Annotated in this window: 44 protein-coding genes and 1 pseudogene (2 of these 45 only partly in view); 30 read left to right on the top strand and 15 right to left on the bottom strand. The window is 70.3% G+C overall.

Annotation, left to right across the window (positions count from 1 at the left end):
* From WMF39_RS30275 to WMF39_RS30260, 4 genes are all read left to right on the top strand, one after another.
* A protein-coding gene (locus WMF39_RS30275) for a hypothetical protein (RefSeq protein ID WP_437739969.1) crosses the window boundary here: on the top strand, positions 1-645 show its 3' portion. The gene continues 318 nt to the left of window position 1, outside the view; only the last 645 of its 963 coding nucleotides appear in the window; its start codon lies beyond the left edge, outside the window; the stop codon is at positions 643-645.
* A 198-nt stretch (positions 646-843) separates the two neighbouring features.
* Entirely contained in the window at positions 844-1,431 is a 588-nt protein-coding gene (locus WMF39_RS30270; protein WP_437739968.1) for an RNA polymerase sigma factor, read from the top strand.
* Complete coding sequence (locus tag WMF39_RS30265; RefSeq protein WP_437739967.1) at positions 1,431-2,204, top strand: hypothetical protein; 774 nt, start codon at positions 1,431-1,433, stop codon at positions 2,202-2,204. The genes WMF39_RS30270 and WMF39_RS30265 overlap by 1 nt, the downstream gene beginning before the upstream one ends.
* 97 nt (positions 2,205-2,301) lie before the next feature.
* Entirely contained in the window at positions 2,302-3,486 is a 1,185-nt protein-coding gene (locus WMF39_RS30260; protein WP_437739966.1) for a glycosyl hydrolase family 8, read from the top strand.
* 101 nt (positions 3,487-3,587) lie between these two features.
* Here the strand turns inward: WMF39_RS30260 and WMF39_RS30255 are convergent, their stop codons facing one another.
* Together WMF39_RS30255 and WMF39_RS30250 are read right to left on the bottom strand one after the other, a co-directional pair.
* Positions 3,588-4,361 carry a class I SAM-dependent methyltransferase gene (locus WMF39_RS30255; protein ID WP_437739965.1) on the bottom strand — a complete coding sequence of 258 codons (774 nt, stop codon included), beginning with the start codon at positions 4,359-4,361 and terminating at the stop codon, positions 3,588-3,590.
* Positions 4,362-4,425: 64 nt separating this feature from the next.
* The gene (locus WMF39_RS30250; protein ID WP_437739964.1) at positions 4,426-4,869 is read right to left on the bottom strand and encodes a hypothetical protein; all 444 of its coding nucleotides are present in this window, start codon (positions 4,867-4,869) and stop codon (positions 4,426-4,428) included.
* Positions 4,870-5,363: 494 nt separating this feature from the next.
* On the opposite strand from WMF39_RS30250, the gene WMF39_RS30245 reads away from it, so the two are divergent.
* Entirely contained in the window at positions 5,364-6,506 is a 1,143-nt protein-coding gene (locus WMF39_RS30245; RefSeq protein ID WP_437739963.1) for a purple acid phosphatase family protein, read from the top strand.
* A gap of 39 nt (positions 6,507-6,545) precedes the next feature.
* On the opposite strand, the gene plsY is transcribed toward WMF39_RS30245, so the two are convergent.
* Positions 6,546-7,202, bottom strand: a complete 657-nt coding sequence (gene plsY, locus WMF39_RS30240; protein WP_437739962.1) for a glycerol-3-phosphate 1-O-acyltransferase PlsY — start codon at positions 7,200-7,202, stop codon at positions 6,546-6,548.
* 104 nt (positions 7,203-7,306) lie between these two features.
* On the opposite strand from plsY, the gene WMF39_RS30235 reads away from it, so the two are divergent.
* From WMF39_RS30235 to WMF39_RS30215, 5 genes are all read left to right on the top strand, one after another.
* The gene (locus WMF39_RS30235) at positions 7,307-8,590 is read left to right on the top strand and encodes a patatin-like phospholipase family protein (protein WP_437739961.1); all 1,284 of its coding nucleotides are present in this window, start codon (positions 7,307-7,309) and stop codon (positions 8,588-8,590) included.
* Between the two features lie 142 nt (positions 8,591-8,732).
* A complete protein-coding gene (locus WMF39_RS30230; protein ID WP_437739960.1) occupies positions 8,733-10,838 on the top strand; it encodes a bifunctional serine/threonine-protein kinase/formylglycine-generating enzyme family protein in 2,106 nt (701 codons plus the stop codon).
* 316 nt (positions 10,839-11,154) lie between these two features.
* The gene (locus tag WMF39_RS30225; RefSeq protein ID WP_437739959.1) at positions 11,155-11,778 is read left to right on the top strand and encodes an STAS domain-containing protein; all 624 of its coding nucleotides are present in this window, start codon (positions 11,155-11,157) and stop codon (positions 11,776-11,778) included.
* 77 nt (positions 11,779-11,855) lie between these two features.
* Positions 11,856-13,043, top strand: coding sequence for an oxygenase MpaB family protein (locus WMF39_RS30220; protein WP_437739958.1), 1,188 nt, complete (start codon positions 11,856-11,858; stop codon positions 13,041-13,043).
* Between the two features lie 122 nt (positions 13,044-13,165).
* Positions 13,166-14,068 (top strand): hypothetical protein, encoded by a 903-nt coding sequence (locus WMF39_RS30215; RefSeq protein WP_437739957.1) that lies wholly within the window; start codon positions 13,166-13,168, stop codon positions 14,066-14,068.
* Between the two features lie 96 nt (positions 14,069-14,164).
* Here WMF39_RS30215 and WMF39_RS30210 read toward each other — a convergent pair whose 3' ends face one another.
* The gene (locus WMF39_RS30210) at positions 14,165-15,169 is read right to left on the bottom strand and encodes an alpha/beta hydrolase fold domain-containing protein (protein ID WP_437739956.1); all 1,005 of its coding nucleotides are present in this window, start codon (positions 15,167-15,169) and stop codon (positions 14,165-14,167) included.
* 235 nt (positions 15,170-15,404) lie between these two features.
* Between WMF39_RS30210 and pgm the strand changes: the two genes are divergently transcribed.
* Positions 15,405-17,051, top strand: coding sequence for a phosphoglucomutase (alpha-D-glucose-1,6-bisphosphate-dependent) (gene pgm, locus WMF39_RS30205; protein ID WP_437739955.1), 1,647 nt, complete (start codon positions 15,405-15,407; stop codon positions 17,049-17,051).
* Positions 17,052-17,150: 99 nt separating this feature from the next.
* Here the strand turns inward: pgm and WMF39_RS30200 are convergent, their stop codons facing one another.
* On the bottom strand, positions 17,151-19,505 hold the full coding sequence (locus WMF39_RS30200; RefSeq protein WP_437739954.1) for a DNA polymerase II: 2,355 nt from the start codon (positions 19,503-19,505) through the stop codon (positions 17,151-17,153).
* Positions 19,506-19,976: 471 nt separating this feature from the next.
* Between WMF39_RS30200 and WMF39_RS30195 the strand changes: the two genes are divergently transcribed.
* Entirely contained in the window at positions 19,977-20,612 is a 636-nt protein-coding gene (locus tag WMF39_RS30195; protein WP_437739953.1) for a DUF4142 domain-containing protein, read from the top strand.
* 33 nt (positions 20,613-20,645) lie between these two features.
* Here WMF39_RS30195 and WMF39_RS30190 read toward each other — a convergent pair whose 3' ends face one another.
* Both WMF39_RS30190 and WMF39_RS30185 read right to left on the bottom strand, forming a co-directional pair.
* A complete protein-coding gene (locus WMF39_RS30190) occupies positions 20,646-21,815 on the bottom strand; it encodes a zinc-dependent alcohol dehydrogenase (RefSeq protein ID WP_437739952.1) in 1,170 nt (389 codons plus the stop codon).
* Positions 21,816-21,817: 2 nt separating this feature from the next.
* Positions 21,818-22,555, bottom strand: coding sequence for a hypothetical protein (locus WMF39_RS30185; protein ID WP_437739951.1), 738 nt, complete (start codon positions 22,553-22,555; stop codon positions 21,818-21,820).
* 342 nt (positions 22,556-22,897) lie between these two features.
* Here WMF39_RS30185 and WMF39_RS30180 point away from each other — a divergent pair, with 342 nt between their 5' ends.
* The 3 genes from WMF39_RS30180 to WMF39_RS30170 all read left to right on the top strand — a co-directional run bounded on the left by WMF39_RS30180 (position 22,898) and on the right by WMF39_RS30170 (position 26,624).
* Positions 22,898-23,770 carry a CIA30 family protein gene (locus tag WMF39_RS30180; RefSeq protein ID WP_437739950.1) on the top strand — a complete coding sequence of 291 codons (873 nt, stop codon included), beginning with the start codon at positions 22,898-22,900 and terminating at the stop codon, positions 23,768-23,770.
* A gap of 233 nt (positions 23,771-24,003) precedes the next feature.
* Complete coding sequence (locus WMF39_RS30175; RefSeq protein ID WP_437739949.1) at positions 24,004-25,527, top strand: sugar ABC transporter ATP-binding protein; 1,524 nt, start codon at positions 24,004-24,006, stop codon at positions 25,525-25,527.
* Complete coding sequence (locus WMF39_RS30170) at positions 25,524-26,624, top strand: sugar ABC transporter permease (RefSeq protein ID WP_437739948.1); 1,101 nt, start codon at positions 25,524-25,526, stop codon at positions 26,622-26,624. Before WMF39_RS30175 ends, WMF39_RS30170 begins: the two co-directional genes overlap by 4 nt.
* A 238-nt stretch (positions 26,625-26,862) precedes the next feature.
* Here WMF39_RS30170 and WMF39_RS30165 read toward each other — a convergent pair whose 3' ends face one another.
* From WMF39_RS30165 to WMF39_RS30150, 4 genes are all read right to left on the bottom strand, one after another.
* A complete protein-coding gene (locus WMF39_RS30165; RefSeq protein ID WP_437739947.1) occupies positions 26,863-28,794 on the bottom strand; it encodes an ABC-F family ATP-binding cassette domain-containing protein in 1,932 nt (643 codons plus the stop codon).
* 225 nt (positions 28,795-29,019) lie between these two features.
* Positions 29,020-32,301 (bottom strand): CARDB domain-containing protein, encoded by a 3,282-nt coding sequence (locus WMF39_RS30160; RefSeq protein WP_437739946.1) that lies wholly within the window; start codon positions 32,299-32,301, stop codon positions 29,020-29,022.
* Positions 32,302-32,601: 300 nt separating this feature from the next.
* The gene (locus WMF39_RS30155) at positions 32,602-33,444 is read right to left on the bottom strand and encodes an ABC transporter ATP-binding protein (RefSeq protein ID WP_437739945.1); all 843 of its coding nucleotides are present in this window, start codon (positions 33,442-33,444) and stop codon (positions 32,602-32,604) included.
* A gap of 137 nt (positions 33,445-33,581) precedes the next feature.
* Positions 33,582-35,366: an SUMF1/EgtB/PvdO family nonheme iron enzyme gene (locus WMF39_RS30150; protein WP_437739944.1), complete on the bottom strand. Its 1,785-nt coding sequence runs from the start codon at positions 35,364-35,366 to the stop codon at positions 33,582-33,584.
* Between the two features lie 102 nt (positions 35,367-35,468).
* Between WMF39_RS30150 and WMF39_RS30145 the strand changes: the two genes are divergently transcribed.
* Together WMF39_RS30145 and WMF39_RS30140 are read left to right on the top strand one after the other, a co-directional pair.
* Complete coding sequence (locus tag WMF39_RS30145) at positions 35,469-36,254, top strand: aldo/keto reductase (protein WP_437739943.1); 786 nt, start codon at positions 35,469-35,471, stop codon at positions 36,252-36,254.
* Between the two features lie 10 nt (positions 36,255-36,264).
* Positions 36,265-37,239 (top strand): NAD(P)-dependent oxidoreductase, encoded by a 975-nt coding sequence (locus WMF39_RS30140; protein WP_437739942.1) that lies wholly within the window; start codon positions 36,265-36,267, stop codon positions 37,237-37,239.
* Between the two features lie 265 nt (positions 37,240-37,504).
* On the opposite strand, the gene WMF39_RS30135 is transcribed toward WMF39_RS30140, so the two are convergent.
* Entirely contained in the window at positions 37,505-37,786 is a 282-nt protein-coding gene (locus WMF39_RS30135) for a hypothetical protein (RefSeq protein ID WP_437739941.1), read from the bottom strand.
* 446 nt (positions 37,787-38,232) lie between these two features.
* Between WMF39_RS30135 and WMF39_RS30130 the strand changes: the two genes are divergently transcribed.
* The 13 genes and pseudogenes from WMF39_RS30130 to WMF39_RS30070 form a co-directional block, all read left to right on the top strand.
* On the top strand, positions 38,233-38,682 hold the full coding sequence (locus tag WMF39_RS30130; RefSeq protein ID WP_437739940.1) for a hypothetical protein: 450 nt from the start codon (positions 38,233-38,235) through the stop codon (positions 38,680-38,682).
* A gap of 23 nt (positions 38,683-38,705) precedes the next feature.
* Complete coding sequence (locus tag WMF39_RS30125; protein ID WP_437739939.1) at positions 38,706-39,767, top strand: hypothetical protein; 1,062 nt, start codon at positions 38,706-38,708, stop codon at positions 39,765-39,767.
* 9 nt (positions 39,768-39,776) lie between these two features.
* Complete coding sequence (locus WMF39_RS30120) at positions 39,777-41,759, top strand: tetratricopeptide repeat protein (protein WP_437739938.1); 1,983 nt, start codon at positions 39,777-39,779, stop codon at positions 41,757-41,759.
* Positions 41,760-41,809: 50 nt separating this feature from the next.
* Positions 41,810-42,796, top strand: a complete 987-nt coding sequence (locus WMF39_RS30115; protein WP_437739937.1) for a sialate O-acetylesterase — start codon at positions 41,810-41,812, stop codon at positions 42,794-42,796.
* A gap of 9 nt (positions 42,797-42,805) precedes the next feature.
* Positions 42,806-44,263 (top strand): MBOAT family O-acyltransferase, encoded by a 1,458-nt coding sequence (locus WMF39_RS30110; RefSeq protein ID WP_437739936.1) that lies wholly within the window; start codon positions 42,806-42,808, stop codon positions 44,261-44,263.
* A gap of 9 nt (positions 44,264-44,272) precedes the next feature.
* Entirely contained in the window at positions 44,273-45,577 is a 1,305-nt protein-coding gene (locus WMF39_RS30105) for an alginate O-acetyltransferase AlgX-related protein (RefSeq protein ID WP_437739935.1), read from the top strand.
* 1 nt (position 45,578) lies between these two features.
* Complete coding sequence (locus tag WMF39_RS30100; protein WP_437739934.1) at positions 45,579-46,538, top strand: NAD-dependent epimerase/dehydratase family protein; 960 nt, start codon at positions 45,579-45,581, stop codon at positions 46,536-46,538.
* Positions 46,539-47,582, top strand: coding sequence for a TolB family protein (locus WMF39_RS30095; protein ID WP_437739933.1), 1,044 nt, complete (start codon positions 46,539-46,541; stop codon positions 47,580-47,582).
* On the top strand, positions 47,579-48,658 hold the full coding sequence (locus tag WMF39_RS30090) for an NAD-dependent epimerase/dehydratase family protein (protein ID WP_437739932.1): 1,080 nt from the start codon (positions 47,579-47,581) through the stop codon (positions 48,656-48,658). Before WMF39_RS30095 ends, WMF39_RS30090 begins: the two co-directional genes overlap by 4 nt.
* Positions 48,655-49,374, top strand: coding sequence for a glycosyltransferase family 2 protein (locus WMF39_RS30085; RefSeq protein WP_437739931.1), 720 nt, complete (start codon positions 48,655-48,657; stop codon positions 49,372-49,374). The genes WMF39_RS30090 and WMF39_RS30085 overlap by 4 nt, the downstream gene beginning before the upstream one ends.
* Positions 49,361-51,406: an alginate O-acetyltransferase AlgX-related protein gene (locus WMF39_RS30080; RefSeq protein ID WP_437739930.1), complete on the top strand. Its 2,046-nt coding sequence runs from the start codon at positions 49,361-49,363 to the stop codon at positions 51,404-51,406. Before WMF39_RS30085 ends, WMF39_RS30080 begins: the two co-directional genes overlap by 14 nt.
* Positions 51,403-52,263: a transglutaminase family protein gene (locus WMF39_RS30075; protein WP_437739929.1), complete on the top strand. Its 861-nt coding sequence runs from the start codon at positions 51,403-51,405 to the stop codon at positions 52,261-52,263. The genes WMF39_RS30080 and WMF39_RS30075 overlap by 4 nt, the downstream gene beginning before the upstream one ends.
* Positions 52,264-52,811: 548 nt before the next feature.
* A pseudogene (locus WMF39_RS30070) lies at positions 52,812-53,897 on the top strand (DUF6544 family protein); the annotation flags it as partial.
* 70 nt (positions 53,898-53,967) lie between these two features.
* Here WMF39_RS30070 and WMF39_RS30065 read toward each other — a convergent pair.
* The 3 genes from WMF39_RS30065 to WMF39_RS30055 form a co-directional block, all read right to left on the bottom strand.
* Positions 53,968-55,014, bottom strand: a complete 1,047-nt coding sequence (locus WMF39_RS30065) for a hypothetical protein (protein ID WP_437739928.1) — start codon at positions 55,012-55,014, stop codon at positions 53,968-53,970.
* A gap of 280 nt (positions 55,015-55,294) precedes the next feature.
* A complete protein-coding gene (locus WMF39_RS30060) occupies positions 55,295-57,256 on the bottom strand; it encodes a sugar-binding protein (protein WP_437739927.1) in 1,962 nt (653 codons plus the stop codon).
* A 168-nt stretch (positions 57,257-57,424) separates the two neighbouring features.
* Positions 57,425-57,671: the 3' portion of a cation-translocating P-type ATPase gene (locus WMF39_RS30055; protein WP_437739926.1), read on the bottom strand. The gene runs 2,576 nt beyond the window's last position; only the last 247 of its 2,823 coding nucleotides appear in the window; its start codon lies off the right edge, out of view — the gene reads right to left on this strand; it ends in the stop codon at positions 57,425-57,427.

Genomic DNA, 57,671 nt, shown 5'->3' with positions numbered 1-57,671 from the left:
CAGGCGCTCTCGCTCACCGCGGCGATCGCGCTCGACGAGGTGGTCGAGGTGACCGCGCCCCTCGCTCCCCCTGCGCCGCCGCCCGCCGTCCCCCCTGCGCCGCCGCCCGCCCCGCGAGAGGCGCCTCCGCTCAAGTTCGCGCTCGGCGCGCACGTGGTGGTGACCCAGGTTGTCGCACCTCATGCGAGCCTGGGCGCCGCCCTCGGTGCCCGGGTGACCCCGCAGGTCGAGGGCCCGTTGAGCCCTTCGTTCGGCCTCTCGCTGATGTATGCGCGGAACGACCTGCTGTCGGGCGGCGACGCCCTCATCCAGTGGGCGGCCGCGGCCCTCTCCGCGTGCCCGGTGCGCTGGCAGCTCGGCCCTATCGTCAGCGCAGAGCCGTGCGTCGTCGCCGCCGGCGGCTGGCTCGCGGCGACGGGACGAGGTATCTCGAACCCGGAGTCCGCCGTGCGATCGTGGTGGAGCGCGGGAGGCTTCGCGCGCGCCGCTGCGCTCCTCGGCGGGGGCACAGCCCTCGAGCTCGAGGCCGGCGTCCTCGTGCCGCTGGTTCACCGGCGGTTCACCATGGGGTGGTCTGCAGAAACCGTCGGCGAGACTCCGGTGATCTCGCCGCTCGTTGGCGTTGGAATCGTGCACAACTTCTAAGCCAGGATTCTGTGATCACTCCGACTCGCGCTGGGAATTATGACCCATGGACGGCATCCGGAAGCTGGGCCGCAGGCACGCTGCTCCCCCCGACCCGAGGACAATGTTCCGCTCTGGCTGTCGCCCATTGCTTCCCGGTAGAGTCCATTCTTCACTGGTCTCATGCCTCGCCTCGCGGTGAGTATGGTTGCCGACGTCATGACATCGCCTGCTTTGCCTGACAGCGAGCCGGCGAGCGTGGCTCCACCGGCGGCCAACGTGAAGCAGCGGGACGCGCGCCTGCGACGGATGGTGGATGCTCATCTTGACTTCATCGGTCGGGTGCTCCGCAACGCGGGGACCCCTGCTGCCGAGATCGACGATGCGGTGCAGCGCACCTTCATCGCCGCCGCGCAGCGGCTGGACGACGTCCGGCCGGGCGCCGAGAAGAGCTTTCTTCTCCAGACCGCGCTTCACGTAGCCGCCCACGCGCGCCGCAGCGCCGCGCGCCGGCGAGAGTTCCCCGCGGCCGAGCCGCCGGAGGTTGTGGACGCTGCGACACCCGAGCAGCTCACCAGCCAGAAACACGCGCGACAGATGCTCGATCAGGTCCTCGACCAGATGGAGTCCGATCTGCGGACCGTGTTCGTGCTGTACGAGTTCGAGGAGATGAGCATGGTGGAGATCGCCGGCGTGCTGGGGATCCCGCAGGGCACCGTGGCCTCTCGGCTGCGAAGGGCCAGGGCCGATTTTCGTGAGCGCGTCCGCGCGCTGGAGCTCGTTTCGACGAGCGAGGTGAGACGATGATGGAACCACGTCGCCTACTGGAGGAGAGCGACAACCCGCTCGAACGCGCGCTGCTGAACGCAGGCGCGTCGTATCCCACGTCACCGGAGACGCGCGCGAAGACGCTGGCCGCGCTGGGACTCGCCGGCGCTGCCGCCCTGACGGCCAGCGTGGCGGCGCCTGCGGCGCTCTCCGCGGCAGGGGTGTCCGCTACGTCCTCGTCGCTCGCCGTGAAGCTCGGCTGGACCAAGATCCTCGTCGCGCTCTCGACGGTGGGCATGCTCGCCGGCATCCCCGCGGGCTACCTCGCCTGGCGCGGGCAAGACGCGCCGGACGTCACCGCGGCGCACCGCTTCGGCGCCGCGCTCGCCGACCCGGTCGCGCAGATGGCGGTGCAGCCTGTGCAGGCGCCTGCCTCGGAGCCAGCGCCGGTGGAGGCTCTCGCGGAGGAGACGATGGCACCGGCGCTTGCGGGTGGCAGCAGCGCTGCGGCCACGAAGCTCGATCCGAAGCCGTCCGGTACGGGCGCCGCCCTGGAGGCGGAGCTCGGCGCGCTGGACGCGGCGCGCACGATGCTCGCGAGCGGGAACGCGCGAGGCGCGCTCTCGCTCCTGGACGCCTACTCCAGGGCGCATCCGCGCGGGCGGCTGAGCCTCGAGGCCGAGGTCCTGCGGATCGACGCGCTCGCGAAGAGCGGCCGCTCCGACGCTGCCTCGCAGCGCGCCGCGGCGTTTCTTCGCCGGCATCCGAACAGCGTGCTTGCTTCCCGGGTACGGCGCTATGTAAACAACTAAACTCTGGGTCATGCGTTGCCCTGCCCTCCTCCGTTCGTTCCGCGCAGCTTCCGGCGTCGCCGGTGCCTGGATGGCGGTGTGTGTGCTGCCTGGGTGTGTGACCACGGTGGATTCGCTCGGCTACGACCGGATGAGCAGCGATGAGCTCGGCCCGCTGACGGGCCCCTCCGAGTACCCCAACGCGTTCCGCGACGTGCTCGGCAAGACGGACGAGGAGATCGCGGCCAAGATCGAGGACAGCTTCGATCAGCTCTTCTACGGCGATCGCGACAACGAGACCGTCTACTACCCGGTGCCTGGCACCGAGCAGGCCTACATCTGGGACGACTACCACAATAACGTGCGCTCCGAGGGCATCGGCCTCGGGATGATCATCACGGTCGAGCTCGACAAGCGAGACGAGTTCGACCGGATCTGGAGATACGCCAAGTCCACACTCCAGCTCAAGTCCGGTCCCGGCCAGGGATATCTCATGTCATGGTGCGACGTCCCGGGGAGCACGGTGGTGGCGTGCTTCGATCCTTTTGGCCTCCAGCAGATCGCGATGGCGCTGTTCTTCGCCCACGGCCGCTGGGGGAGCGACACCGGGACCATCGACTATGGGCTGGACGCGATCGGCCTGCTCGAGGTGATGCGCCACAAGGAGGCCCAGAACGGGGGGGTCGCCTCGGGGGTGACCAACACGTTCGATTCGACGACGAAGCTCGTCTACGACTACCCGCACGTCTCGGCGGCGGACGTCACCCGTCCTTCCATCGAGATGCCCGCCTATTACGAGCTCTGGGCGCAGGCCATGCGCGACCCCTTCTGGTCCGAGGCTGCCGCCAGCGCGCGCACCCACTGGCAGGAGGCCGCGCACCCGAGCACCGGGCTCATCCCTGTGCGCGCCCACTTCGACGGCACGCCGGTGCTCAACTGGGACTACTTCGGCTCCGAGGCCTACCGCACGCAGCTGAGCCTCGCGCTCGACCACGTCTGGTTCGGCGTCGACCCGTGGCAAGTGGAGGAGGCGGACCGGCTGCTCGGGTTCTTCTCGAAGCTGGGCATCGACAAGTACGGCGCGGTCTTCAAGATCGACGGCGCGATGCTCAACGCCACGCCGGAGTCGGCGCTCATCTTCATGAACGGGGTCACCGGGCTGATCGCGACGAACGACGATCGCGACGCCTACATCGAGGCGGTGTGGACGACGCCGCCGGCGACCGGGGAGACCCGCTACTTCTCGAGGTTGCTCCACATGCTCTCGCTGTTGACGCTGAGCGGGCAGTTTCGCGTGTACTGATCCGGCGCGCGGGCATCTCCGCGCGGCGGCTCCTCTCGGTCCGCGCCCCGGGGGAGGGACATCGCTCCTCGGGGGCAACGCCGTTGCGCGAACCGCGAGGCTCATTCGAAGCGGAGGTGGAGGACCGGCGGCGCACCTCTGCCGCGGTGCCGGCCAGGCATCCCACGCAGGCCGCGCAGCGCTCGCTCTGGCGCCGGAAGAGCGTCGCTCTCGCCGACCGGCCGCAGCCGCGGGTAGCGCGCGGCCGAGCCATCCAGGGCCGGGATCTCCAGGCACGCGCGCTGCCGGAGCGACGCGCGCAGGGGCGGGGACACCTCGTGATCGAGGATGATCTCCGTCCCTGTCGGGAGGCGCGCGGAGGCTCGCGTGAAGAAGGCGTCGGCGAGCTCGCGAGGCTGCCCGGCCAGGGCGCCCTCGGCGATGAGGAGCGTCGGCACGTCGCTCGCGCCGCGGAGGGAATCCATCCAGCCCGTGCACGCGATCGAACAGCTCCTCGCGAGGGCGTGGCGCTCGGACGCGTGGCAGAGGCGGTGCGCGCACTTGAACTCCGCCACGTGGGGCGGATCGAGATCCACCCAGCGGAGCGTCCCGTTGTCGATGCGCGAGAACCGCGTGCAGAGCCCGGCGTTGAGCGCGATGGCGAGGCCGAACGGGTTCCGCTCGAAATAGCGCCTGACGAGCCCGTCGATGATCATGGCGCGCGCCGCCGAGGTCCGGAGCGCGCTGGCGTCGAAGCCAGCCGGATCGACGTCGAGCGTGGCCAGCATCGCCTCGGCCCACGGATCGGCGAAGCCGAGATCCGGAAAGCGCACCCGCGCCTCGGCGCGCCCGACCAGCGAGAGCACCGCGTCCCTGGAGACGGTCATGGAGCTCATGAGCCCTCCTTGCATCGCCGGACACGAGGCCGCGCGAGCGCGGGCGCCCCCCGGAGACACGGCGTCACGACGCCACCCCGCCGTGGCCTCGAACGACCTCGGCGACGAGGGCGAGCTCGAGGCGGAGCACCGCCACCCGCTCCGGGAGCTTCGCCTCGACCAGCCCGCCGAGGAGCGTCGCGAGCTTGTCGTAGTCGGGCGCCTGCGCCTTCCAGTTCGCGATCGGATACGCCTCGTAGAGCCCGCGCGTGAGCCGCGAGGGCGTCAGTATCGAGACGCGCGCCTCGGGGTGCCAGAGCTGCAGGTGCCAGAAGCCGTGCGTGACGAAGTAGTCGAACTTCCGTCCGCCGAAGAGGCGTACCTCCCAGCCCGCGACGACGAGCGCGAGCTCGCGCTCGCGAGGATCGTGCGGCGGCGGAGGCCAGCCCTGCTCGCTCGCGGGCTCCGGCAGGCATGACGGCCCAGACGGGAGCGGGCGGCCGACGGAAAGCGGTGTGCGAGAGCTCACGAGGCTTCTCCCTGGCGAGCGTCGGACCAGAGGAAAGCGGCGAGCGCTGCGCATCGGTACAGGCTCGGGGCAGGAGGCGTCTCTCGGATCACGTTGGCTCCGTTGTTGATATTGAAAGTGATGTTCAACTTCGATATGCTGTGATCTCGCTGACGTCAAGAGAAAAACGGGCGCCGTCGAAGGGGGCCGCTCCGATGGCGGGCGACGGCATGGGCGCCGGCGGGAGGTCCAGGGGAGCGTGCTCGAGCCCCGGCTTCTGGATGGCCCTGAGGGTTCTGTCGGAAGGGGATGGTGATGATGCTGGGGGGCGGATCGGGATCAGCGCGCACGTCGTGGCGATGGCTCCGGCCGGGCCGCGGCGTGGATACCGTGTTGACGCCTGTGTCCGGTCTGGGTGGAAGAGCTGGTGTGCTCGGGTCTGCTGGCGCGCCGGGACGAACAAAGCTTTGGGCGGGTGATCATCGGAGACCGGCGTTGGTTACAATGAGCGCTAGATGAAGCCTCTCCGCGCAGCTCGTCCTCTCGCGATCTCCACGAAGTCCCTTGTTGCCCTCGTCCTTTCCGCGTCGCCGGCCGTCGCGTTCGGCGCGGGCTGCGGCGTGGCGGACAGCGTGCCGATCCCGAGCGCCGGAGCGCACGAGGGGACAGGCCATGAGCCGACCAGCACGGGCGGCGCGAGCAGCGGCGCCGGGCCGAGCGGCGGGAGCGCCGCGGACCCCGGAGCGAGCTCGGGCGCGGGGCGCGCCGAGGTCATCGGGGCCGTCGTCTCTCGCCATGATGTCGTCAGGATCATCGCTCTCGGCGACACCGGAGAGGGAAACCTCGCGCAGAACCAGGTCGCCGATCGGATGAGCGAGAAGTGCATCGAGGTCGGGGGCTGTCATGCCGTGATGATGAACGGTGACAATTTCTACGACCACGGCGTGGTCGACACGAGCGATGCGCAGTGGGGTCCCAAGTTCGAGCAGCCCTACGACAGGCCCGGCCTGAACGGCCTCCCGTTCTATGCGGTGCTGGGCAACCACGACCATGGCCCCAGCAGCAGCGGCGTGCGGCAAGCGCAGATCGACTACTCGCAGCTGCCCGTGGGCGACGGGCCTGGCATGCGGCTGACCGCCAAGTGGCACATGCCCGCCTCGTATTACGACGTTCGCGTCGGCGACGTCCATCTCTTCGGGATCGATACCGTCGACTTCACCTCCGATGACCAGGCGCGCGACATGAGCGCGCGGGTCGCCGCCTCGGACGCCACGTGGAAGATCGTCTTTGGCCATCACCCCCGCTACACGTCCGGAGTTCACGCCTCGGACAACCCGTCGCTCGGGATGAGCGGGATGTTCGCCATGCAGCAGGCCATCTACTGCGGGGCCGACATGTACATGGCCGGCCACGACCACAACCTCGAGTTCATCAACAAGGGGCGAGACGAGGGCTGCCCGAACGTCTATTTCGCCATCAGCGGCGCCGGTTCGAAGACCCGCCCGGTCGTCTCCTCGGTCCCGACCGAGCGGGGGCAGCTCTTCTTCACGGACAAGACCGAGGGCTTCGCCTATCTGCGGTTCGAGGGGAGGAACCTGCTGTTCGAGTTCATCGACAAACAAGGGGCGCTGATCTTCACGACGACCATGACCAAGTGAGCGGGTGCCGCCCTCGGCGGCCGAGCGGCGCCCCGGCCGTCAGCGGCGCTCGTCGTCGCGCGGCGGGCCGTCGTGCTCGTCGTCGCGCCGCCTCCCGAACGAGATCGTGCTCTCGGTGCCCGCGAGCATCCGCCGGATGTTCGGGATGTGCTTGAGCCAGACGAGCGCGGCGAGGAGCAGCGAGAGGCAGAGGGCCGGCGCGCCCCGCTCGCCGAGGAGCCAGAGGAAGAGGGGCAGGGCGAGGGCGCCGGCGAGGGAGCCCGCCGAGACCATGCGGGTCGCCCGCACGATGACCGCGAAGACGGCCAGCGTGGCGAGCGTGGACCGCGGCGCCAGCACGAGCAGGACACCGCAGGACGTCGCGACGCCCTTGCCGCCCCGCATCCCGAGGAAGACCGTGTAGTCGTGGCCCAGCACCGCGGTGAGGCCGCCCGCCGCGACGACCCACCCGCCCGGCGCGACGGAGAGCCACGACGCGAGGGGCCCGGCGACGAGCGCGCCCTTCGCCACATCCGCGGCGAGGACGGCCAGGCCAGGCCCCCAGCCGAAGGCGCGCAGGACGTTCGTCGCGCCGATGTTCCCCGAGCCGACCTCGCGGAGGTCGACCCCTTTGACGAACCGCGCGAAGAGGTAGCCTGTCGGGATCGCTCCGAGGAGGTAGGCAAGGGCCAGGTAGATTGCCGTCATTGCCGTCATCGCGCGCCTCGATGCCCGCGCTCACGGCGGGTGTAGCACGCGCGCCGCGTCGAGCGCGCGCCAAAGAGCCCATGTCACGATGGTGATCATGGTATTCTGCGAGCATGGCTGACCTGGCGCCCGTCTCGACCCGGAGTGGCCGCGCCCCCAAGATCGCGCTCGTCCTGGCCGGCGGTGCCGCGCGCGGCGCTTACGAGGTCGGCGTGGTGCAGCACATCCTCGAGGACGTCTCTCGCGATCTCGGCCGCGAGGCGCCGCTCGATATCCTGTGCGGCACCTCGGTCGGCGCCATCAACGTCTGTGGGCTCGCCGCGTTCGCGGACGAGGCGCGGAGCCGCGCGCGGCGGCTCGCCGCGGTGTGGACGCGCCTGCGCATCGACGACCTCGTGCGCCTCGACGTGCGCGGCGTGCTCGCGGTCGGGCACGACCTGCTCCGCGGGGGCGCCGCGAGCGCGCGCGCGCCATCGAGCGGCGGCCGCGCCGCGCTGCTCGACACGTCGGGCCTCGAGCGGCAGATCGCGGAGGCCGTGCCCTTCGAGCGGATCGACGGCCACCTCGAGAGGGGGCTCCTGTCGGCGCTGACCGTGTCGACGACGCTGGTCAAGAGCGGCCGCACGGTCGTCTTCGTCCACCGCCGCGAGCCCGGCCTGCCGCCCTGGAGCCACGACCCGACGATCTCCCCGCGCGCCACCGCGATCCGCGCGCAGCACGCGCTCGCCTCGTCCGCGCTCCCCATCCTGTTCCGCCCGGTGAACATCGACGGAGAGCTCTACTGCGACGGCGGGCTGCGCCAGAACGTCCCGCTGTCGCCCGCGCGGCGCCTCGGGGCCGACGGCGTGATCGTGGTCAATCCGCGGTACATCGAGCCCGCGTCGAGCGCGGCCGAGCGCGACGGGCCGGGCTTCCCCGGGCCCCTCTTCCTGCTCGGCAAGACGCTGAACGCGCTGATGCTCGACCGGATCGACAACGACCTGGCGCGGCTCGAGAGCATCAACGGGATCCTGGAGGCGGGGCGGCGGCGTTATGGCGAGGGCTTCATCGGCGAGCTCAACGACGAGCTCGGGCTGCCGCCGGGGCGCGCGCTCCGGCCGATGCGGTCGCTGCTCATCCGCGCCTCCAAGGACATCGGCGGCCTGGCGGCGGAGTTCGTGCGCTCCCCGGCGTTCCGCGCGCGGGCCACGGGCGTGCTCGGCCGCGTGATGCGGCGCCTCGCCGAGGGAGACGAGCAGCGCGAGGCCGACTTCCTGTCCTACCTGCTGTTCGACGGGGAGTTCGCGGGGCGGCTCATCGAGATAGGCCGCGCGGACGCGCGCGCGCGGCACGAGGAGCTGTGCGCGTTCTTCGAGCGGGCGCTGAGGCCGGGCGGGTTCGAGGAGCGGGCGCCCTGAGGGGGCCTGGAGACACAGGCACGCTCTGGATCCGTCCGGATCCTCTCGGGCGCCGAGGCTCAGACGGCGTCGGGGCGCTCGGCGCCTATCTCGGCGCGAGCTCCGCGCGGCCGCCGCGCCCGGTGTAGACTCGCGCCGCGAGATGGCACCTTCGGATCCCTTCGGCTGGGTGGGCGCGACGATCGGCGGCAAGTACCGGCTCGACGCCGTGGTCGGCGAGGGCGGGTTCGGCGTCGTCTACCGCGGCCAGCACCTCGGGTTCGACGAGCCGGTCGCGGTCAAGTGCCTGAAGCTGCTCGGATCGCTGGCCCCGGCGGAGCGCGCGTCGTTCCAGCGGATGCTCCTCGACGAGGGGCGGCTCCTCCACCGCCTCTCCCGGGCGAGCGCCGGCATCGTGCAGGCCCTCGACACCGGCGCCGCGGTCTCGCCGTCGGGCGAGTGGACGCCTTATCTCGTGCTCGAGTGGCTCCATGGCGTGCCGCTCGACCGCGAGATCGCCGAGCGGCGCGCCCGCGGCGAGGCGGCGCGCCCGCTCGCCGAGGCGGTCGCCCTGCTCGCGCCCGCGGCGTACGCGCTCGAGGTCGCGCACGCGCAGGGCGTCGCCCACCGCGACGTCAAGCCGGCCAACCTGTTCCTCGCCGAGATCGGCGGCCGGCGCACGCTGAAGGTCCTCGATTTCGGCATCGCCAAGGTGCTCGGCGAGCTCTCGAGCATGACGCAGGCGATGGCCGAGACAGGGAGCGCGCTCCGGGCCTTCACCGTCCACTACGGCGCGCCGGAGCAGTTTCACCACCGCTTCGGCGCGACCGGGCCGTGGACCGACGTCTTCGCGCTCGCCCTGGTGCTCATCGAGGTGGCCTCGGGCAACCGCGCCCTCCTCGGCAGCGACGTCACGCAGCTGTACATCGCCGCGACCGATCCGGCGTTCCGCCCGAGCCTGGGCGGCGCGGGCGTGAGCGCGCCCGACGCCGTCGAGGCGGTGGTGCGCCGCGCGCTCGCGATCGACCCGCGGGAGCGCTACCGCACGGCAGGCGAGCTCTGGGGAGCGATCGAGGCCGCGATGGCGACGGCCGCGCCCGCCGGCGCGGTCGCGCTCACAGCGGACGGCCCGCCCGCGGGCGCGGCGCCCGGCGCTGCGGCGCTGGGCGTGGCGGGGACGGAGCGCGCGGCCGCTGGCCCGCCCGCTGGCGGGCTGCCCACGTCTGTCGGCGCGCCGCCCACGCCCGCCGGCGCGCCGCCCACGCCATCCCTCACGACGATGCGTGGCCTGGCGACGAGCGCGCCGCCGCAGGCCGCCCCGCAACCGGCGTCGCCCCCTCCCACGCCCCAGGCCCCCAGGGCCGCCCCGCGGCGGCGCCTGGTGCCCGCGCTCGTCTCGGCGGCCGCGCTGGCCGCGGCCGGCGCAGGCGCCGTCGCGTTCGTCCGCCACCGCGCCCCCGACGAGGCGCGGCCGGCGCGCGTGCTCGGCGGCCTTACCGCGCCCCGGATGAAGGCGCCGCCCCCGCCCGACATGGTCCGGATGCCGGCGGGCCGCTTCACGATGGGCAGCGCGAAGGGCGGCAAATCCGAGCGCCCGCCCCACGAGGTGACGCTGACCCGCGCGTTCGACGTCGATCGCACCGAGGTGACGGTCGCCGCCTACCAGCGCTGCGTCGAGGCGGGCCGGTGCACGCCGAGCGGCCTGCACGGCCCCCGCACGACCGACGCCGACGTCGAGCAGCGCGGCGCGCTCTGCACCGCGGCGGATCCCGCGAAGTCGCAACACCCGATCTCGTGCGTCGACCAGGCGCAGGCGGCCGCGTACTGCGCCTTCGCCGGCAAGCGGCTCCCGACCGAGGCCGAGTGGGAATACGCCGCGCGCGGCGCCGACGGCCGCGAGTATCCGTGGGGCAACGAGCCGCCAGGCTGCGCGCACGCGGTCGTGTCTCGGCCTCCTGGGCAGGGCTGCGGCGGGCGCGGCCGGGGCACCCAGGAGGTCGGCTCGGCCAGGGCCGGAGCGAGCCCGTCGGGCGCGCTCGACATGGCGGGCAACGTCTGGGAGTGGGTGGCCGACGGCTGGGACCCAGCCGTGTATGCCAGAGGCGCCCAGACAGATCCCCAGGTGCCGGCGACCGGCAGCAGGGGCGTGCTCCGGGGGGGATCGTGGGACTTCTCCGCCAGCACGGCAAAAGCGACGTTCCGGCTGGCGTATGATCGTGAGGCAGGTGACGTCTCGACCGGGTTTCGTTGCGTTCGCTCGGTCGATTGAACACGAGGTCGCCAGAGCGGGCGGCAGGGAAGCGCGGATCAACCGGTCAGGCTCATTTCAGCCGCGCCGGGGATAGGCTATCTATCCCATCTTGGTCGAACGTCGATTCACACGCCCGATCGCAAGGTAGGATGTCGGGATAGGTAAGGCCGGGTGGTGGCCTGATTTGCCCCGGAGTGATTCACATGAAGGCGGGAAGGCGGGAAGATCATTGATCTTTTCTTCCCGCCTTCCCGCCTTCATGTTCAAATCCGGCCACCACCCACAGGAGTCCATGCAAGAATCCGAGAACATGATCTCCATCGAGGAAAGCCGGATGCAACGCGTCATCGATGCGGTTGCGCTCGCGTCCACGGGAGAGGTCGAGCTCGCGCTGAAGCAGCTGGCGGCGGTCGAACACGACGCCTTCGGGGTGATCGAGGAGGCGCTGCGCGTCTTTCTCTCCGAGCTCTCCGCGACCACGCAGCAGAAGAGCCAGGCGCTCGCCGCGCTCGCCGCCTCGAAGCGCGAGCTCGAGCATCAGCTGGACACCATCCAGCGCCAGGAGTGCGCGATCCGGGAGCTCTCGGTGCCGATCATCGACATATGGCACGGCATCCTCACGCTCCCGCTCGTCGGGCTGTTCGACTCGGTGCGCGCCGTCGAGGTGACCGAGCGGCTCCTCGTGCGCGTGGCGGAAGACAGCGACGTCGAGTGGGTGATCCTCGATCTGACCGGCGTCACGCTCATCGACTCCATGACCGCCCAGCACCTCATCAAGCTGGCTCAGGCGGTGCAGCTCCTCGGCGCGCGCTGCGTCCTCACCGGCCTGGGCGGTCATGTCGCGGAGACGCTCGTCGCGATCGGCGTCGCGTTCGACGAGCTGAACCCGATGCGCAGCCTGCGGGAGGGGCTCAGGTTCTGCCTTGCGCAGCGGGGGCGCACGATCTCACCGCGGTGATCGGCGGAGCTCCGCTTCGTGCGGCGTCGCCTTTGCGGAACGCAGCCGGTGTGCCAAGGGATATCCTGTTGCAGCCCATGGAGAACGCGACGATCCCCGCTCGCTTCCAGGACACCGCAGACGCCCGCCGTCGCTTCGGCGACCAGCTCGATCGCCTGGGGCTCTTCCTGCTCCGCGTCGATCCGGTCGCCGACGCCGTCGTGGACGCGTTCGCGTCGATGCCTCCGGGCCAGGGCTTCCGTCTCCTGGAGGCTGCCCTCGCGCGCGGCATCGACGATGACCGCACGGTGAAAGAGGCCCCGGCCGAGCTGCGGGCGCTCTTCGCGTCGGTCGATCACGTGCCCCTCTGGGTGGACTGGGAGGCGGTGAACCGCGGCGGGGCGGCGTTCCTGCGCACGGGCGCCCTCGGCGGGATCCTGCTCGCGATGCAGTCGCTCATCCTCGGGTACGCGTCGCCCGGCGGGAACAAACCGCTGGTCTTCTCGGGGAGGCTCCGCGAGCAGGCCGAGCGCCGCCTCGCCGAGACGAGCCGGTTCGTCTATGCCGTGAGCCAGGCGAACGGAATGCGCCGCTCCGGCGAGGGCTTCGCGATCACCGTCAAGGTGCGCGTCATGCACGCGCAGGTGCGGCGGCTCATCCGAGCGAGCGGCCGGTGGCAGGCGACCCTCTGGGGCGAGCCGATCAACCAGCACGACATGGTGGCGACGGCGCTGCTCTTCTCGGTCGCGGTCATCGACGGCCTCGACAAGCTCGCCTACCGCTTCGCGCCCGCCCAGAGGGAGGACCTCGTCCACCTCTGGCGCTACGTCGCCCACGTCATCGGCGTCGAGCCGGAGCTCATCCCCGGCTCCTACGCCGAGGCGCGTCGGCTGGCCGAGATGATCTTCGCGACGCAGGGCGCGCCGGACCACGACTCGCGCATGCTCGTGGACGCGCTGCTCACCCGCAGGGTGCGCAGCGCGCGGACCGACGGCGAGCGCCGGAGCGCCGAGCGGTTCATGGCCATCTCCTGCGGCCTCTCCCGGGCCGTGCTGGGCGACGAGCTCGCCGAGCAGCTCGGCGTGCCCCGGCGACGCTCGCCCCTCGTCGTGCCGCTGCTCCGCGCCGTCGCCGCCGCGTCGAGCCGCGCGCACGCGCTGCCGCCCCTGCAGGATCTCGCGCTCGACCTCGGCGACCTCCGCTGGCGGCGCGTCATCTCGATGGGCCTCGGCGGCCGCCCGGCCGACTTCGCGCCCCCGGAGCGCCTCGCCGGCAGCGGCACCTGAGCGGTCGCGCCGCTCGCGGGGCGAGGCGGCCGCGGCGCCGGATGTCCGGGGCGATGGCGTGGGAGCGGGCGCGGCAGTCGGGGTTGAACCGCCCTCCGGTTCTGCGGTACGAGACCTCCGGCATGGAGATCATCCCTTACGGCGGTTGGAAGCGCGCAGCGCGCCTCGTCTGCGGCGACACGGAGCTCGTCGTCACGCTCGACATCGGCCCGCGCATCATCCGGTACGGCGTCATCGGCGGTCCGAACGAGTTCTCCGAGATCCCCGAGGACATGGGCGCGACAGGCGGGACCCACTACAGGTTCTACGGCGGTCACCGGCTCTGGATCGGCCCCGAGGACGAGCAGCGGACGTTGCAGCCCGACAACGATCCCGTGCAGCACCGGGAGGAGAACGGCGCGCTCGTGCTCCGGACCGCGCCGGACAGGTACGGAATGCAGAAGGAGGTCCGCATCGCGGCGGACGCGGCGGCGGGCAGGTTCGTCATCGATCATGCGATCGAGAACCACAGCGCTTATGCGGTCGAGTTCGCCCCGTGGTCGCTCTCCGTGATGGCGGGCGGCGGCGAGTGCCTGTTCCCGCAGGCGCCGTTCGTCCCGCACCCCGATCGCGTCTTGCCGGCGCGGCCGCTCGTGCTGTGGTCGTACACCGACATGGCCGAGCCGCGGTGGACCTGGGGCAAGCGCGTGATCCGCCTGCGGCAGGTCGCGGGCAAGGGGCCGCAGAAGGTGGGGGCGCTCGTGACCCAGGGCTACGCGGCGTACGCGAACCACGGGAACGTGTTCCTGAAGCGGTTCCCGTTCATCGAGGGCGCCACGTACCCGGACATGGGGTGCAACTTCGAGACGTTCACGAACGCGGACATGCTCGAGATCGAGTCGCTCGGCGCGCTGCAGCGCGTTTCGCCCGGCGCCCGCGCGGAGCACCGGGAGGCGTGGTATCTCCTCAAGGGCGTTCAGCCGCCCGCCGAGGACGGCGCGTGCGCGGACTGGCTCGAGGCGGCGGCGAAGGACAGGCCGCTGTGAACCGCTGATCCTGAGCGCGTTGGGGGCGGGCCCTCCTCGCCACCGTCCACGGCCCTCCGCGGGGGGCGGCGGTCCGTCGCAGGGCGCCATGGGCCGTCAGTCGGGGGTCCGCTCGGCGCGCACCGGCTCGCTGGAGACGGCGACGGGCGCACGCCAGAGGTGCCTGTCGAGGAACGCCAGCACGCGTCGGTCGATCTCGGCGCCACGGAAGCCGTGCCCCCACGCGGCGACAGGGACGAGCACGCTCGGCACACCCGAGCGCAGGAGCGCCCTGTGCATCGCCTCCGAGAGGGCGAACGGGACCAACTCGTCGCGCGTGCCGTGCATCAACAGGAACGGGGGATCCCGCGCGTCGACATGGTGGACCGCGGAGGCCGAGCGCACGAGGTCCGCGCGCTCCGGCGGAGGGCCGTCGAAGAGCGGATCGAGCCGGCCGTGCATCTCGGCGATCGCCTCGGGCGTCGTCGCCGAGGCGAAGAAAGCCGCCATGTCCGTCGGTCCGCAGAAGTTGATGACCGCCTGGACACGGCTCGTAGGCGGCCGGGGGCCGTCCGGAGGCGGCGGGGCTCCCTCGACCGCAGCGTCGCCGGCCGTCGTGCCGAGCACGCTCGCGATCTGGCCGCCGGAGGACTCTCCCCAGACGGCGATTCGCTCTGGATCGATTCCATAGCGGTCCGCCGCGGCGCGCGCCCAGCGGACGGCGGCCTCCGCGTCGCGGAGCTGCGCAGGCCAGGGGAAGGTCGGCGTGAAGCGGTACTCGATGGTGATCCCGACGTAGCGGCCCGTCGCGACGAGCTGCGGGAGGAACTCGTGGCCTTGCTCCCGCGTGCCCCGCCTCCAGCTCCCACCGTGGATGTACACGACGGCCGGCAGGCGGGCTGCGCTCGGCGGATCGGGCCGGAGGACGTCGGCCAAGAGCCGCTGGCCGCCGGCGAGGCTGTACTCGACGCCGCGCTCGACGACGACGGCGCTCCGGCGCGCAGCGGTTGAGGCGGCCTTCCGCGGGGCCGGCGCGCCGGCGGCGGCCTGCGCGCCAGCGCAGCCGGAGAGCGACGCGAGGAGCACCAGCGCGGCAGCGACGGCGTGGCCGCGCTGGCGCATCGTGCGGCCTCGGTTGCTCCGTGTCATCGGCGGTCCCCCGTCATCTGCCAGGCGAGCATACCGTGGCACAGGAGGCGCAGCAGGAAGGAAGGCGCTCCGAGGCGCCGCGCGCTCGGCCTGCGGCGTGCGCTCGCGCGGGATCGAGCGCGGCGGCCGCTCGCGTGGACGGGCAGAGCACCCGCTGCGGGCTGCGGAGGGCTTTGTTCGTCCCGCGCGCTCGGCTATGCGGAGGCTCATGCCGCTCCATCCCCTCGCGGGCCGCAAGGCCCCTCCCGACGTGCTGATCGATCCCGACACGCTGCGCGCGCAGTACTACAGCGAGCGCCCCGACATGGGCGATCCGCAGCAGCGCGTCGCCTTCGGCACCTCCGGCCACCGCGGCTCGGCCGCGCGGCGCAGCTTCAACGAGGCGCACGTCCTCGCGGTCGCGCAGGCCATCTGCGACTACCGCGCGAAGGAGGGCACGACGGGCTCGCTCTACCTCGGCATGGACACGCACGCGCTCTCGGAGCCGGCGCAGCGCAGCGTCATCGAGGTCTTCGCGGCCAACGGGGTCGACGTGCTCATCGCCGAGCGGAACGGCGTCACGCCGACGCCGGCCATCTCGCACGCGATCCTCACCGCCAACCGCGGGCGCACCTCCGGCCTCGCGGACGGCGTGGTGATCACGCCGTCGCACAACCCGCCCGACGACGGCGGCATCAAGTACAACCCGCCGAACGGCGGGCCGGCCGACACCGCCGTCACCGGCTGGATCGAGGAGCGCGCCAACGAGCTGCTCCGCGCCGACAACGCGGGCGTGAAGCGCACGCCCTACGAGGCCGCGCTGCGCGCCCCGACGACCCACCCGTACGATTTCATCGGCCCCTACGTCGCCGATCTCGGCAACGTCGTCGATCTCGAGGCCGTCCGCGGCGCGAAGCTGCGCATCGGCGTCGACCCGCTCGGCGGCTCGAACATCGCGTACTGGGCGCCGATCGCCGAGAAGTTCGGGCTGGATATCACGGTGGTGAACCAGGCCGTCGACCCCACCTTCAGCTTCATGCCCCTCGATCACGACGGCAAGATCCGCATGGACTGCTCGTCGCCGCACGCGATGGCGAACCTCATCGCGCTCAAGGACGACTACGATCTCGCGTTCGGCAACGACGCCGACTCGGATCGCCACGGCATCGTCACGCGCAGCGCCGGGCTGATGAACCCGAACCATTACCTCGCCGTGGCGGTGTCCTACCTGTTCCGGAACCGCCCGCTCTGGCGGACCGACGCGGCCGTGGGCAAGACGCTCGTCTCGAGCAGCATGATCGATCGGGTGGCGAAGGACCTCGGCCGCCCGCTCCGCGAGGTGCCGGTCGGCTTCAAGTGGTTCGTCGACGGGCTGCTCGACGGCTCGCTCGGCTTCGGCGGCGAGGAGAGCGCGGGCGCCTCGTTCCTGCGGAAGAACGGGCAGGTGTGGTCGACGGACAAGGACGGTATCCTCCTCGACCTGCTCGCCGCCGAGATCCTCGCCCGCACCGGGCGCGACCCGGCCGAGCACTACCGCGACCTCACCGCGCGGTTCGGCGCGCCGATCTACACGCGCATCGACGCGCCGGCCACGCCGAGCCAGAAGAGCGTGCTCAAGAAGCTCTCCCCCGACGCGGTGCGCGCCAAGACCCTCGCGGGCGAGCCGATCACCGCGAAGCTCACGCGCGCGCCCGGCAACGGCGGCGAGATCGGCGGGCTCAAGGTCGTCGCGGAGAACGGCTGGTTCGCCGCGCGGCCCTCGGGCACCGAGGACGTCTACAAGATCTACGCGGAGAGCTTCAAGGACCAGGCGCACCTCGATCGCGTGCTCGACGAGGCGCGCGCGATGGTCACCGACGCGCTGTCGGCCAGGTGAGCTCCCCGGGCGCGCCCGAGATCTCTTGATCTCCCGGCGCTCCTCCGGGGACCTCGCGGCCGCCCGCCCCCGGGTTCGCCTCGCGCGACCAGCGCCGGGTCAGAACAGCGAGAGCTGCCGCCGCGCGCCCGTCATCTCATCGAAATCGGCCCCGCCCAGCCACCGCAGCACCGAGTCCGCGATCGGCTTGAGCTGCTGCGACACGTAATGATCGTAGTCCGGCGGCGCCGTCGTCTGGCCCGCCGGCTCCGGGCCAGCGCGCGTGATCACATAGGCCACGATCCGCCCCGCGTCCCCGCCCAGCTTGCGGGCCGCCTTCACGTGCGGCGGCGTCGTCTTCGTGTAAGCGCCGAGCGGCTTCCTCAGCGCCTTCTTGTACACGAGCTCCGCGTCGAACCGCCCCGCGCGGAGCTCCGTCACGAAGCTCCGCACGAAGCCCTCGACCGGGCGATCGTGGAAGACCAGGTCGAGCAGCTCCCGCTGGAAGCGCCGCGCGACCGCGCTCGCGTCCCGCCGGACCGCCTCGAGCCCGACGATCTCGAGCTTGTCGCCGCCCTCCCCGGCGACGAGGCCGGCATAGCGCTTCTTGCTGCCCTGCGCGGCGCCGCGCAGCTCGGGCAGGAGGAAGCGCGCATAGACCTTCTCGAACTCGAGCTCCAACCGGCTCTCGCAGCCGAACGTCCTCGCGATCTCGGCGGCGACCGACCCGGAGATGGCGTCGCGGAGCTCCTCGGCCCGGGCGACGGCGCGCGCCGTGTCCGGCTCGCCGATGTCGACGAAGAGAGAGTCGGTGTCTCCGTAAAGCACCCGGTGCCCGGCCCTCCGCACCGCCTCGGCCGTGAGCCTGATGACGTGCTGCCCGGCGCGCGTGATGGCGTTCGCGACCTCGGGGGAGAACAGGCGCGACGCGGGAGAGCCGAGCACGCCGAAGAGCGAGTTCATGAGGATCTTGATGGCCATCGCGCCCCGCTCGTCGCCCGCCCGCCGCGCCTCGGCCCGCTCGTCCCAGAGGCGCGCGACGAGCTCGGGCAAGATGCCCGGCTCGCCGCGCCGGAAGGCCGCGCCGCCCGGCGTCACGATGAGCGCCTCGGGCGGCCCGGCGCCCCCGGCGACGAACGTCAGCGGGTCGATGTTGAACGTGCGAATGAGGCTCGGATAGAGGCTCTTGTAATCGTACACCACGATGTTGCGGTAGAGCCCCGGGAGCGAATCGAGCACCAGGCCGCCGGCGATCTCCGCCCCTCCCTCCGGCCCCTCCCTCGATACCGAGGGCGCGACCTTGCCGCGGGCGCGGAGCGCGGGCAGGTAGAGCGAGTCGATCGCGGCGATCTGCGCCCCCACGCGGTCGAGCTGCATGCCGGTGAGCAGGCTCCTCCGCACCGAGAGCTCGATGAGCCCCGTCTTCTCGAGCAGATCCCGGACGAGGCGCGCGTCCTCGAGGTTGTACTCCGCGAGCCGCGCCGGGTCGTCGCGGTACGACGCCTCGATCTGCTCGCCCCGGTCGTCTGGCCCGAACAGCTTGCCGCGCCCGAGGATCGTCCGAGCGGCGGTCTCCAGGCGGTAATCGTCGAGCCGCAGGAAGGCGCCGCGGAGGAGCGCGAGGCCATCGAGCACCACCCGCCCCGACAGGACGGCGCGCGCCTCGCGCGAGAAGCCAGGATCGCGCAGGATCGCGATCTCGTCATCGCCCCTCCCGAGCGCGCACAGGAGCCCGGCGCGCCGGCAATAGCGCTGGAGCGCGGGCAGATCGAAATCCGGGATGTTCCAGCCGGTGAGGACGTCGGGGTCCGCCTGCGCGACGAGCTCGAGGAAGCGCTCGAGGAGCGTCCGCTCGTCAGGGAAGCGCTCGACGAAGGCGGGGAGCCCGCCGGGCACCGGCGCGTCGCGGACGAGGAGGCAGCGCTCGCCGCCCGCGCCCGCCACGGCGCCCGCCCCCGCGAGGCTAATGGCATAGAGGTGCTCGCCGTCGAGGCTCGTCTCGATATCGAGCGAGAGCACGCGGAGGCGGGGGACGAAGCTCGCGGGGACGAGCGTGGGATTGCGGTACACGCGCCCGACGCCCGGGTGGAGCTCGAAAGGCCCGGAGACGGCGAACGCCCCGCGGATGCCGCGATCGATGAGAAAGCGGTAGGGAAAGCGCACGTCCGCCTCGAGGGCGTCGGCGCCGGCCTCGGCCAGCCTGTCGCGCAGCGCCGCGACGTCCCGCGGGAGCGCGGTCTCGACGCGCAGGACCGGCTCTCCGTCGAGCGTCTCGAGCGCCTGCGGAGAGACGCGGCGATCCGCGAGCCGCCGCGCGACGTCCTCGTCGCGGGCGCGCACGAAGAAGTAGGGCCTGAACCTGTCCTCGATGACGAGCGCCGGCGCGCCGTCCTCCATCACCGCGTGGAGATGGATCTCCGGGCACCCGGCGACGACCCGGGTCGTGGGCGTGAGGATGAAGCCACGGTCAGGCATGTGCGAATTCGCGGAGGTTCCCCGGGCGAGCTCTTCGCCAGCGCGCGAGGCGGCCCGGGGGCCGCGCCACGCTGCACTTGACCACCGGGACCGGCGCCCCGCAAGCCCCTCTCGCCCCGGGCGAAGGGGATTTCCCGGAGGAGCGCGATTGCCGAGGGAGCCGGGCCTCCGCCGGAGAGGGCGCCTTTCGAGGAGGCGAGCGCCTTTGTAGGGGTGCACGCTCGATTCAACGGGGGGTGGCGAGCCCTCTTGGCTTGACGTGGAATCCCGAGACGCGGCGCGGACGACTCCCCGGGTGTGCGGCGATCGCCCCGCGAGCGCGCCCGCGCGCAGCGCCATGAGCAGGGCAGTCCCTCAGATTACGTCGAGAGCGGGTCCGCCGCTTGCTTGGCGTTCGAGACGTCGTGAGCCGCGGGCATCCACGGATCGGCCGGTGAAGCGCGCCGCGGAAATCCAGGAAGGGAATCCACCATGATGCGCCATCATTTCAAGCATCGCGTCGCCGTGATCGCCGCGCTCGCCGCGAGCGTCATCGGCAGCTCCGCGCACGCGGGTGGGCGAGGCGGTTACGTCCCTCAGGGCGCGCAGATCTCCCAGCTGCAGCAGCGGCTGGAGGAGGTGAGCCCGCGGTCCGAGGAGACACAGGTGTCGGACGGCGCCCTCGCCAAGGTGATCTCCGCGGTCAACGAGGTTGAGATCTCCCTCGCGATGATCGCCCGCAAACAGGCGCGGTCGCGCGAGGTGAAGGATTTCGCCAGGGAGATGCTCGAGGCCCACACCCAGGGGGAGATCCGCCTGAGCGCGCTCCTCCGGCGTCTCCGGATCAAGGCGGAGCCGACGCGGGCGAGCGCGATGATCGCCGGGCACTCGTCCATCATCGCGGCGTACCTCCAGAAGCAGCCGGCCGAGAAATTCGACCAGACGTACATGGCCATCCAGGTGAGGATGCATGCCCATGCCGTGCGGATGCTGGACGAGCAGGCCATCCCGAGGGTGAAGAACCAGGCGCTGAAGCAGGAGATCCAGCGCATTCGCGACGAGGCGGCGAGCCACCTGAAGCGGGCGCAGGCCATCCAGGCGACGCTGGCGAAGGGGCAGGAGCGCTAGCTCTCGCGGTCGGGGGCGGCGACCTCGCCAGGGTCAGGGGGCGAACACCGCGCGCACGCACGCCTCCGCGCGCGCCTCGAAGAGGCGGTATCCGCGCGGCCCGTCGTCGAGGCACATCCGGTGCGTCAGGAGGTACGACGGATCGATGTCGCCGCGCTGGATGTGATCGAGCAGCCGCGGGATGTACCGCTGTCCGTGCTGCTGGCCGGTCCTGACGATGAGCGCCTTGTTCATGAGCGCGCCGAGCGGGATCTTGTCGGCGAACCCGGAATAGACGCCCACGATGGACACCGTGCCACCCTTGCGGCAGGCCAGCATCGCCTCGCGCAGCACGAGCGGGCGGTCGCTCTGCATCCGGAGCGCCTGCTTCACCCGATCGACCGCGTGCTGCAGGCCCGTCCCGTCGGCTTCCATGCCCACCGCGTCGATGCAGGCGTCGGGGCCGCGCCCGCCCGTCATCTCGCGGAGCGCCTCCTGGACGTCGACCTCGGCGTAGTCGAGGGCGTCGGCGCCCCCGTGCGCCTTCGCCATCGCCAGGCGGTCCGCGATCCGGTCGATCGCGATGACGCGCTCGGCGCCGAGGAGATAGGCGCTCTTGATCGCCATCTGACCGACGCCCCCGCACCCCCAGACGGCGACGACCTGGCCCGGGCGGATGTCGCAGAGCTCGGCCGCCATGTAGCCCGTCGAGAGCGCGTCGGAGGCGAACAGGGCGCTCTCGTCCCGCACCCCGTCGGGGACCTTGAACGCGCCGTGATCCGCGAACGGCACGCGCACGTACTCGGCGTGGCTCCCCGCGAAGCCCCCGAAAGCATGCGAGTAGCCGAAGATCGCGGCTGTCGTGTCCCCGAACACCCTGTCCGTCACCACGTGATGAGGATTCGAGTTCTCGCAGAGCGACCACAGCTCGCGCTGGCAATACGCGCACCGCCCACACCCGATGATGGACGACACGACGACGCGATCGCCCCGCTGAACCCGCTTCACCTCCGCGCCGGTCTCCACGACCTCGCCGAGGAACTCGTGCCCGAGGATGTCGCCCTGCTTCATCGTCGGGACGTACCCGTGGAGCAGGTGCAGATCCGAGCCGCAGACCGACGACAGGGAGACGCGGACGATGGCGTCGTGCGGGCTGATGAGCTTCGGCTCGGGCACCGACTCCACGACGATGTCATCCACCCCATTCCAGCAGATCGCGCGCATGGTCACTCCCTCTCACGGTCTGCCCGGCCGGACGGCTGCCCCGCCGTCGTCGGGATCTCGCCGATCTCGATCCATTGCCTCAGCCGCCGCAGCTCGCCCCGCAGCTGCCGCCTGGGCAGCTCCGCCAGCAGCTCGCCCGCCGCGCGCGCGAGCCGCCCCCGCGGCCGCGCGCCCGGCAGCACCACCTTGATCTCCGTGCCCCTGTCGCCCGGCGCGGTCGCGAGCGAGACGACGCCTGCCGGCGTGCGCTCCGGGCCACCCGCGCCGGCCGCCCGGATCGTCGAGGCTTGCCTCTTCGCGCCGGCCTCCACGCGCCCGATGCTCGGCAGGAGGCGCCGCACGCCCGCCGCGTCCTGCAGCGCGTGCAGGACCGCCGCCCGCGCGCGGCTCACCGTGACGCTGCTCACGACCCGCGGGGCGCGGGCCCCGAGCGCCCGGAGCGCCGCCGCCGCGATCTCGACCCCGAGCGCCGGCCGCTCCTCGGACAGCCCGGCGACCCGCTCGTAGATGCGGTATGCCGCCGTCTCCAGCCGGCTCAGGAGCAGCCCCGCGATTCCCCTCCTCCCCGGCAGCCGCGCGCAGCTCCCGCGCTGCGCCGCCGCGCTCTGCCGCTCTCCCAGCGGGGCTCTCTCCTGCTCCGTCGGGGGCGCGCCTTCGCCGCCGCTCCGCTCCCGGTCCGCGCTCTGCGCGCCCCTCTGCGCCGCGGCGCGCGCTCGCCGGCCAGCCTTCGCCCGTGCCATCTCTCCTCCTTCGAGCCTCGCCGAGAGAGCCCGCGAAGGCGCCTTGCAAGCAGGCGGCCACCCGCGCTGATCCAGGCGCTCACGTCTCAACGACGTTCCGAACATGCCACCGCCGTTGCGAGCGGCCCCAACAAGGACATTCGCGCGAGCCTCGCCTCCAGGGCGAACGATGGCGAGCGAAGGCGAGAGAAGACAAAGATGGATTGCAGCGAGGAAAGAAGAAGGTTGCAGGGCCTGAACTTCCAGGCGATACTCGCCGCGCCAGGACGCTCCTCGATTCAATTGACGTCCGGCCCAGAGCGAGCACTGATTAGCATAAACTAGATACGGAGATACGAACGTATGAAGACTAGAATTTCCCTGCGTGCTTTTAACTTGGCGGTCTGTGGACTGGCTGTCGCGGCGTTCGCGGCGTGCGGTGGCGACGACGGCGGCGGCGGCGGGAGCGGGGGCGCTGGCGGCGCCGGCAGCGCCGGCAGCACGACCTCCGCGGGCACCGTGGACCCGTCGACCACGACGGCGAGCACGGGGACCACCGATCCCGCCACGACCTCGACGGCCGCGAGCACCTCGGCGTCGACGGGCGCGGGCGCCGGCCCCCAGACGATCGAGATGATCGATGACATGGAGGACAACGACAACGCCATCCTGGCCGAGGGCGGGCGGGTCGGTTACTGGTACACCTTCAATGACGCGACGGAGGGGGCCACGCAGACCCCGCCGCCCGATCCGGAGGGGACCGGGGAAGAGCCGTTCACGATGACGGCGCTCGAGCCGGCGCGCGGGCAGAGCACGTACGCGGCGCGCTCGTGGGGGACGGGCTTCACGGAGTGGGGCGCTGGCTTCGGCTTCGATCTGAACAGCCCCGAGGGGGTCAAGGCCTCCTATGACGCCTCGGCGTACACCGGAATCACCTTCTGGGCGAAGCTCGGCCCCGGCTCCGGCACGAGCGCGACCGTCATGATCTCGGACCCGGGGACGGATCCTGCCGGCGGTGCCTGTTCGGACAAGTGCGACGCGTGGCAGAAGACGTTCCCCGCCACCGAGGAGTGGCAGCAGTTCACCATTCCCTTCGCGGACCTGAAGCAGGGCGGCTGGGGCGATCCGGCGGGCACCGAGCAGATCGACGCGGCGAAGCTCTACTCGCTCCAGTTCCAGATCGGCAAGGCACCCGAGTTCGACCTCTACATCGACGACCTCGGCTTCTACAACTGAGCGCCCTCGCCCGGGCCGCCCCGGGAGCCCCCGCGCAGGGGGCTCTCAACCACTCCTCTTCCCCCCCGGCGCTTCCCAGGGAACATGCGTGACGCGCGACACGCGACACGCGACGCGCGACGCGCGGCGACCTGCGCGCCTGGATCCTCTGCGCGCTTCCAACAAAGTGCTTGCATCGCAGGCCCCTCCCGGGCGAACGTGGCCGCGCGCTGACGCCCCTTGTGCCCAGGACAATGCCTCTCCTCGAGCTCGCATCGATCACGAAGCAGTTCCCCGGGGTGAAAGCCCTCGATGGCGTCTCGTTCGACCTCCAGGAAGGCGAGATTCACGCCCTCTGCGGCGAGAACGGCGCGGGTAAGAGCACCCTCATCAAGACCCTGTGCGGCTACTACCCCGCAGGCACCTACGGCGGCGAGATCCGCTTGAACGGCGGCGTCGTGCAGTTCAGCAGCATGCGCAGCGCCGAGGAGCACCGCATCGCGCTGATCGCGCAGGAGCTCGCGCTCGTGCCCGATCTCACCGTCGCCGAGAACCTCGTGCTCGGGCGGGAGCCCGTCCGCGGTGGGCTCATCGACTGGGACGCGGTGCGGGCCCTGGCGCGGGAGGCGCTCGCGCGCGTCGGGCTCGACATCGATCCCGAGCGCCCGATCAAGGACCTGGGCATCGGCCAGCAGCAGATGGTCGAGATCGCGAAGGCGCTGCTCAAGGACGCGAAGGTCCTCGTCCTCGACGAGCCCACGGCGGCGCTCACCGAGTCCGGCGTGAAGACGTTGCTCGGCCTGCTCCGCGATCTGCGCGCCCGCGGCGTCTCCTGCATCTACATCAGCCACCGGCTCGAGGAGGTCTTCGAGATCGCCGACCGCATCACGGTCCTCCGTGACGGGAAGTCGATCACGACCCAGCCGCGGACCGCGCTCTCGCCCGACAACGTCATCTCGTACATGGTCGGCCGCGAGGTGACGAACCTCTACCCCTGCCCCCCGCCGCCGGAGGGCCCCGTCGCGATGTCGGTCCAGGGCTGGTCGGTCGAGGACGCCGGGCACCCCGGGCGGTTCGTGCTGCGCGACGTGAGCTTCGAGGTGCGCGCCGGCGAGGTGCTGGGCATCGGCGGACTCATGGGCGCCGGCCGCACCGCGCTCCTCTCGACGATCTTTGGTGCTGCAACGAGCCGCGTCACCGGCGCGATCTCGGTCCGAGGCGGGCCCGCGACGCCGCCGTACAGGGCGCCCGAGCAGGCGATCGACGCGGGCATCGCGCTCGTCAGCGAGGATCGCAAGCGCTACGGCCTCGTGCTCGAGGCGACCCTCCTCGACAACATCACGCTCGCGACCCTGCGGCGGTTCGTGAAGGGGCTCTTCCTCGATCACGCCGATCGGGAGGTCAGGGCGGTCGAGCAGATGAAGGCGCTCAGGACCAAGGCGTCTGGGCCGCTCGCGCTCGCGAACCAGCTCTCGGGCGGCAACCAGCAGAAGATCGTGATCGGCAAATGGCTGATGACGGGGCCCCGGGTGCTGCTGCTCGACGAGCCGACCCGGGGAATCGACGTCGGGGCGAAGGCGGAGATCTACCAGCTCATCCACAAGCTCGCTTCGGATGGGCTCGCCGTGGTGCTCGTGTCCTCCGATCTGCCGGAGCTGCTCGGCATGAGCCACCGTGTGCTGGTGCTCAACCAGGGCAGACCGACGGCCTGCCTCGACCGGAAGGACGCGACCGCGGAGCGCGTGATGGCTGCTGCAACGAGGAAGGTGACGGAATGAGCGAGGCCAAGCTTCGCGTGCGTATCCCCTGGCGCGCCCTCTCGATGGTGGGCTCGCTCATCGCGATCTGGATTGCCTTCTCCATCACGACCGATGGGACGTTCGTGACGCCGCGCAACCTGACGCTCCTCGCGCGGCAGATGTCGGTGACCTCGATCCTGGCCATCGGCATGGTGATGGTCATCGTCGCGGGGCAGATCGATCTCTCGGTGGGCGCGCTCGCCGGTCTGCTCGGCGCCTCATCGGCGATGATCTACGTGAGCCTCGGCTGGCCGCTGCCGGCCGCCTTCATCCTGCCGCTCCTGCTCGGGGCCGTCCTTGGCTTCGTGCAGGGGACCCTCGTGGCGCGGCTGCGGATTCCCCCCTTCATCGTCACGCTCGGCGGGATGCTCATCTTCCAGGGCTCCATCCTCGGCTTGACAGGCGGTGTGTCCATCTCGCCGGCGCGTCCTTACCTGTTCGTGGGCCAGGCGTACGTGCCGCACACCCTCGGCTGGGCGGGCGCTGGCGTCCTCTGCGTCGGGCTGCTGTACAAGGCGGCGCGCGCGACCGGCACGGCGCGCTACCCGTGGATCGGGCTCGCCGTGTTCTCCCTCGCGTTCGCCGCCCTGATGAACTCCTACGAGGGTGTCCCGTTCCCCGTGCTGGTCGTGCTCGTGCTCGCGACCGTGTTCACGGTGCTCGCGAAGCACACGACGTTCGGGCGGCACCTCTACGCGATTGGCGGCAACCGAGAGGCGGCCTTCTACTCCGGCATCAGCATCGATCGTCACCTCATCGCCGTGTTCACGCTGATGGGCGTGATGGCGGGCATCGCGGGCGTGGTGCTCACCGCCCGCGTCGGCTCTGCGACCTCGGACGCCGGCCGGATGATGGAGCTCGACGCGATCGCGGCCGCCGTGATCGGCGGCACGTCGCTCCTCGGCGGGCAGGGCACCATCTGGGGCGCGCTGCTCGGCGCGCTCGTCATGGCCTCGCTCGACAACGGCATGAGCCTGATGAACACCGAGAGCTTCTGGCAGCCGATCATCAAGGGCATCATCCTCATCCTCGCCGTCGGCATCGACATGGCCAGCCGCAAGACCAGAAGTCACTGAGCGACAGCTCACCCGCTAGCGTTGCGATGACCGAGGTCGTCCTCGCGTTGCGGTTGCGCGAACACGTAGGCCCCGGGAGAGGGGGTCCGCCGCGCGGCGCGGGGGATGGGCCGATGTTTGAGCCTGAGACGATGATCCTCCGGCGAAGCCGGAGGATCATCGTCTCAGGCGAGTTCGGCGGGGCCCCCGCGCCGCGCGGCGGCCCCCCTCTCCCGGGGCCGGGCAGCCCGGCGAGATCTCACTGCGGCTGGACCGCCCCGAGCTCGGCGATCTCCTGCTCGAGCTGCTCCCACTCCGCCATGAGCGCGTCGATGCGCGGGCCGAGCGCCTCGTCCTCGGCCTGGCGCGCCGCGATCTCGGCCTGTCCAGTGCGCTCGAAGAAGCCGTCGCTGCAGTAGAGGTCGTGGATCGCCTTCTTCCGCGCCTCGGCCGCCTCGATGGACGCGAGCACCTTGTCGCGCCGCGCGGGCAGCTCCTTCTGCCGGTTGCGACGCCGCTTCTGCTCCTCCCAGGAGCCGCCCGCCTCCGCGGGCGCGGCCGCCTTCTGGTGCTCGCGCTTCGCCTTCAGCACCACCGTGTCGGCGTCGAGGTGATCGTCGCCGCAGCCGGCCAGGTACTCCTCGTACGTGCCGGGGAAATCGCGCGGCCCGCTCGGCGTGACCTCGAGGATGCGCGTCGCCAGCTCGGAGACGAAGTAGCGATCGTGCGAGACGAAGAGCACCGTCCCCTCGAACGCCTTGAGCCCCTCGACGAGCCCCTGGATCGCCTCGAGGTCGAGGTGGTTGGTCGGCTCGTCGAGCACGAGCACGTTGGGCCGCTCGACGATGATGCGGCAGAAGATGAGCCGCGCCGCCTCGCCGCCGGAGAGCGAGCCGACGCTCTTCTCGACGTCGTCGCCCGAGAACAGCGCCCTGCCGAGCTGGCCGCGGACGTAGCTCGGCGACTCGTCGGGGCACGCCTCCCACAGGAAGGAGAGCGGCGTCATCGACCCGTCGACGAGCAGCTCGCGGTGATCCTGGGCGAAGTAGCCGACGCGGGCCTCGTGCCCCCACGACGCGCCGCCGGCGTCGGCCGCGAGCCGGCCCACGAGGATCTTGAGCAGGGTCGATTTGCCTAGCCCGTTCGGCCCGATCACCGCGACCCGCTCGCCCCGCCGCACTGACAGCGAGACGTCGCGCAGCACCTGCTTCGCGCCATACGACTTCGAGATCCCCTTCGCCTCGAGCACGTCGCGCCCGCTCGGCCTCTGGATCGCGAACCGGAACAGCGGCGAACGCCGCGACGTGTCGGCGAGCTCCTCGACCTCGATCTTCTCGATCTGCTTGAGCCGGCTCTGCGCCTGGCGCGCCTTGGTCGCCTTCGCGCCGAACCGCTCCACGAACGCGCGCTTGTCCGCGATGATCTTCTCGGCGCGGGCGATCTCGGCCTGCTTGCGCTCGCGGATCGCCCGCTTCTCGACGACGAAGGCGGCGTAGTTGCCCGTGTAGAGCGTGATGGTCTCGTAGTCGACGTCGAGGATGTGCGTGGCGACGTTGTCGAGGAAGCGCTGGTCGTGGGAGATGACGACCGCGCAGCCCTTGTAGCCGGCCAGGAACCTCTCGAGCCAGCGGATGGAGAGGATGTCGAGGTGGTTCGTGGGCTCGTCGAGCAGCAGCACGTCCGCGCCGCCGAGGAGCACCTGCGCGAGCAGCACGCGCAGCTTGAAGCCGCCCGAGAGCGTGGAGAGCGGCCTCCGGTGCGCCTCCACGGGGATGCCGAGCCCCTCGAGGACGGCGCTCGCGCGCGCCTCCAGCGTGTAGCCGTCGTGGGCGCGGATGCGATCCTCCAGGTCCGCCACCCGGCCGGCGTCGCCGCCGTCCTCCGCGAGGCGGCGCGACTCGACGAGCGCCTCCCACACGACGCGATCGCCCATCATCGCGAGATCCAGGATGATCTGGTCGTCGCTGAGGAACCGGTCCTGCCGGAGCACACCCACGCGGGCGTCCTTCGGGATGCTGACGCTCCCGTCGCTCGCGGGCTCGTCGCCCGCCACGATCTTCAGGAAGGTGGTCTTCCCCGAGCCGTTCGCGCCCACCAGGCCGTAGCGGGATCCGGGGTTCAGCTTGAGCGAGACGCCCTCGAAGAGGGTCCGATCACCGAATGATTTCGAGAGGTTCGAGGTTCCGAGCATGGCGCTGTGGGGGCTTGGGTCGCGGCGCGCGGGGCGCGGGGTGCGGCGCGCCGGGTCGGCGCGCCTCGCGGGGCGCCGTCAGCGGCGCGGCGGGGCGCACAGGCATAGCACCGCGCCCCGGGCGGGAGCCGGTGATCGTGCGTCAGCGCGCGCCAGCGCGGCGCGCGACGCCGGCGTGGCGCGCGTCCGGCTGGCGGGGAGGCCCGCCGGCCGGACGCCGGCGCGTCAGTTGATCTCCGGGCACAGGATCTTGTCCGAGGCCGCGTCCTTGTTGTTCCCGTCGTTGCACTCGTCGATCGCCCCGTCCGGATCGACGACGGCGTAGATCAGGATCGACAGGTTCGACGGGAACTTCTCGATGGTGGCGGTGAGGTTCACGCTCGCCCCGGGCGCGATCGGCCCCGGGATGACCTCCTCGTGGAGCACCGTCCCGCCCTGACCGGGATCGCCCGCGTAGTACCGGATCCGCACGTCGCTGGCCGGCGCGGAGCCGGCGTTGGTGACGGTCGTCGGGACGTCGACCTGCTTCACGGCGCACTTCGTGGTGTTCACCCGGCCGACCTCGATCTGGAGGTCCGGGCGCGCGCTGCCGGCGTCGAGGGGCGCGGTGAGCGCGTTGTTGTCCTCGTGGCACTCGCGCTCGACGGCGTCCTCGTCCACGACCGCGCGCACGCGGGCGGGCAGCGTCCCCTGCTCGTTGTGCGCGGCGCTGTAGCTCACCGTCAGGAGCAGCGAGCTGTGCGGCTCGATGCTGCTCTGGAGGACGAACTGCAGCGGGGCGAGGTCCTCACCGTAGAGCGGCTCGTCGACCTCCGGCGTGTCCCACTCGCCGTAGAATTTGATGGCGACGCCGGGGCCCACGCGGAGATCGCCGAGGTTCTCGACGCGCACGGTGATCGCGACCTCGTCGGTGAGCTCGCCGCAGGTCGCGTCCGGGGACGAGACCTGGATGCCGCTCAGCGCGAGATCCGGCGCGATGCCGTACGACCGCGGGTTCGAGCGGTAGGTGTTGTAGACGCGGCCGCCGTACGGCTTCCAGCTCTCGGGCTCCTTCAGGGGGATGCCGCCGCTCTCGAGCACGTTCGTCACGTGGTAGCTGTGCTGGTTCCAGATGCGGCGCGCCGAGACCCAGAGGTCGTTCTGCGCGCCCCAGACCTCGAGGCCGTTGTTGTAGTCGGTGCCTTGCGAGCAATGGGTCGATTCGTTCGAGGTGCCGAACACGATCTCCGCGTTGCCGTCGTTGTCGACGTCCGCGACGATCGGGTACTCGGATCGGGTGCGGCTCGGCGAGGGCACCTTGAACAGGACGTCGGCCGTCACGCCGTCGTAGATGCGGAAGTAGCACTCGTCGTTGTAGATGACCTCGGCGGCGCCGTCGCCGTTGAAGTCGAACACGCTCGACCCGGTGGTGCGGCTCGAGTCGTCCTCGGTCAAGCGCTGCCAGCCGTTGTGGTAGCAGACGCAGGTGCCCCGCTGCTGGTTGCACGTCGCCGCGCCCGGGGCGCCGCATTCCTCGTCCGTTGTGCACGGCTTCCCGTTCGGGGTCCGCTCCGGGTTGCCCTGCAATCCCGTGAGCCCGTCGGTGAGCGCGTTGGGCCACGCCGGGCACTCGGCCGTCGGCGCCTGGAGATCGAACATCATGTAGCGGAGGCCGAACGCCGTGCCGACCTCGGGGAAGCCGTCGCCGTCGAAGTCGTCGACGTTCGGGGCGCCGCCGTCGAAGGTGGTGCCCTCGGCCGTCATCACCTGGCGGCGCTTGATGGTGCCGTCCTGCCCGTTGAGCACGAAGAAGTACCCGTTGTTGAACAGGATCACCTCCGGGCGCTCATCGAGCGGGTTGCTCGGCCCGGGCGCGGCGTCCTGGTTCTCTCCGAGGACGTCGGCCACGGCGCAGAGGCCGTCGCGCTGTTCGGTCGGGATCCCGGCCGTGCCGTTGACGGTCTGCCCGTCCCAGACCTCGATGAGCTTCCCCTCGCAGTACGCCGTCGCCTCCTTGTCGGTGTACGGCGGCGCGCACCCGGCCCTGCTCGTCACGCCGGGCGGCGGGCGGGGCAGCCCATAAGCGGTGCTGCCCGCGACGACCTCCAGCCGGGGGTCGTCGTTGAGGTTCGCGACGCACGCGATGGGCCCGAGCCGGTTCTGCTGGTTCGTCGGAGACCCCTGTATCCCTTGAGCCTTGTCGCCCTTGAAGTGGTCGACGATGGAGAGCTCGCGGGTCGCCTCGTCGACGCGCAACGTGAACACGTTCGGCCCGACCACGATCTCCGGGAGCCCCTGTCCGTCGATGTTGGCGAGCGCGGGCGACGGCTCGTTGTAGCCCGTCCAGATCTCGTTCACGAGGACCCTGGTCTCGCCCGTGTTGCTGAAGATCTGGAGCCCTGTCTTCGTCACCTCCGTGGCCCCAGACCCCGTCACGACGGCGGTGATCGCGACGATCTCGGGGACGCCGTCGCCGTCGAGATCGCCGACGGCCAGCCCGGAGGTCGGCATCAGCGTCGCGTCGGCGCAGGCGTAGGGCGCGTCGATGGGGTCGCCCTCGTGCCAGACCTGCGCGCCGAGAACCGCGAAGTAGTTCTCTCCCTTGCGGGGCCCGCCGCCGTGGATCGCCCGGAGGACGCCCTGCTTGCCGAAATTCGAGCCGCAGAACGTCGTGAAGATGATCTCGGGGAAGTCGAGCTCGTTGATGAGCCCGTCGCCGTTGTCGTCGTCGAGGTTGGCGACGAGCGGCGTCATGACGGTCTGCGCCGAGGTCTTGAACGGGCTGTTGGCGGCGTCGGAGTTGGCGCGGTTCTCCCCTCCCCACTGGATCTCGTTCTGCGGCAGGGCGCCAGCGAACGGCTCCGGCGGCAAGAGGCACGTGGGCGCGGCGCCCGTGCCGGAGCAGGAGCCGACCTCGCAGGAGGCGTAGGTGGGGCAGTCCCAGTCGTCCTCGCAGGGGCAGCTGGCGGTCCCGGCGCCGGCGTCGGTGCACTTGCTCTCGAAGTAGGCCGATCCGCCGCACGTGAAGAGCTCGCTCGTGGTGCTGCCGTTCGAGACGCACAGCCGGAGGCTGTCGCCGTCGCACGTCCGCTCGCCGGCCGTGCAGGCATCGACGACGCAGATGGTGCCGTTGCAGAACTGGTTGAAGGCGCACTCGAGGTCGCTCTGGCAGGCGATATCGACGCAGCGCGCGCCTGCGTCCGGGGGCGTCTCGCACACCTCGGTCGCGTCGCAGGTGAGGTCGTCGCACGTGTTGTCGACGCAGGTGCCTTGTCCGTCCGCCTCCTCGCAGTGCTGGTCCGCCCGGCAGCTCACGCCCTCACAGCCACTCTCGCCGCCTGCGCCGCCCGACGCGGCCATCGACCCGACGAACCCGCCGCCATCGCCCGAGCTGCTGCTCGTGCCGCCGTTGCCTCCGCCGCCATCGCCGGGGGGCGTGACGACATCCGGATCACCGCCGCAGGCCGCTGCAGCGAGCAAAAACCAAGGAAGGGCGCGGGGAAGCAACCGCCGGGGGCACGTGGGCATGAGGCGATTGTACGAGCGCGCTGTCGGCATGGAAGCGCGTTCGCGCGCGGGATCGTGCGGCGAGTGGGAGCTCTGCCCACGATGGGCGTCGCGCGCGGCGGCGATCAGCGGCAAGCGGGGGAGAGGGGGAGCGGGTCACGCGGGCCGTGGGGACGGCCGCGGTGGGGACCGAGAGCTCCGGCGCACGGAGGGTAGCGGAGGTGACCTGGGTGCGCGTGCCGATCGCGCTGCCCACGCTCGACAGCGCGAGTGTCGTGCAGCGCCGGAGTCCGACAGCGCGCTTGTTCTACCCGCGGGGCCTCACGCGCCGCCGCTCTCCAGCGCCTCTTGCAGCGCCCGCACCTCGCGCGCGAACGCGGGCTCGGTGCGCAGCGCGGCCGTCCGCTTGTCCGGCAGCGAAAGCGTGCGGTCGGCGACGACGCGCGCCGGCCGCGGGGACAGGACGACGGCGCGCTCGGCGAGGTAGGCGGCCTCGGTGATCGAGTGGGTCACGAAGAGCACCGTCATGCCGAGCTCGGCCCAGAGCGCGCGGAGCTCGTCGTCGAGCCGGCTCCTCGTGAGCTCGTCGAGCGCGGCGAACGGCTCGTCGAGCAGGAGCAGCCGCGGGCGCGTGACCAGCGCGCGGGCGAGCGACACACGCATGCGCATGCCGCCGGAGAGCTCGGCCGGGTACCGCGCGCCCGCGTCGGCGAGGCCGACCTGGACGAGCGCCGCCCGCGCCGCCGCCCGGCGCTCGTCGAGCGGCGCGCCGGCGAGCTCGAGCGGCAGGGCGGCGTTCTCGAGGACGCTCCGCCAGGGCAGGAGGTGGGCGTCCTGGAACACGTACGCGAGGGGCGCGCGCGCGCCGCCAGCGCGGCGTTCGCCGCCCGGCGCCTCCTCGGCCTCCACGACGGCCGCGCCGGCGTCGGCGCGGTCCAGCCCGGCGACGAGCCGCAGCAGGGTGGATTTGCCGCACCCGGAGGGCCCGAGCAGCGCGACGAACGCGCCAGGCGCGATGTCGAGATCGATGCCGTCGATCGCGATCACGCCGGGGGCGCCGTCCCTCGGCGCGCGGCCCGCGTCGTCCAGCACCGGGAAGACGCGCCGGACGCCGGTCAGCCGCACGCGGACGCCGCCGCTCGCCCTGGCCCTGTTCGTCTGCATCTGCGCCCGGCGTTCTATCCGCGCCGCCGCCGGTTGACCAGGCGCTCGTGCGTCGCGCGCCCGCGCCGAACAGCCGAGCCCGCGGAGCCGCCGCGCCCGCGCCGAGCCGCCGCGCGCAACGCCCGTCGCCCGCGCCCTCAGCTCGACGAGGCCGTTCGCACGCAGCGGAAGCCGCCGCCGGCGAAGCGGTAGTGCGCCTCGAAGCTCGTGCGCGCCCAGGTGCGGAGCGACTGCGCGCCGTACATCCACGAGCCGCCGCGCATCACGAGCAGCGGCCGATCCGAGGGCCGCGTGTTGCGCGGGTTGTGGGAGGGGCCGTCCGCATAGAAGTGCGGATCGTCGTAGTCCTCGCACCACTCCCACACGTTGCCGGCGAGGTCGAGGATGCCATAAGGAGAGGCGCCCGCCGGCAGCGAGCCGACGGGCACCGTCCCGCCCTCGCGGTTGTCGTAGTTCGCGCGCGTGGGCCCGGGCTCGGCGCGCCCCCACGGGTATTTGCGGCCGTCGGTGCCGCGCGCGGCCTTCTCCCACTCGGCCTCGGTCGGCAGGCGCTTGCCGGCCCAGTTGGCGTAGGCCCGCGCGTCGTCCCACGACACGTACACCACGGGGTGGTCCTCGAGGCCCGCGGGGATCTCGCCGCGCCTGAAATGGGCGAGGAGCCGGCTCGCGTCGTCGTCGTCGGGGCGGTACCCGGTCACGTCGAGGAACGCCTTGAACTGGCGGTTCGTGACCGGCGTGCGGTCCATGTAGAACGCGTCGACATGGACCTTCCTGCGCTGCTGCCCGCTCAGGAACGGCCCGCCGGGGACGAGGATCATCTGCTCGCCGGTCTTCTCGCGGACCGTCGGCGCGAGCTCGCGCCCGTCGGACGAGGGCCGCGACGGGGCGGGCGAGAACTCCGAGAGCGCCTCGTCGAGCCGCGCCCGGAACTCCGCGCACGACGCCGGCCTCCCCGCCGGGTCCTTCGAGAGCGCGTCGAGCACGAGCCGGTCGAGGGCCGGCGGGAGGTCGGGGCGCAGCGACGAGGGGGGCGCCGGGGCGTCGGCGACGTGGGCCATCATCACGGCGAAGTGGTTGGGGCTGTCGAACGGCACCTGCCCTGTCGTCAGCTTGTAGAGCGTCACGCCGAGAGAGTAGATGTCCGAGCGCCGATCCGCGGCGTGGGGGCTCTTCACCTGCTCGGGCGACATGTAACAACACGTCCCGAGGAACGCGCCGCTCAGCGTGTACGTCGTCCCCTCCAGGATCTTGGCGATGCCGAAGTCGACGATCTTGGGGTAGAGGCCGTCTTTCCCGGTCGTGACGAGGATGTTGTCGGGCTTGAGATCGCGGTGGATGATGCCCATGCGGTGCCCCTCGTCCATCGCGTCGAGGACGCCGCCGAACAGCGCGCGGATCTCCTGGAAGGGGATGCGCCCGCGCCACCGCTCGAGGTGCCGCACCAGCGTCGACCCGTCGACGTACTCCATGACGATCGCGAGCAGGTGATCGCGCTCGACGAAATCGTAGACGGCGACCACGTTCTCGTGGCTCCAGGAGCGGAGCACCCGCGCTTCCCGCGCGAACCGCCGCCGGATCTCCGGGTTGCCGCAGAGGTTCGAGTGCAGGCATTTGACGGCCACGACGCGCTCGCGCGCCCGGTCGTAAGCGCGGTAGACGACGCCCATGCCGCCCTCGCCGAGCGTCGACTCGATGCGATAGACGCTGATCTCCGTCCCGGGCAAGAGCCGCACCGGCGGCAGCGGCAGGGAGGCTGGCGGCAGCCCGACGGCGCCGAGCTGCGTCGCGGGGAACGCCGTCGCGGCGAGGGCGGGGCTGGGATCCGGCGCGGTGACGAGCTGGCCGCACGAGGGGCAGAAGCGGGCGTTCTCCGGGAGCGGAGCGCTGCAGCCGGCGCACCGGGGAGAGGTGTCCTGGCCCATCGGTGGCCGGGGAGTCTCGCACAGGTCGGGGCGGCCGTGGGTGGCGAATGTGCGGCGCGCGGGAGCCGGTGACATCGACGGAGGTGATGGTAGATCCGTCCCATGGACGACTGGCTCCGCCGCGCGCCGACCGCCTTTGGCGGCAAGCGCATCTTCCGGCTCGGGCTCGCGGCGAACTACGGCATCGCTGAGGGCGGGGTGCGCGCGGCGATGGACCGCGGCGTCAATCTCTTCCTCTGGACGATGCGCTCGGGCGGGCTCGGCAACCCGCTGCGCGAGGCGCTGAAGGGGCGCCGCGACAGCGTGGCGGTGGTCGGCTTCGCGCAGGCCGGCTGGTTCGGCTGGGGCGTGCGCCGGGGCGCCGAGAAGCTGCTCCGGGAGCTCGGGACCGATCACCTCGATGTCTATCTGCTCGGCTGGCTCGGCGTCGGGTCTGCCTGGACGAGCGCGACCGAGCGCGAGCTCGTTCACCTGCGCGAGAGCGGCAAGGTGCGGGCGCTCGGGGTGAGCATCCACGACCGCGCGCGGGCAGGCGGCCTGGCCGGGTCGTCGCCGCTCGACCTGCTCATGATCCGCTACAACGCCGCGCACCCCGGCGCGGAGCGGGACATCTTCCCGCACGTGCGCGACGCGAAGCCGAGCATCCTCGCCTACACGGCGACGGCGTGGCGCCGGCTGCTGAAGCAGCCGAAGGGCTGGGATCGCCCGGCGATGACGGCGGGCGACTGCTATCGATTCCAGCTCTCCAGCCCGCACGTGGATCTCGCGCTGACGGGGCCGAAGAGCCGCGCCGAGGTGGAGGCGAACCTCGACGCGCTCGCGAAGGGGCCGCTCACCGCGGACGAGGAGGCGTGGATGCGGGAGTTCGGGCGCGCCGTGCACGGGTGAGGAGGCGTCGGTGGATCGGCTGATCATCGCGAGCACCGCTGTTCTGCCGGCGGAGGCGGCGCGCTCGCTCTCGGAGGGCGTCGCGCCGCACGCGCTCGAGCTGGCCACGGCGCGCTCCGCGAAGAACCTCGCCGTCGTCGCGCCGGATCCGCTCGTCCTCGGCGCCGAGGTCGTCTTTGGCCAGCCGCACCCCGACGACGTGCGCGCGGCCCCGCGGCTCCGCTGGGTGCACCTCAGCACCGCGGGGTATGCCCGCTACGACGTGGCGGCGGTGCGCGCCGCGCTCGCCGCCCGCGGCGCCGCGCTGACGACGAGCAGCGGCGTCTACGCCGATCCTTGCGCGGAGCACGCGCTCGCGTTCCTGCTCTCGGCCTCGCGGCGGCTGCCCGAGTGCCTCGAGAACCAGCTCGGCCCGCGCGGCTGGCCCGACGCGCACCTGCGGTCGCGGAGCGCGCTCCTGCGCGGCCGGCGGGTGCTCCTCCTCGGCTTCGGCGCGATCGGCCGCCGCCTCGCCGAGCTGCTCGCCCCGTTCGAGGTGGAGCTCTGCGTCCTGCGCGCCCGCCCCCGCGGCGATGAGCCTTTCCGCGTGGTCGCGAGGGAGGAGCTGGGCGACGCCTTCGCCTGGGCGGATCACGTGGTCTCGAGCCTGCCCGAGGCCGAGGGCACGCGGCGGCTGGTCTCGGCCGCGCTGCTCGCGCGGATGCGGCCGGACGCGTGGTTCTTCAACGTGGGCCGGGGCGTCACGGTGGACCAGGCCGCGCTGCTCGAGGCGCTCGAGGCGCGCCGGATCGCGGGCGCGTACCTCGACGTGACGGATCCCGAGCCGCTGCCGCCGGAGCACCCGCTCTGGCGCGCCCCGGGCTGCGTCATCACGCCGCACACGGCCGGCGGGCGGCGCGAGGAGCCGATGGCGCTGGTGGAGCATTTCCTGGCGAACCTGCGGCGGTTCGAGCGGGGGGAGCCGCTCGTGGACAGGGTGATCTGAGGCGGCGGCGGGCGCCGGGTCGCGGGCGGCGCGTCACTCCAGCTGGATCTGATACCGCGGCAACGGGTCTCTGCCCGTCCCTGCAGCCACCGGGCGTCGGGCCTCCACGCGCCGTTCATCTCCTCGCGGCAGCGCGTCTCGACCGTCATCGTCCCCCCGGAGAACAGGAGGAGATTGTACTGGAGCGGGTATCCCGGCACCCATTGCCGCGCGGGCGCGCCGAAGGTGCCGGCGGAGACGATCTCGAGCCGCCTTCCGCCAGGGCTCATGTCGTACCGGTAGAGCTGGTTCTCGGCCCGGTGGACGTGGCCATGGAGCGCCACGCGGAAGCCGGCCACGGTGCGATGAAGAAGCTCCCGCCGGCCTCCGTGATGAGCTCATCGCGACGCGTGAATCGGATGTTCGCCGCTTGCTCTCCTTTGATGATCAGCTCGGCGATCTTGACGTCCTTCTGGCGATCCATCTGGATGATCCGGAATCGACCCGAGAGGTCGGGCAGCGCCTCGGTGAACGAGCTGCCGATCGGGTTGATCCCGATGAGGGTCACCTTGGCCTAAGGCCGCTCCTGATCCGCGAGGATCTTCATACGGCAGCCGGCGCAGAGCGAGACAAAGGACGCGTCGGCGTGCCGCGGGCACACGTCGCCCTCCGGGCGTTGATCTGGCCCGGGATGTTGTCGCGATGCGCTACGTGGCGTCGCCGAGCGCCTTTTGGCGCAGGACGGTGCTCTTCCAGTACGGCGGTCGCGACGTCGGCGCTGGGTGAGCGACAAGGAACGTCGGTCGGCTCGCCGAGCGCGGAGAGGAAGCGGACGATGCTGCTTGGCTCGGTCACCGTGGCGGCTCTCGCGCACCCCGCCGTGAATTACCAGTGCTGCCCTCACGGTGGAAAGATGCCGACAGCCTGGAGCGATCTCCGGCGTGGGTTGCGTCATTTCGAGAATCGGCGCTTGCCTTGTTGCAAGGTCGACCTATCTCGCCCTATTCTGCGACGATGATTCATTCGAGCCGACGCCAATTTGGTCGCCAAGCGTTTATGAGCATGCTGCTGCTCGCGATAGCCGGTGTCGAGCGGAGCGCCCGGGCGGACGGGGTGGCACCCCTGGAATTGACGGCAAAGCTCGTTGAGATTCCCTCCAAGATGCCCCCCGATGACCTGTACGATTACGCCTACGTGATGCGCTACCAGGTCCAGGGCGGGGCGCTCGACAAGCAGTTCATCCTTGTCGCGCACTACAAGCCGCTCGTGCCGCGCTCCAAGATCAAGGACAAAATGAAGGAGCAGGTCGGCGGCAAGCTGCGCAGCTTCAACCAAGGCGACGTTCACAAGATGAAACTGACGGCTGATCTGAAAGCCATCTGGAAAGGTGCACTCGTAGACGAATATGCCGCTACGGATCGCGGGAGCGTCCGCTATTGGTGCCTCCAAGTCGACCCAGCTTGACCTTGCGCTCGGGAGAAACTCGATTGAACTTCAGACGACTACGTGTCCCGGGCGCCTGGCTGGTCACATGTGGTTTGGCCGCGGTCGCCAGCTTTCCGTTCATTGCGGCCGAGCGCGCGGCTCGGCAAAACGATGTGCGAGTGGCCCGCCTGGAGGCGACTCTCGGCGAGCGAGGCGACGCGCTCGCCGAGCTCGGACCAGCGCTGTCTTTACGAGTTTCACGGTTGGAAGGCCTGCTCTCGAGCTGGGAGACGATCGGCGGCTGCGGAGCCGGTAGCTCCACGGGCGCGGGGGGCGGAATCAAGTGGATCGGCCGCAGCGTGACCGGGGGGCTATTTGAGCTGCAGACACTCGGCACGTACACGCATCTGGAAGACGGCTACAACCTCAGCTTCAGTCCTCAAGTCTCGCGTAATTTGAGCGAGAAATGGAATGTGGGGCTCGTGGTTCCGCTGCTCTACAAGTACTACCGCGACTACTACGGCCTGCCCGTGGACATCTCGAACTCCGGCGTGGGTGACGTCGCGGGGTTCGTCACGCGGCGCTTCGGCGAAATCAACTCCACCAGCCTGACGTTGCTGGTCGGTGTCCCGACCGGCGTGCACGACGCCCAGTACAAGAACGACTATCTCACGCAGGAAAAGCAGCTTGGCCTTGGCAAGGTGAGCGGCAGCCTGACGCTCGACCATACGATCGACAAGACGTGGGGGCTGATCGTGCTGGGCGGCTCGTTCGGCTACCGCGGCGGGGAAAACGAGCTGGGCAACTACCGCGCACCGGCGGCCGCGATCTACGGCTACTCGGGCTATTTCTGGGGGCCGTTGGTGCCGTCGCTCGGCCTGTCGCTGTCGCATTTCTTCGGTGCGGATCGTGACCGTGGGCTTGACCAGGAGGTGCAGCTGTGGGCAGTCACCGGCACGCTGGCCGTGGAGTGGTCGAACGCCTGGCTGGCGATCTTGGGGGGCGTGTCGCTGCCGCTCGGCTGGGACACGCGCGGAGTTGTCGACGGCGCCGAGAGCAGCAGCCAGGGCGTGGGCCTGCAGCCGTGGACGGCAGGCATCGGCTTCACCGTTTCACCGTTCTGAGAAGTGGTCATGTTGCCCGTCGCCGCCCTGCTCCGCCATCGCACGCCGCTCGTCGCGGCGTTGCTCGGCCTGGGTGCGGCCTCGACGGGGCTCGCGCCTTCGGCCGACGGCGACATCTGGTGGCACCTCGCGGCAGGTCGCGAGATGGTCGCTCGGCGTGGGCTCCTGTTCACCGATCCCTTCTCGGTCAGCGCGCAAGGGCGTGCCTGGGTCGACGTGCACTGGCTCTTTCAGCTTGCGGTGTACGCGGTGCATCAGGCGGTCGGCCTCGTCGGGCTTGTTTTGGTCAAGTGCGCGCTGATCGGCCTGGGCGCGGGCCTCCTCTACTTCGCGCTCGAAGCGCGGCGCGGCTCGTGGGCGAGGGGGCTCCTCGTGACGTCGCTGGTCGGCGGGCTTCTGGCGGCTCGCTCGCTCTTGCTCGTCCGGCCCGTGATAGGCACGCTCGTCCTGCTCGCGTTCTTCTGGTTCGCGCTCGAGCGCTTTCGGCGCGACGGCCGGGTCCGGCACCTGCTGTTGTTGCCCTTGGCGCAGCTGGTTTGGGCGAATTTCCAGGGCCTTTCGGCGCTTGGCCCCGCGGTGATCGCGGCGTACGCGGTGGCGGCGCTCGGCTGGGCGAGCTTCGGCCAGACGCGTGCGTGGCCATTTGCGCGCGAACACGCTGGTGCGCTGGCACCGTGGGCGCGGGTACAGCAGCTGTTCGCGACGCTGGGGGGGTGTTTGCTGGCGACGTGTCTCACGCCGTTTGGCTTGCGCGGCGCAGCGTTGCCGGCGCTACTGCTCGGGCGCTTGTTGCCCGGCGAGCACCAAGTCTTCGCCCACGACGTGGCGGAGAACCTACCGCCCATCGAGCTCGAACGCCTGTCAGACGGCGAGTTCTGGCACTTCAAATGGTGTCTGGCGCTGCTCGCTCTGTCCGTGCTCCTGGCCGGGCGCCGCTTGAGACTGAGCCATGCGCTGCTGCTGCTCGGCTTCGCGGGGCTGGCCTTGATGAGCAACCGCAACGTGCTCCTGCTGTACTGGGTCGGGGCGCCGATCTTCGCGGTCAATCTGGCCCCGGCGCTCCGGCGGCTTTGTGTCTCGAGCTTTCGCCGCGCGGGCGTGCGCGCGGCGGTGGGTCTCAACGCGGTGCTCCTGAGCGCGCTGCTGCTCGTTTCGGCATCGGCGGCGGCGCGCGAGCCGCCGCTGGCGGATCCGAGCCCGTTCCGGGTGCCGGCCGAAAGCGCTGTGCGCCTCGACGCGCTGCCCGGGGGCGACGTCTTTGCGGCCGATCATTACGGAGGCTACCTGATCTGGCGGCTCTATCCGCGGTTTCGGCCGTACATTGACACTCGGCTCGTGTTGCGCACCGCCGACGAGTTTGCCGAGTACCTGAGGCTTGCGGACGAGCCAGAGCGTTTCGAAGCTTTTCAGGCGCGTCATTCCTTCGCCTACGTGGTCTTGCCGGTGATGTTCCCCGAGCGCTACCAGCGCTTGATTGGCCACCTCTACGCGAGCGCTGATTGGAAGCTGCTCTACACGGACGGCTCGGAGGTGCTGTTTGCTCGCCGCGACCTTACGCCCGGCGTCGCGGAGCAGCCGTTCCGTGAAGCCAGCGAGACGGACCGCACCTTGGTCCAGCTGGGGCAGCGCTTCGCGGATTCCCCAAAGGTGCACGCCGCGGCACGTCTGAGCCTGGCCACGTTGCACGGCGTGCTCGGTCAGCTCGAGCAAGCGGAGCGTACGCTCGCGAGCCTCGACACGCCGCAAGCCCGAGCCCTCGAAGCGCGTCTTCGCTTTGCAGCGGGTGAGCTCGATGCCGCCGAGCGGCTCGCCCGGCAGAGCTTGGTTTCCCAGGACGACGACGTCGGGAGCCTGAATCTCATGGCGTTGATCGCCCTGCGAAGGGGCGAATCGGCGCAAGGCCTGGGCTTTCTACGGCGTGCCTTGCGCGTCCGGCCTTTCGACCCCGAAGCGACGCGGATCTTGGTGAACTTGGAGGAGAGTCGACGATGAAAACACTTCTCAACGTGAGCCTGTCCAGGTCTCGGTGGGCGCTCGTTTCCTTGTTCGCGCTGGTCGGCGGGCTCGCCTGCGGGGTCGCCGAGCACCCGCACGACACGCAGGCCGTCGGGACGGGCGACGACTTCGGGGCATCGAGCGGCGCTGGAGCGGCGACCACTACGGGTGGAGCTTCGGTCGGCGGTGCCATGACTGCGGCGAGTGGGAGCGGTGGCGGCGGGAGCAGCGGGACCAGCGACGCGGGGTCCGGCGGTGGGCCGGCGCCTTCGGGCGTGACCATCAACCTTGGAGGCGTTGACGTTCCGAGGGAGCACGCGATCGCCTTCATTCACATCGGTCACTCCAACATGGCCGGTCGCGCCACGAGGCCCCAAAGCTCACGCCCGTTCCATTTCACGGAGACCCATCCGCACGCCTTCATGTACCACCCTGGCTCGGCGCCGGAGCTCGCGATCGAGCCGAAGACCGCGGGTGACACTGCCGCCGGCGGGCCGGGTACGGCGCTGGTCAAGGAAGCCGCGATGCTCGCGCCCGACTACTATTTCATCTCGCTCGGGTTTGGGTGGCCCTCGGCCTACTGCTCCCAGTTCATTCCGGGCGGCCTCTACTACGACAAGCTGATCGCCGCACCGAAGGCCATCAAGGGGCGGGTGACCTTTGGCGGCATCTTCATCTATCTCGGGATCACCGAGCGACACGGCACTGCCGCCGATCGCTCCGGTTTTCCCGAATGCATCAATACTCTCGTGACCGCCATTCGCAACGACATCGGCGAGCCCACGCTGCCTGCATTGATGAACGACTACGAGGTGGAAAGCTCGGGCGAGTTCGTGGTCGGCGGCGCCGTGGCGAACGCCATCCGTCCCGAGATCGAAAGGTGCCCGAGCGTGGTGTCGAACTTCGCGCTCGTCTCGGCCGAGGGCGTGGGCATGCAAGACGACCATCACTTCAATTTGGACGGCCATCGCACCTGGGTGCAGCGAGCGCTCGCGACGATGAAGGACAAGGGCTGGCGCCCGTGGGCCCCGTGAGCCGCTGATATGGTCTTTTCCAGCCATATCTTCCTATTCTACTTCTTGCCGCTGGTACTGGCCGCGTACTACGCCCTGCCGGGCCGGGCCCGCACGGCCCTCATCGCCGTGTCGAGCTACGTATTTTACGGCTGGGCGAACCCGAGCTGGGCCGTGATCATGTTCTTCGGCTCGAGCGTCGACTACGTGTGCGGCCTCTTGCTTCTGAAGATGTCACGGCTGCCCGACGTCGACGGCTTACCGCCCGTGATTGGTCCCGAGGTCGTGCGGACCCGCCAGATGAAGCTGGTGCTGGCGACGTCCATCGTCACCAACCTCGGGATGCTCGCGGTGTTCAAGTACACGGGCTTCGTCGCCGAGAACATCAACGCGCTTGGCGCGCTCTTCGGCAGCTCGACGCAGATCGTGCCGGTCTTGCACATCGTTCTGCCGGTGGGCATCTCCTTTTACACGTTCAAGGCGATGAGCTACGCCATCGACGTGTACCGCGGTGACGCCCGACCGATGCGGCGCTTCACCGACTACATGTGTTTCGAGGCCTTTTTCCCCGACTTGGTGGCGGGCCCCATCATCCGTTATGCGGCGCTCGAGGAACAAATGCGCGTGCGCCAGCACACGCTCGAGAAGTTCGCGCGCGGCGTCGCGTTCTTCTCGCTGGGAATGGGTAAGAAGATTCTGCTGGCCAACCCGATGGGGCACATCGCCGATACGGCGTTCGCCGGTGGCGCCAAGCACTTCTACGACGCGTGGTTCGGGCTGGTCGCTTACGCGTTCCAGATTTACTTCGATTTCTCCGGCTACTCAGACATGGCCGTGGGCTTGGCGCTGATGCTCGGCTTCGTGCTGATCCAGAACTTCGACTCACCCTACAAGTCGCGCAGCATCACGGAGTTCTGGCGGCGCTGGCATATCAGCCTGTCCACGTGGCTGCGCGACTATTTGTACATCCCGCTCGGTGGCAATCGCAAAGGCCCCCTGCGCACGTACGCCAACTTGATGGTTGTCATGTTGCTCGGTGGGCTCTGGCACGGTGCCAGCTGGAACTTCGTAATCTGGGGCGGCATTCACGGTGGCATGCTCGGGGTGGAGCGCAGGCTCGGTAAAGCTCATCCGCTGCGCCGCCTGCCACCTGCTGTCGGCGTCGCCTTCACCTTCTTGATCGTGTGCCTGTCGTGGGTGTTCTTCCGCGCCAAGACGCTCGATCAGGCGGTGACCTACCTGGGCTCGCTGTTTGGGCTCGCCGCCGTTTCGCCGGCGGCGGACGTCGTGGCGGGCGCGCTCCACCCGCGGTACTACGTGGGGCTATTCGCCTTGGCCGCGGTCGTGATCTTCGGCATGCCCAACAGTTGGGAGCTCACGCGGCGCTTGTCCTTGCCCCGTACCGCGTTCGTGGCGGCCACGATGGTGCTCGCGACGTTGATGATGTGGACGCAGACCATCAACCCGTTTCTGTACTTTCAGTTCTGAGGCCGCGCGATGCAAAGTACCTTGCCTCCCTCGTCCTCCGCCATCGAACGCAGTGGCGGTCCGACCGACCCCACAGGCGACGAGCAGCTGCGCCGCGGTATCATCGCGACCGACGTGAGTCGCGGCGCGGCCTGGCTGCTCACGCTGCTGTTTCTAGGGGCGATCTACGCTGTTCCGCTGGCGCAGGCCTACCTCGAGAAGCGCGAGGGTGAGGAATCGCCTCTCGCGGATCTGGTGCGCCGCCCACCGACGGCCGAGAACCTGCGTCAGCTCGAGAAGGGCATCGAGGATGCCTCGTACGCCAAGTCCTGGGTCCAGCCCCGCGTGCAGCTGCTGCTCACTCGTCTACGTGTGGGCAACAAGCTCGCGGTCGTCGGACACGGCGGCTGGCTCTATTACACGCCCGGTGTGCTGCACGTCAGCGGGCCCGGATTCTTGGAGCCCGAGGTGCTGCGGGGCCGCGCCAGGGAAGCGCTCGACGCAGGCCAGGAGCCCATCCACCCGGATCCGCGACCCGCCATCTTGGCGTTCCAGCGAGCGCTCGCGCAACGCGGGATTCGCCTCGTGCTCCTGCCGATGCCGGACAAGGCTGGGATCGAGCCGGGTCCACTTCTTGGGCGTGATGGGCGCGTCGAAATGGCGCAGAATGTCGACTACGACCGCTTCTTGAGCGAGCTTCGAGCAGCCGGCGTGGCCGTGCTCGACGCGCGCCGCAGCGTGCCTGAGCCCCGTACCGAGCCGCTTTTCCTGGCTCAAGATACGCATTTTGCGCCCGGCTACATGGAGCGCATCGCCGCCGACCTCGGCCAGCTTGTGATCGGGCTCGGGGTATTGCCAGAGCTGGCAGAGAAGCCCGTGCTGCACGGCGTTCCGCAGCCGGCTTCGCGCGTCGGTGATCTGGTCGACATGCTCAAGCTGCCCGACGATCAGAGCCTGTTTCAAGCGGAGAGCGTGGTCGTGCACCAAGTGCAGGACGCGGCCGGCGCGCCCTGGGAGCCTGACGAGAGCGCCGACGTGCTCCTGCTCGGCGACAGCTTCACCAACATCTTCACGCTCGAGGGAATGGGCTGGGGCAATGCGTCCGGCCTGGCCCCGCACTTGGCCCTGGCGCTTGGTCGCCCCATCGACGTGATCGCGCAGAACGACTCCGGTGCCTTCGCTACGCGCCAAGCGCTCGCGCGCGAGCTGAACGCCGGCCAAGATCGCCTGGCGGGCAAGCGCGTGGTGGTCTGGGAGTTCGCTGCGCGCGAGTTGTCGGTCGGAGATTGGATTCCGCTGGATTTCCCGACTCCCAAGCCTGCGGGGGCTCCGTAGGATGCCGACAGCCCTGGTTACCGGCGCCGCCGGCGTGATGGGCGCCCGCTTGACGGCGCGGCTGCGCATAGCGGGCTGGCAAGTGCGAGCGCTCGTGCTGCCCGGTGATCCGTTGCGAGCGCGCATGGATGCGCTGGGCTGCGACGTGCGCGAAGGCGATATCAGCGATCCGAACACATTGGCCGGCGTGTGTCGCGGCGTCGACCTCGTCTACCACTTGGCCGCCATCATCATCACCCACGACCCCACGATGTTTCAGCGCGTCAACCGCGACGGCACGGCGCACCTTGTCGCGGAGGCGCGAAGAGCGGGGGTGCCGCACTTCGTGTACGTCTCGTCGGCCTCCGTCGTTTACCCCCGTCGCACGCGCTATGCCGAGTCCAAGCTCGAGGCCGAGCGTCTCGTCCAGGGCTCAGGGCTCGCCTACACGATCGTGCGGCCCACGCTGGTTTACGAGCAGGGCGGCGGTCAGGAGCTCCTGATGTTCCTCGACTACTTGCGGCGGTTTCCGGTGGTGCCGTTCATCGGCGCCGGGGGCGCGCTCAAAAGGCCCGTTTGGTCCGAGGATGTCGTCGAGGGCCTCGTGCGGCTCGCCAATGCGCCGATCGCGCACGGCAAGACCTACAACTTCAGCGGCGCGGAGGTGATTTCGATGCGCGAGCTCGCGGAGCTGCTGCTGCTTCATCACGATCGGCCTCGGCCCTTCTTGCACCTACCGGTGTGGGCGTGCCGGGCGCTAGCAGCCGTGCTCCCCGTGTTCATGAAGCGGCCCCCGCTCACCTCGAGCGCGATAGCCGGCGTCGTCAACGACGCCGATCTCGACCCGACCGAAGCCATGAACGACCTCGGCTACGCGCCGCTCGGCGTGCGCGCTGGGTTGCGTCACTGTTCTCCTTCACCCGCCGTCGAGGCGGCCACCCTCGCACCCCGCGCGAGTGAAGCTCGAGAAAGGACAAATTAGATGAGCCTGCGTTTCCCACTGCGGCAAATTGGTACTCTGTGCTGCTCGGCTGTGCTCGGATGTTCGGTCTTTTCGGGCGAGCCCCCGAAGGGTGCCGACGAAGCCCCGCCCGCGGAGGACGTCGCGCTGATGCGCGAGGTCGGCGAAAAGGCCAACGGCACCATCGTCTGGTCCAGCTCCCGCGTGGGCAATCACGACCTGTTCACGATGAAGACCGACGGCTCGGACGTCAAACAGATCACCAAGGGCGACGAGGTCGACTGGTTCCCGAGGTTCTCTCCGAGCGGCGCGCAAATCCTGTTTTCCCGCAGCAAACAAGGCTGGGTGAGCGAACGCGACGCCAACGCCAGCGACAAATGGGACATCTACACGATCAAGCCGGACGGCTCCGAGCCGAAGAAGGTCGTCGAGAGCGCGAGCTGGGGTAGCTGGATTTCGGAGGATGAGATCCTGTTCGTACGCGGCACGAAGGTCTTTCGCAGCAAGCTCGGCAGCGGCGCAGAGACGCAGTTGATGGACAGCGAGGGCGTATCCGATCTGGACGGCGCCTTGCTGCAGCAGCCGGAGCTTTCGAGTGACGGCAAGTACCTCGCCATCACGCTGCGCGGCTCGAAGCGCGAAACCGGCATCTGGAACATCGCCAAGAAGGCCTGGACCCAGACCGGGCTGGGCTGCCAGGTGAACTGGACGCCGGATCACACGGCCATCTACTGGGTTCACCCAACCGGGAACGGCGATAGCCGGGTGCTGCGCATGCCGATCGATAACGGCACGCCGCCGGAGGACGTCGACTTGGACAAGCTCCAGTTCATGGACTTGCCGGGTCGCCGCTCGCACGAGTACTTCCCGCAGCTGTCGCGCGACGGCAAATGGATGGTCTGGGGCATCACCCAGCGCGGTCACGACCACGACACCGCCGACTACGAGATTTACCTGTGGGAGGTGGGCACGCCGCCCGAAAAGGCCGCGCGCCTCACCTACAACTCGGCCAATGATCGCTGGCCCGACGTCTTCATTCCGTCGGCCGGGAGTGGCTCACCGTGAGGGAAACGCGCATCGCCGTGGTCGGCGCGGGCGGCTTCATCGGCTCGCACCTGGTGCCGGCTTTGCTTGAGCGCTTTGCCTGCCAGGTCGACGCCGTCGACGTGGATTTGACCAAGCTCGAGTGTTGGGACCCGCGCGTGCGGCGCATCGAGGCGCGCGTCGAGGCGCCGGGGCTCGTCGAGGACGTGACCGAGCGCTGTCAGGTCGTGATCTCGCTCACGGCGCTTTGCAACCCAGCCCAGTACTCGACCATCCCGCTGGAGGTCATCGACGCCAGCTTCACGCACCTGTTGCCGCTCGTGAAACGCTGCGCGGAGCGCGCCGTGCGCTTGATTCATTTCTCGACCGCCGAGGTTTACGGGCGCACCGCGCTGGACGCGCAGGGGCTGCCGACCGCGCGTATGCACGAGGACGACTCGTGCTTCTTGCTCGGCCCCGTGGGGCGCGAGCGCTGGACGTATTCGTGCGCCAAGCAGCTGCTCGAGCGGGTGATCTGGGCGCACGGTCAGCACGGCGCGTTGCCGTTCACGATCATTCGGCCCTTCAACACCATCGGCGCGCGCATGGACTTCCTGCCCGGCATCGACGGGGAGGGGACACCCCGCGTGCTGGCCTGCTTCATGAGCGCGCTGCTGCGAGGGGAGCCCTTGCCGCTCGTGGGCGGCGGCGCGCAACGGCGGGCGTTCATGGATGTGAGCGACATGGTCGAAGCCGTGTGCCGCGTGCTCGAGCGGCCGAAGCAGAGTAGAGGTCAGATCTTCAACATCGGTAACCCGGACAATGACGTCAGTATCGCGGAGCTCGCTCGGCTGCTGGCCGACGCTTTCGCTGAGCGGTTACCCGAGCGTGCGCCTGCCCAGTTTCGCGCGGTGTCGGCCGCCGAGTTCTATGGCCCCGGCTACGACGACACGCAGGAACGCATCCCCGACGTTCAGAAAGCGCAGCGACTGCTCGGTTGGAAGCCCCGGCGACGCCTGGCCACCTCCTTGCCGCCGATCGTGCACGACTACGTCGAGCGCTACGGCGCTCGCGTCGCAGCGGCATCCTCGCTCTCCCAGCTCGCGAGCTCCGCATGAAGGTAACGGTCGTCATCCCTGCGTACAACGCTGCCCGGCACATCGAGTCGGTGCTGGAGCGCGTCGGCGGCTTGGCTTCGTCGGGGCCCACCCACGTGGTGGTCGTCGACGACGGCAGTCGCGACGACACGGCCCGTAGGGTCGAGCGCCACAGCTCGTCGGCGTTTCGCCTCAGCTTGCTCCGGCGGCCCAACAACGGCGGTTACGGTGCGGCGATGAAAGACGGTCTGGCCAAGGCTTGCGCCGATGCGCCGGATCTGGTCGCCTGTATCCACGCCGACGGTCAGTATGCGCCCGAGGCCTTGCCCGGGCTGATCGGGGAGCTTTCGCGTCGCGGGCTCGATCTGCTGCAGGGCTCGCGCATCGCTGCGGGCACGGCCTTGCAGGGTGGTATGCCCCTCTACAAGTACGTCGGCAATGCGCTGCTGAACCGCATCGAGAACCGGACGCTGTCGCTTTCGATGACTGACTACCACAGCGGCTACCTGCTCTATGGGCCGCGCGCGCTGGCGCTGCCGTTTCACGACTTGTCTGACAGCTTCGATTTCGACTTGGAGGTCATCGCCTCGGCGCGGGCACGTGGGCTTTCGGTCGGCGAGGCGCCGGTGCCCACGCACTACGGGGACGAGGTCTCGCACCTGAACCCGCTGACGTACGGGCTCCGGGTGCTTCGAGTGATGTGGAACTATCGTCGAGGTCGCTATGACGCAGCGTAAGCGCGCTCTTGGGTTTTGGGGCTTGCTCGCCGCCGCATCGGCGCTTGGCATTGTTGCTTGTCACGCCGGGTCTGCGAAGCTTCCCTGGGGTGATGCGAGAGAGGGCACGCGCGTCGAGCACGCTTACGTCCATACGCTGAACGAAGGCTATGCGCGAACGCGCTCGCAGGTCTGGGTGCGTGAGGTGGCACGCCCGACGCGCGCCGCGTTGGACTACGCCGCCTATCACAGCAACTTCATGATCGCCGACCCGGAGCCAGAGACGCCCATGTCGGCCGTGGGCACGCCCGATACCTCGCGCGCGTTCGCGGGTCGGCTCGACCAGGGCAGCCTGACGAGCGATCTCGCGAAGACGCCGCTCTCGCCGGTCGAGCAGCAGCAAGCGCTGGCGTTCGCGCCGCTGTCGGAGTTTTTGCAAGCGCACAAGGTAGCGGGGGCCGAAGCGCTGGCCGAGGTTGGCTCAGCCGTGCGCAGCGAGCGGTGGGGCCTGCAGCTGCCGCCCGGCTCCTCCGGCCAGCTGCTGAGCGAGGTGTTCATTCATCAGGCCGCGTCGGGCGCAGTGGAGTTGTGGGCCAAGGTAGAGTTTCAGCCTTGGTTCAAGCCTTTTGCGGGCTCCGCCGATCAGGACGGGGACGGCTTTCCCGAGCTCTATGGCCGAGTGGCGCCTGGCGTCGTCACTCCCGTGCTTGTGGCTGCGATTCAGAAGGACTACGTGGCGCCGGTGCTGTCGCCGAGCGAGGTGAAGGCTTGGGCGAACCAACTCTCGTCGTATTGGTACCCGTCCTTCAACACCGATCTCATGCCGGTGGGACCGAGCTTTCCGGACGCGCAGACCGAGCCCTACATCAAGCAAGAGCTGGGCGGCCGCGCTTTTCCGGCGCCGACCATCGTGCTGCGCGGCAAGCCGCAAGGCAAAGCCACGTACAACGTCTTTCTGGTGCGTGGCGAAGGCGCGGCGCTCGCGGCCGCTGCGCCCGCGAAGCCGGCGCTTCGGCTAAGCAAGACACGTCCGTCGCCGAATCCCGCGCCGGGGCTCGAGGCGGTGCAGCGCGAGCTGGCCCAGGCGGGCGGCTCTTGGCCGATGTGGATGGCCAAGCTCACGCCGACCCATGACGCCCTGAAGAAACGGCTCAAAGGCATGCCGCCGAAGGTCAAGGCGCTGGCTGGGCGAGATGGCTTTCTGTTCTACCGCAACGACCTCGAGTACGTCAGCGGTGGTGATCTCGAGCAGCAACGCAAGGGAAAGAACCCGCTGCCGGTGATCCTCGAATTCAAGAAGCTGCTCGACGAGCAGGGGGTCGACTTCTTGTTCGTGCCGGTCCCGACGAAGCTCGAGGTGTATCCGGAAAAGTTGGACCCCGCTTTCTCAGCGCTCTCGGGCCAGGTCATCAATCCGGCTTTCCGCAAGCTGATCGAAAGGCTCAGCAAGGAAGGCGTGGAGATCGTGGACCTGCTGCCGGCATTTCTGCAGGCAAAGGTCACGAGCGCAGCGGGGCCGTTTCTGTTCCAGCGCCAAGACACGCACTGGACCGACCGTGGGCTGCGCTTGGCCGCAGACCTCTTGGCCACCCGCGTGAAGAAGTACCCCTGGTACGCCGATCTCGCCAAGCAGAAGCGCGCTTACGACTTGCGCGAGACCAGCTTCACCCGTTTCGGCGATCTGCATTCGCGACTGCCGGAAGCTGAGCAGAAGAAATACGCGCCTGAGACGCTCGTGGCGCACCGGGTCGTTGCCGACGGCAAGCCGTACGACGACGACCCGGATAGCCCGGTCGTGCTCTTGGGCGACAGTTTCACCGCCGTCTATCAGCTGACGGACGCCGAGCACGCTGGCGTCTCGGCGCACCTCGCGCGTGGCATCGCGTATCCGCTCGACTTGGTCATGAGCTACGGCGGCGGCCCCAACGTGCGGCAAAAGCTTCTGCGTCGCAGCGTCGAGGCGCTCGGCACGAAAAAGCTGGTCATCTGGATGATGACGGCGCGTGATCTCTACAACTACTGGGAAGACTGGGAGCCGCTGAAGAAGCCATGAAGCGCCGCTCGCTCCTGCTCCTGCTCTTGCTCGCGGGCGGCGGCTGCTTTCGCGTTCCGCGCCGAGAGCTTGCGTTCGGCCGCGCCCTGATCGGCCTGGCCCGTGACATCGCGTTTGTCGACGAGAGCCAGGTGACCTGGAGCCTGACGGAGCTTTCGCGTCTCGTCGACGAGGCGGAGAGCGCGCTCGCTTCGTCGCCCCAGCGCTCGCCTGCTACGGTGTTGAGTGAGCTCTTGTTCGGTCGTTGGAGCTTCGTGCGCGAAGTGGCCGACACGAATCTAGCCTTCGTGTGCCTGCCCGGCGTGCTGGAGCGCCGCCGGGGAAGCTGCGTTGGCCTTGGTACCTTGTTTCTCGCGCTGGCTGACGCGCTCGGCTATTCGGCGTCCGGGGTGATGATGCCTGGGCACTTCTACGTGCGGGTGCAGGAACAGGGCGGCGCGCGCAACGTGGAGCTGCTGCGCGCCGGTGAGGCGATGCCGGACGCGTGGTACGGCCAGCGCTTTCCGGTACCGGGCGGCTCGGCGCGCGAATACGCGCGTCCACTCAGCCAATCCGAGGTGCTGGGCGTCGTCGAATACAACGTCGGCAACGAACGGCGCCGGCAGCTACGGCTGACCGAAGCGCGAGCAGCGTTCCTCCGCGCCACCCGCGTCTTTCCGGAGCTGTCCGAGGCCCACGCCAGCCTTGGCGCCGTCGAACAGCTGCTCGGTAATCTCGAGAGCGCGGAGGCAAGCTACCGTCGCGCTTGCAACGCCAATCCGCACTTGCCCGGCATCGAGCAGAACCTTTCGCTCTTGGCAGCGGAGCGCACGACCGCGACGACTCCGCGGGCGTGCCCACTGCCGCCGAGCTACTGATTGGCGAGGGGATCTCGGTGGGGCGTGTCGTCAAGACACCAAGAACGCCAAAAGAGAATCTTATCTTGGCGCCCTTGGTGTCTTGGCGGTTTATTTCTCGCTTGATCAACGTGATCGCTATTCTAGTGTCCATTCTGGGGTTGGAGGACGTGTAAAATTCGCTGTCCTCGTCGTCTCGTCTGAACGCGGCCGGATGGATACGGCCGGAGTCAGCTCAGCCCTTGCCCGTGGACCACGAGCCAGGAGCCGACGGTGTCGGAGCCGTGGCCGAGAGCGATGCCTCCGGACGGGGGCCGAACCGCGCGCCGGCACGTCTCGGGGAACAGGAGCAGCTGCGACGGTGAACGGGACGCGCAAGATCTGCGTGGACGACGGCTGGGCTGCGCGTCTTGGTGCTCGGTTCCGCGCGAATGGACTGCGCCCTCGGCGTCGCTCCTGGTTTGGCACGCGGGCTGCAAAAGTAAAAAGAGCACGTGAGAGACGGAGTCGGCTGCAGATGCGCCGGCGACTGCTGGGCGCAGCACGCGATTCCTAGAAAGAAGCACGTCATGCGGCACGTAGTGACGATCCTGATCGCGCTTCACGGTGCGATTCACATCATCGGATACATCGAGTGGTCGAAGCTCGCAGCCGCCGGCCAGTCGAGCGATCGCACGCTCGTGCCCCTCTCGCCCGCCGGCAGTCGAGCCTTCGCGCTGCTCTGGCTCACGGCGCTGATCCTTCTGCTCGCGGCGGCAGCGCTCCAGGTCCTGCGACGCGACGCGTGGTGGGCGCTGGCGCTCTTCGGCGTGCTCCTGTCCCAGGGCCTCATCGTCCTCGCGTGGCCCCAGGCGAAGTTCGGGACGCTCGTCAACGTGCTCCTCCTCTTGCCGATCGTGGCCGCAGCCGCACACGCGCGCTTCCGCCATGAGGTCGATTCGGAGGTCCGAGCGTTGCTCGCGCGCCCCTCCGAGCCGCGCGCTTCCAGCGTCGACCCCTCCGTGCTCGAGCGCCTGCCCGCGCCGGTGCGCACCTGGCTGGAGGCCTCGGGCGTCGTCGGCCGGGAAAGGGCTCAGACGGTCCGGCTGAAGCAGCGCGGCGAGCTCCGGACCAGCCCCGACGCCGCCTGGATGCCCGCGGAGGCCGAGCAGTACTTCTCCGTCGACGAGCCTGCGTTCGTCTGGAAGGTCACCACGAAGACGATGGGCATCCTCCCGATCGAGGGCCGCGACAAGTACGCCGCCGGCAAGGGACAGATGCTCATCAAGGCGGCGTCGCTCGTCGACCTCGTCGACGCGGCCGACGAGAAGATCGACCACGGCGCCATGCTGCGCTTTCTGGGCGAGATCGTCTGGTTCCCGTCAGCGGCGCTCCGCCCCTACATCGCGTGGGAGTCGATCGACGCGACGAGCGCGAAGGCGACGATGCGCCACGCAGGGAAGGTCGCATCGGCGGTGTTCACGTTCGATCCTCAGGGGCGCGTGGTCGGGCTGCAGGCAGAGCGTTATCTCGGCGGCGGCGCGGACGCGAAGCTCACGCCCTGGTCCGTGTCGTGCTCGGACTGGCGCACGTTCCGGGGTATCGGGGTTCCGAGCCGAGGGGAGGTCCTGTGGAAGCTCGAGAGCGGGAATTTCAGCTACTACCGCTGGGAGATCCTCGACGTGGAGCACAACCCCGCAGGGCCGTACTGGGAGAGCGGCTCCCGCACGCAGCCCCTGCGCCTCGCTAGAGCGGGCGGCCGATCCGGGCGCGGATCTGCGCCCGGACATCCTCTGGAAGCGCGCGCAGGTAGTCGTCGGGCAGCAGCCGCAATGCCTCGTCGGGCATCAGGAGGAGCCGCTCCTCGGGGGTGAGCCCTGCGGCGCGCTGCTCGGGCGGAAGGCCGGCGACGCGTTGCTCGGGCGGCATCCCGGCGAGCCGCTGCTCGGGGGTCAGCCCGGCGGCCCGCTGCTCGGGGGTCAGCCCAGCGGCCCGCTGCTCGGGGGTCAGCCCGGCGGCCCGCTGCTCGGGCGGCAGCGCCGCCAGCAGCTCGTCCACCGGCAGCGCCGGCAGAAGCGTCTCGATCGGCAGCTTCTTCAGCAGCGTCCGCAGCACCTCGTCAAAGCCTTCCAGCTCGCGCATCGCCATCGCGATCTCCTCCGCACCGACCTGCTCGGCCAGCCAACGGCGCGCCTCGGCCGTCCGCGCCGTGCCGTGACCGAGCAAGTGTAGCAGATCGTCGCCCTCGGCCTCGGCCACCGTGGCGAGCTCGACCACGTACAGCGCGAACGCTGCTCCCTGGAGCTGCCAGTAGCCGCCGGCGAGGTCGCGCCAGACCAGCCCGAGCGCCGCGACATCGGCGTCGAGCGAGCGCGTACGCGACGGCAGCAGCAACACGCCGGCCAGGTCGCGGCGCGGTCCGAGCCGCTTCCCAGCGCCCGCGTAGTGCAGCGACAGGTAGCCCCAGAGCCGGTCGAGGTCGCGGCTGCGGTAGGTGCGCCGGACGCTCTTGAACTCGACGATCGTCTCCCTGGGCAAGAGCGACCAGAGCCTCCGCAACGTGCCCGCCGGCTCGCGGACCTCGCCCGGCGCGTCGTTGCGCAGCAGGAGGTAATCGGCCCGGGGCGGCTCCGTCGACAAGGGCACCTCGCTTTGGATCTGAAAATGGCGCGGGCGGCGCTGGCGCAGCAGCGCGGCGAGCAGCACGTGCCACGCGGTCCGGGTCGAGCCCATAGCGCCCTGTACTGGCAACTCCGGTGCAGGACAAGAGAACATGAGCACGAGGCGTCTCAAGGTCCTTGTCTCATCGCTTTACGAGGACAGGTCCCCTTTCATCACGCTTTCTTCCGGAGCAGGCGAATCGCGGCGACATCGAGGCAGCACGCCGCCCCGCATACAGCGGGCTCGGCGTGTGAGCCCGTCCCTCTCCGAGCGGCGTCATTCCGGGGTGACCAACTCCAGCAGGTGTCCCAGCCCCTGCGCGCGGAGCGTCTCGGCCTGGAGCCGCGCCGCGACCGCGTCGAGCTCGCCGGGCGTCTGTCCGTCTCCAGGCGCCGCGACGCCCTCTTCCCGCCTACCTGGCGAAAGTCGACCCGTTCCAGACGTACCGCGCCGGCTGCGCGTCCCCCCACGGCAGCAGCAGCGGCTCGAAGCCGCCGACAGGCGCCTTGTCCTGGTTGAAGGGATACGTCTGCTCCGTCCACTCGACGGCCCTCCCCGGGGCGAGCTCGATCCCCATCTTGTCGCCCACGCGCACGAACTTGAGCTCGCCGGCGATCTTCTTGTCGCCGATGCTGCGCGCCACCTCGGCCGCGAAGATCCGCTGGATGCTCTCGCCCTCGACCCGGAAGATCTGCACGACGTCGCGGTCCACGGTCCCGCCGCCCGCCTCCTTGGGCGCCGCCGCGCGGACGGTGCCGTGGACGATGATCTCCGCCTTGCCGTCGCCGGTGAGATCGAGCGCGCGCACCGAGCGGATGTCGGCCGGAGACGCGAACTGCGCGAGCGTCATGAACGCGTACCCCGCGCCGCCCCGGAACCCCTTGCCGAACACGACGATGTCGCGGTCGTGCAGGAGCACCCGCTCGGGCTCCTTGCCGGCGGCCACGTCGGCGCCGAGGTCGAACCGCGGCTTGCTCGACGAGGCGTTCCGGTCGCGCCGGTAGAGGGCGTACACCTTGTCGAGCATCTCGGCCGGCGAGAGGCCGGCCGGCTTCGGCGCGGCCCGCGCCTCCTCGGCCCTCGCCGGCGCCGGGCGCGGCCCCGCGGCGCCCGCCTGCCGCTGCTCGCTCGCCTTGGTGAACACCCCGCCGGTCAGCTTGTAGAGCTGCGACTTGATCGACCCCCACGGCAAGAGCAGCGGGTCGTACGTCGTCTCGACCCCCTCCGCGTAGTTGCTCGCGTCGTAGCGGGTCGCCTTGCCCGGCTCCACGCGGATCGCCATCTTGTCGCCGTCCGCCACGAAGTCGACGTCGTTGACGACCGAGCCCTTGTCCGTCGCGATCGCGATCTCGTGCTGGAAGATCGGCTTCGGCGTGTCGCCGGCGCCGAACTGGAGCACGTGGATCACCTCGCGGTACTTCGCGCTGCTGCCGGAGCGCTTCCGCAGGATGAGCTCGGCCTGGCCGTCGCCCGTCAGGTCGCGCGCCGTGAGCGACGGCACCATCCCGTCCTTGGCGTCGACCCCGAGGTCCTCGAAGTAATACTGCGCGCCCTTCCGGAACCCGGGGCCGAGGACGACCAGGAACCGCTCGTGGACGAGCACCCGCTCCCGCATCCCGTCGCCGGCCACGTCGGCGACGAGGTCGTAGCTCGCGCGGCCCTGGATGCCCTTGCTCCGGAGGAGGCCGTCGGTGAGCGCGAGCTCCGGCTCGGTCGCGAGCGGCGACAGCGACCCGTACGCCTCCGAGGCGGCGCTGCCGACGACGGCGTCGACCCCTCCGCCGTCGTCGTCGTGGACGAAGAGCCCCGCCCGCAGCCCGACCCGGGTCGTCGCCGCCTCGGGGAACGCCGTCCAGGGGACGCTCGCCTCCAGGGTGTACCCGCCGCTCCGGGGGGCCTCGATGACCCTCGCGCCGGCCACCGCCTTGCCGCCCGGGACCTTGACGCTGCCCGCGGTCTTGCCCGGCTGTCCCGGGTAGAGCGCGACCTCCTGGACCTTTCCGCCCGGGAACCCGATCACCACCTTCACGTGATCGGCGCCGCCTCGCAGCGCGTCGTCGGTCACGTCGGCCGCCACGTAGATCCGCGCGTCGTCGTAGGCGATGGCCACCTGCGCGGCCAGATCGGCCTTGCTGGGCTTGCCCTTCACCTTGAGGCCGAGGGAGGTGAACGCCACCGGCCACTCCTTCGGGATCCCGTCGAGCTTGAGCCATTTCGACTCGACGAGCGGCGCCGCGATCGGCGTGCCGGCGGCGAGGGCAGGGGAGGGGGCGGCGGCGGTCAGCGCCGCCAGCGCGACCGGCGCGAGCGCGGCGAGGCGGGAGCCGGAGGCATGAGCCCCCGGCGCACGGAGGTGGTGTGATTTACGTCTCATAAGCTCGGGTTTGGACGCCTCTCCGCGCCCGCTTGTTCTTACCACGAGCACTTTCTTTCCGGATCGCTCCGCGTCGCCCACCCGAGGCGGCACCCTGGACGCCGTGAGGTGGCCGTCTGACGTGGCAGGCGAGGGGGCTCGGCGCTGCCGAGGCCCCTCACCCGGCGGTCATCCGTGGGGCTTGGAGGCGGGCGTGAGGCGGGCGGGGCCGGCGCCTTCGGGGCGGATCCGGCGGTACACGAGCTTTGCGATCTCGACGGCCGGGACGATGAGCGCCGAGAGGACGAGCAGGAGCATCCACTCGTCCGACGACATCGCGTACGTGCGGAAGACCGGGCGCAGCGCGGGCACGAGCAGCGCGATCAGGTGGATCGCCGCGCTCGCCGCGACCGCCAGGAGGAGCGGGAGGCTGATG

Source organism: Sorangium sp. So ce1504 (assembly GCF_051521635.1).
GTDB lineage: Bacteria > Myxococcota_A > Polyangia > Polyangiales > Polyangiaceae > Sorangium > Sorangium cellulosum_B.
This window is presented reverse-complemented; position numbering and strand designations above follow the sequence as displayed.

Bases quoted from the DNA above. Each gene is read 5' to 3' on its own strand.
- WMF39_RS30230 (WP_437739960.1), top strand. From the start codon at position 8,733: ATGGCACCTTCGGATCCCTTCGGCTGGGTGGGCGCGACGATCGGCGGC.
- WMF39_RS30100 (WP_437739934.1), top strand. From the start codon at position 45,579: ATGCCGACAGCCCTGGTTACCGGCGCCGCCGGCGTGATGGGCGCCCGC.
- WMF39_RS30175 (WP_437739949.1), top strand. From the start codon at position 24,004: ATGCCTCTCCTCGAGCTCGCATCGATCACGAAGCAGTTCCCCGGGGTG.
- WMF39_RS30075 (WP_437739929.1), top strand. From the start codon at position 51,403: ATGAAGCGCCGCTCGCTCCTGCTCCTGCTCTTGCTCGCGGGCGGCGGC.
- WMF39_RS30255 (WP_437739965.1), bottom strand. From the start codon at position 4,361: ATGAGCTCCATGACCGTCTCCAGGGACGCGGTGCTCTCGCTGGTCGGG.
- WMF39_RS30080 (WP_437739930.1), top strand. From the start codon at position 49,361: ATGACGCAGCGTAAGCGCGCTCTTGGGTTTTGGGGCTTGCTCGCCGCC.
- WMF39_RS30095 (WP_437739933.1), top strand. From the start codon at position 46,539: ATGAGCCTGCGTTTCCCACTGCGGCAAATTGGTACTCTGTGCTGCTCG.
- WMF39_RS30160 (WP_437739946.1), bottom strand. From the start codon at position 32,301: ATGCCCACGTGCCCCCGGCGGTTGCTTCCCCGCGCCCTTCCTTGGTTT.
- WMF39_RS30060 (WP_437739927.1), bottom strand. From the start codon at position 57,256: ATGAGACGTAAATCACACCACCTCCGTGCGCCGGGGGCTCATGCCTCC.
- plsY (WP_437739962.1), bottom strand. From the start codon at position 7,202: ATGACGGCAATGACGGCAATCTACCTGGCCCTTGCCTACCTCCTCGGA.
- WMF39_RS30085 (WP_437739931.1), top strand. From the start codon at position 48,655: ATGAAGGTAACGGTCGTCATCCCTGCGTACAACGCTGCCCGGCACATC.
- WMF39_RS30155 (WP_437739945.1), bottom strand. From the start codon at position 33,444: ATGCAGACGAACAGGGCCAGGGCGAGCGGCGGCGTCCGCGTGCGGCTG.
- WMF39_RS30105 (WP_437739935.1), top strand. From the start codon at position 44,273: ATGCAAAGTACCTTGCCTCCCTCGTCCTCCGCCATCGAACGCAGTGGC.
- WMF39_RS30185 (WP_437739951.1), bottom strand. From the start codon at position 22,555: ATGGCACGGGCGAAGGCTGGCCGGCGAGCGCGCGCCGCGGCGCAGAGG.
- WMF39_RS30110 (WP_437739936.1), top strand. From the start codon at position 42,806: ATGGTCTTTTCCAGCCATATCTTCCTATTCTACTTCTTGCCGCTGGTA.
- WMF39_RS30150 (WP_437739944.1), bottom strand. From the start codon at position 35,366: ATGGGCCAGGACACCTCTCCCCGGTGCGCCGGCTGCAGCGCTCCGCTC.
- WMF39_RS30210 (WP_437739956.1), bottom strand. From the start codon at position 15,169: ATGCGCCAGCGCGGCCACGCCGTCGCTGCCGCGCTGGTGCTCCTCGCG.
- WMF39_RS30215 (WP_437739957.1), top strand. From the start codon at position 13,166: ATGGAGATCATCCCTTACGGCGGTTGGAAGCGCGCAGCGCGCCTCGTC.
- WMF39_RS30165 (WP_437739947.1), bottom strand. From the start codon at position 28,794: ATGCTCGGAACCTCGAACCTCTCGAAATCATTCGGTGATCGGACCCTC.
- WMF39_RS30270 (WP_437739968.1), top strand. From the start codon at position 844: ATGACATCGCCTGCTTTGCCTGACAGCGAGCCGGCGAGCGTGGCTCCA.
- WMF39_RS30220 (WP_437739958.1), top strand. From the start codon at position 11,856: ATGGAGAACGCGACGATCCCCGCTCGCTTCCAGGACACCGCAGACGCC.
- WMF39_RS30225 (WP_437739959.1), top strand. From the start codon at position 11,155: ATGCAACGCGTCATCGATGCGGTTGCGCTCGCGTCCACGGGAGAGGTC.
- WMF39_RS30245 (WP_437739963.1), top strand. From the start codon at position 5,364: ATGAAGCCTCTCCGCGCAGCTCGTCCTCTCGCGATCTCCACGAAGTCC.
- WMF39_RS30265 (WP_437739967.1), top strand. From the start codon at position 1,431: ATGGAACCACGTCGCCTACTGGAGGAGAGCGACAACCCGCTCGAACGC.
- WMF39_RS30195 (WP_437739953.1), top strand. From the start codon at position 19,977: ATGATGCGCCATCATTTCAAGCATCGCGTCGCCGTGATCGCCGCGCTC.
- WMF39_RS30130 (WP_437739940.1), top strand. From the start codon at position 38,233: ATGATTCATTCGAGCCGACGCCAATTTGGTCGCCAAGCGTTTATGAGC.
- WMF39_RS30145 (WP_437739943.1), top strand. From the start codon at position 35,469: ATGGACGACTGGCTCCGCCGCGCGCCGACCGCCTTTGGCGGCAAGCGC.
- WMF39_RS30200 (WP_437739954.1), bottom strand. From the start codon at position 19,505: ATGCCTGACCGTGGCTTCATCCTCACGCCCACGACCCGGGTCGTCGCC.
- WMF39_RS30235 (WP_437739961.1), top strand. From the start codon at position 7,307: ATGGCTGACCTGGCGCCCGTCTCGACCCGGAGTGGCCGCGCCCCCAAG.
- WMF39_RS30170 (WP_437739948.1), top strand. From the start codon at position 25,524: ATGAGCGAGGCCAAGCTTCGCGTGCGTATCCCCTGGCGCGCCCTCTCG.
- WMF39_RS30190 (WP_437739952.1), bottom strand. From the start codon at position 21,815: ATGCGCGCGATCTGCTGGAATGGGGTGGATGACATCGTCGTGGAGTCG.
- pgm (WP_437739955.1), top strand. From the start codon at position 15,405: ATGCCGCTCCATCCCCTCGCGGGCCGCAAGGCCCCTCCCGACGTGCTG.
- WMF39_RS30180 (WP_437739950.1), top strand. From the start codon at position 22,898: ATGAAGACTAGAATTTCCCTGCGTGCTTTTAACTTGGCGGTCTGTGGA.
- WMF39_RS30120 (WP_437739938.1), top strand. From the start codon at position 39,777: ATGTTGCCCGTCGCCGCCCTGCTCCGCCATCGCACGCCGCTCGTCGCG.